The sequence below is a fragment of the Primorskyibacter aestuariivivens genome (assembly GCF_028023675.1).
GTDB classification, from domain to species: Bacteria; Pseudomonadota; Alphaproteobacteria; order Rhodobacterales; family Rhodobacteraceae; genus Marinovum; species Marinovum aestuariivivens.
Map to the genome: position 1 here is coordinate 223124 of NZ_JAQIOZ010000006.1, position 54506 is coordinate 277629.

63 protein-coding genes (2 of these 63 running past the window's edge) are annotated in these 54506 nt (G+C 61.6%); 26 read left to right on the forward strand and 37 right to left on the reverse strand.

Going from position 1 to position 54506, the window contains the following annotated elements:
* The 3 genes from PGB28_RS08500 to PGB28_RS08510 all read right to left on the reverse strand — a co-directional run.
* A protein-coding gene (locus tag PGB28_RS08500) for an NUDIX hydrolase (protein ID WP_271421075.1) crosses the window boundary here: on the reverse strand, positions 1-46 show its 5' portion. The gene continues 407 nt to the left of window position 1, outside the view; the window shows 46 of its 453 coding nt (coding positions 1-46); the start codon lies at positions 44-46; its stop codon lies beyond the left edge, outside the window.
* A gap of 105 nt (positions 47-151) precedes the next feature.
* Positions 152-1402, reverse strand: coding sequence for a 3-deoxy-D-manno-octulosonic acid transferase (locus PGB28_RS08505; RefSeq protein ID WP_271421076.1), 1251 nt, complete (start codon positions 1400-1402; stop codon positions 152-154).
* A 21-nt stretch (positions 1403-1423) separates the two neighbouring features.
* Complete coding sequence (locus tag PGB28_RS08510; protein ID WP_271421184.1) at positions 1424-3052, reverse strand: AMP-binding protein; 1629 nt, start codon at positions 3050-3052, stop codon at positions 1424-1426.
* Positions 3053-3128: 76 nt separating this feature from the next.
* Here PGB28_RS08510 and PGB28_RS08515 point away from each other — a divergent pair, with 76 nt between their 5' ends.
* Entirely contained in the window at positions 3129-4049 is a 921-nt protein-coding gene (locus PGB28_RS08515) for a DMT family transporter (RefSeq protein ID WP_271421077.1), read from the forward strand.
* 9 nt (positions 4050-4058) lie between these two features.
* Positions 4059-4703, forward strand: coding sequence for a sulfotransferase family 2 domain-containing protein (locus PGB28_RS08520; RefSeq protein ID WP_271421078.1), 645 nt, complete (start codon positions 4059-4061; stop codon positions 4701-4703).
* Here the strand turns inward: PGB28_RS08520 and PGB28_RS08525 are convergent.
* Positions 4700-5239, reverse strand: coding sequence for an adenine phosphoribosyltransferase (locus tag PGB28_RS08525; protein WP_271421079.1), 540 nt, complete (start codon positions 5237-5239; stop codon positions 4700-4702). The genes PGB28_RS08520 and PGB28_RS08525 overlap by 4 nt on opposite strands.
* Positions 5240-5449: 210 nt before the next feature.
* On the opposite strand from PGB28_RS08525, the gene PGB28_RS08530 reads away from it, so the two are divergent.
* The gene (locus PGB28_RS08530) at positions 5450-5626 is read left to right on the forward strand and encodes a hypothetical protein (RefSeq protein WP_271421080.1); all 177 of its coding nucleotides are present in this window, start codon (positions 5450-5452) and stop codon (positions 5624-5626) included.
* Here PGB28_RS08530 and PGB28_RS08535 read toward each other — a convergent pair.
* The 4 genes from PGB28_RS08535 to PGB28_RS08550 all read right to left on the reverse strand — a co-directional run bounded on the left by PGB28_RS08535 (position 5623) and on the right by PGB28_RS08550 (position 8306).
* Positions 5623-6252 (reverse strand): LysE family translocator, encoded by a 630-nt coding sequence (locus PGB28_RS08535; protein ID WP_271421081.1) that lies wholly within the window; start codon positions 6250-6252, stop codon positions 5623-5625. The two genes, PGB28_RS08530 and PGB28_RS08535, sit on opposite strands and share 4 nt — an antisense overlap.
* 9 nt (positions 6253-6261) lie before the next feature.
* Entirely contained in the window at positions 6262-6921 is a 660-nt protein-coding gene (locus tag PGB28_RS08540) for a hypothetical protein (RefSeq protein ID WP_271421082.1), read from the reverse strand.
* A complete protein-coding gene (locus PGB28_RS08545) occupies positions 6918-7790 on the reverse strand; it encodes an S-methyl-5'-thioadenosine phosphorylase (protein ID WP_271421083.1) in 873 nt (290 codons plus the stop codon). Before PGB28_RS08545 ends, PGB28_RS08540 begins: the two co-directional genes overlap by 4 nt.
* Positions 7791-8069: 279 nt before the next feature.
* A complete protein-coding gene (locus PGB28_RS08550; protein ID WP_271421084.1) occupies positions 8070-8306 on the reverse strand; it encodes a hypothetical protein in 237 nt (78 codons plus the stop codon).
* Between the two features lie 259 nt (positions 8307-8565).
* Here PGB28_RS08550 and PGB28_RS08555 point away from each other — a divergent pair, with 259 nt between their 5' ends.
* The gene (locus PGB28_RS08555) at positions 8566-10200 is read left to right on the forward strand and encodes a SulP family inorganic anion transporter (RefSeq protein WP_271421085.1); all 1635 of its coding nucleotides are present in this window, start codon (positions 8566-8568) and stop codon (positions 10198-10200) included.
* A 6-nt stretch (positions 10201-10206) separates the two neighbouring features.
* Here the strand turns inward: PGB28_RS08555 and PGB28_RS08560 are convergent, their stop codons facing one another.
* Positions 10207-11040 carry a GNAT family N-acetyltransferase gene (locus PGB28_RS08560; RefSeq protein ID WP_271421086.1) on the reverse strand — a complete coding sequence of 278 codons (834 nt, stop codon included), beginning with the start codon at positions 11038-11040 and terminating at the stop codon, positions 10207-10209.
* Between the two features lie 47 nt (positions 11041-11087).
* Between PGB28_RS08560 and PGB28_RS08565 the strand changes: the two genes are divergently transcribed.
* Complete coding sequence (locus tag PGB28_RS08565; RefSeq protein WP_271421087.1) at positions 11088-11222, forward strand: hypothetical protein; 135 nt, start codon at positions 11088-11090, stop codon at positions 11220-11222.
* On the opposite strand, the gene tyrS is transcribed toward PGB28_RS08565, so the two are convergent.
* Entirely contained in the window at positions 11219-12463 is a 1245-nt protein-coding gene (tyrS, locus tag PGB28_RS08570; protein WP_271421088.1) for a tyrosine--tRNA ligase, read from the reverse strand. The genes PGB28_RS08565 and tyrS overlap by 4 nt on opposite strands.
* 61 nt (positions 12464-12524) lie before the next feature.
* Between tyrS and PGB28_RS08575 the strand changes: the two genes are divergently transcribed.
* Positions 12525-13613 (forward strand): anhydro-N-acetylmuramic acid kinase, encoded by a 1089-nt coding sequence (locus tag PGB28_RS08575; RefSeq protein ID WP_271421089.1) that lies wholly within the window; start codon positions 12525-12527, stop codon positions 13611-13613.
* A 75-nt stretch (positions 13614-13688) separates the two neighbouring features.
* Here PGB28_RS08575 and PGB28_RS08580 read toward each other — a convergent pair whose 3' ends face one another.
* The gene (locus tag PGB28_RS08580; RefSeq protein ID WP_271421090.1) at positions 13689-14294 is read right to left on the reverse strand and encodes a flavin reductase family protein; all 606 of its coding nucleotides are present in this window, start codon (positions 14292-14294) and stop codon (positions 13689-13691) included.
* A gap of 93 nt (positions 14295-14387) precedes the next feature.
* Between PGB28_RS08580 and PGB28_RS08585 the strand changes: the two genes are divergently transcribed.
* The gene (locus PGB28_RS08585) at positions 14388-14876 is read left to right on the forward strand and encodes a GNAT family N-acetyltransferase (RefSeq protein ID WP_271421091.1); all 489 of its coding nucleotides are present in this window, start codon (positions 14388-14390) and stop codon (positions 14874-14876) included.
* Here the strand turns inward: PGB28_RS08585 and PGB28_RS08590 are convergent.
* From PGB28_RS08590 to PGB28_RS08600, 3 genes are read right to left on the reverse strand one after another with little or no spacing between them, the layout of a single operon-like run.
* Entirely contained in the window at positions 14873-15844 is a 972-nt protein-coding gene (locus PGB28_RS08590) for a threonine ammonia-lyase (protein ID WP_271421185.1), read from the reverse strand. The genes PGB28_RS08585 and PGB28_RS08590 overlap by 4 nt on opposite strands.
* On the reverse strand, positions 15841-16665 hold the full coding sequence (locus tag PGB28_RS08595; protein ID WP_271421092.1) for an alpha/beta fold hydrolase: 825 nt from the start codon (positions 16663-16665) through the stop codon (positions 15841-15843). The genes PGB28_RS08590 and PGB28_RS08595 overlap by 4 nt, the downstream gene beginning before the upstream one ends.
* Before the next feature lie 3 nt (positions 16666-16668).
* Positions 16669-17355 (reverse strand): haloacid dehalogenase type II, encoded by a 687-nt coding sequence (locus PGB28_RS08600; RefSeq protein ID WP_271421093.1) that lies wholly within the window; start codon positions 17353-17355, stop codon positions 16669-16671.
* 260 nt (positions 17356-17615) lie between these two features.
* Between PGB28_RS08600 and PGB28_RS08605 the strand changes: the two genes are divergently transcribed.
* From PGB28_RS08605 to PGB28_RS08620, 4 genes are all read left to right on the forward strand, one after another.
* Positions 17616-18050 (forward strand): FKBP-type peptidyl-prolyl cis-trans isomerase, encoded by a 435-nt coding sequence (locus PGB28_RS08605; protein WP_271421094.1) that lies wholly within the window; start codon positions 17616-17618, stop codon positions 18048-18050.
* A 143-nt stretch (positions 18051-18193) separates the two neighbouring features.
* The gene (gene speB, locus PGB28_RS08610; RefSeq protein ID WP_271421095.1) at positions 18194-19159 is read left to right on the forward strand and encodes an agmatinase; all 966 of its coding nucleotides are present in this window, start codon (positions 18194-18196) and stop codon (positions 19157-19159) included.
* 18 nt (positions 19160-19177) lie between these two features.
* Entirely contained in the window at positions 19178-20227 is a 1050-nt protein-coding gene (locus PGB28_RS08615) for an aldo/keto reductase (RefSeq protein ID WP_271421096.1), read from the forward strand.
* Positions 20228-20299: 72 nt separating this feature from the next.
* Positions 20300-20962 carry a thermonuclease family protein gene (locus PGB28_RS08620; RefSeq protein ID WP_271421097.1) on the forward strand — a complete coding sequence of 221 codons (663 nt, stop codon included), beginning with the start codon at positions 20300-20302 and terminating at the stop codon, positions 20960-20962.
* Positions 20963-21049: 87 nt separating this feature from the next.
* On the opposite strand, the gene scpA is transcribed toward PGB28_RS08620, so the two are convergent.
* Positions 21050-23179: a methylmalonyl-CoA mutase gene (gene scpA / locus PGB28_RS08625; protein ID WP_271421098.1), complete on the reverse strand. Its 2130-nt coding sequence runs from the start codon at positions 23177-23179 to the stop codon at positions 21050-21052.
* 132 nt (positions 23180-23311) lie between these two features.
* On the opposite strand from scpA, the gene PGB28_RS08630 reads away from it, so the two are divergent.
* Positions 23312-23830, forward strand: coding sequence for a DUF4174 domain-containing protein (locus PGB28_RS08630; RefSeq protein WP_271421099.1), 519 nt, complete (start codon positions 23312-23314; stop codon positions 23828-23830).
* Between the two features lies 1 nt (position 23831).
* Here the strand turns inward: PGB28_RS08630 and PGB28_RS08635 are convergent, their stop codons facing one another.
* The 8 genes from PGB28_RS08635 to PGB28_RS08670 form a co-directional block, all read right to left on the reverse strand.
* Positions 23832-24356, reverse strand: a complete 525-nt coding sequence (locus PGB28_RS08635) for a hypothetical protein (protein ID WP_271421100.1) — start codon at positions 24354-24356, stop codon at positions 23832-23834.
* A gap of 63 nt (positions 24357-24419) precedes the next feature.
* Positions 24420-24797 (reverse strand): hypothetical protein, encoded by a 378-nt coding sequence (locus tag PGB28_RS08640; RefSeq protein WP_271421101.1) that lies wholly within the window; start codon positions 24795-24797, stop codon positions 24420-24422.
* Positions 24794-26842: an acetyl-CoA carboxylase biotin carboxylase subunit gene (locus PGB28_RS08645; protein ID WP_271421102.1), complete on the reverse strand. Its 2049-nt coding sequence runs from the start codon at positions 26840-26842 to the stop codon at positions 24794-24796. Before PGB28_RS08645 ends, PGB28_RS08640 begins: the two co-directional genes overlap by 4 nt.
* A gap of 568 nt (positions 26843-27410) precedes the next feature.
* Positions 27411-27773 (reverse strand): hypothetical protein, encoded by a 363-nt coding sequence (locus PGB28_RS08650; protein WP_271421103.1) that lies wholly within the window; start codon positions 27771-27773, stop codon positions 27411-27413.
* Positions 27774-27839: 66 nt separating this feature from the next.
* On the reverse strand, positions 27840-27983 hold the full coding sequence (locus tag PGB28_RS08655; protein WP_271421104.1) for a hypothetical protein: 144 nt from the start codon (positions 27981-27983) through the stop codon (positions 27840-27842).
* Between the two features lie 214 nt (positions 27984-28197).
* Positions 28198-28557: a DUF6497 family protein gene (locus tag PGB28_RS08660; RefSeq protein ID WP_271421105.1), complete on the reverse strand. Its 360-nt coding sequence runs from the start codon at positions 28555-28557 to the stop codon at positions 28198-28200.
* Between the two features lie 119 nt (positions 28558-28676).
* Positions 28677-29033, reverse strand: a complete 357-nt coding sequence (locus PGB28_RS08665) for a hypothetical protein (RefSeq protein WP_271421106.1) — start codon at positions 29031-29033, stop codon at positions 28677-28679.
* A 28-nt stretch (positions 29034-29061) separates the two neighbouring features.
* On the reverse strand, positions 29062-30594 hold the full coding sequence (locus PGB28_RS08670; RefSeq protein ID WP_271421107.1) for an acyl-CoA carboxylase subunit beta: 1533 nt from the start codon (positions 30592-30594) through the stop codon (positions 29062-29064).
* 179 nt (positions 30595-30773) lie between these two features.
* Here PGB28_RS08670 and PGB28_RS08675 point away from each other — a divergent pair, with 179 nt between their 5' ends.
* The gene (locus tag PGB28_RS08675) at positions 30774-31991 is read left to right on the forward strand and encodes a multidrug effflux MFS transporter (RefSeq protein ID WP_271421108.1); all 1218 of its coding nucleotides are present in this window, start codon (positions 30774-30776) and stop codon (positions 31989-31991) included.
* 92 nt (positions 31992-32083) lie between these two features.
* Positions 32084-33490: a helix-turn-helix domain-containing protein gene (locus PGB28_RS08680; RefSeq protein ID WP_271421109.1), complete on the forward strand. Its 1407-nt coding sequence runs from the start codon at positions 32084-32086 to the stop codon at positions 33488-33490.
* Between the two features lie 54 nt (positions 33491-33544).
* Here PGB28_RS08680 and PGB28_RS08685 read toward each other — a convergent pair whose 3' ends face one another.
* The 4 genes from PGB28_RS08685 to PGB28_RS08700 form a co-directional block, all read right to left on the reverse strand.
* Complete coding sequence (locus tag PGB28_RS08685) at positions 33545-33787, reverse strand: YdcH family protein (protein WP_271421110.1); 243 nt, start codon at positions 33785-33787, stop codon at positions 33545-33547.
* A gap of 142 nt (positions 33788-33929) precedes the next feature.
* Positions 33930-35117 (reverse strand): Na+/H+ antiporter NhaA, encoded by a 1188-nt coding sequence (gene nhaA, locus PGB28_RS08690; RefSeq protein ID WP_271421186.1) that lies wholly within the window; start codon positions 35115-35117, stop codon positions 33930-33932.
* 182 nt (positions 35118-35299) lie between these two features.
* Positions 35300-36844 carry an alanine/glycine:cation symporter family protein gene (locus PGB28_RS08695; RefSeq protein WP_271421111.1) on the reverse strand — a complete coding sequence of 515 codons (1545 nt, stop codon included), beginning with the start codon at positions 36842-36844 and terminating at the stop codon, positions 35300-35302.
* Between the two features lie 15 nt (positions 36845-36859).
* The gene (locus PGB28_RS08700; protein ID WP_271421112.1) at positions 36860-37294 is read right to left on the reverse strand and encodes a universal stress protein; all 435 of its coding nucleotides are present in this window, start codon (positions 37292-37294) and stop codon (positions 36860-36862) included.
* Positions 37295-37546: 252 nt separating this feature from the next.
* On the opposite strand from PGB28_RS08700, the gene PGB28_RS08705 reads away from it, so the two are divergent.
* The 6 genes from PGB28_RS08705 to PGB28_RS08730 all read left to right on the forward strand — a co-directional run bounded on the left by PGB28_RS08705 (position 37547) and on the right by PGB28_RS08730 (position 41582).
* A complete protein-coding gene (locus PGB28_RS08705; protein ID WP_271421113.1) occupies positions 37547-38554 on the forward strand; it encodes an endonuclease/exonuclease/phosphatase family protein in 1008 nt (335 codons plus the stop codon).
* A gap of 64 nt (positions 38555-38618) precedes the next feature.
* The gene (locus PGB28_RS08710) at positions 38619-39497 is read left to right on the forward strand and encodes a carbon-nitrogen hydrolase family protein (protein WP_271421114.1); all 879 of its coding nucleotides are present in this window, start codon (positions 38619-38621) and stop codon (positions 39495-39497) included.
* Positions 39498-39580: 83 nt separating this feature from the next.
* Positions 39581-39799 (forward strand): translation initiation factor IF-1, encoded by a 219-nt coding sequence (infA, locus tag PGB28_RS08715; protein ID WP_005978431.1) that lies wholly within the window; start codon positions 39581-39583, stop codon positions 39797-39799.
* Positions 39800-39808: 9 nt separating this feature from the next.
* Positions 39809-40387 (forward strand): Maf family protein, encoded by a 579-nt coding sequence (locus PGB28_RS08720; protein WP_271421115.1) that lies wholly within the window; start codon positions 39809-39811, stop codon positions 40385-40387.
* Entirely contained in the window at positions 40384-41400 is a 1017-nt protein-coding gene (locus PGB28_RS08725; RefSeq protein WP_271421116.1) for a ribonuclease E/G, read from the forward strand. Before PGB28_RS08720 ends, PGB28_RS08725 begins: the two co-directional genes overlap by 4 nt.
* Complete coding sequence (locus tag PGB28_RS08730; protein ID WP_271421117.1) at positions 41400-41582, forward strand: DNA gyrase inhibitor YacG; 183 nt, start codon at positions 41400-41402, stop codon at positions 41580-41582. The genes PGB28_RS08725 and PGB28_RS08730 overlap by 1 nt, the downstream gene beginning before the upstream one ends.
* Before the next feature lie 3 nt (positions 41583-41585).
* Here PGB28_RS08730 and PGB28_RS08735 read toward each other — a convergent pair whose 3' ends face one another.
* Together PGB28_RS08735 and PGB28_RS08740 are read right to left on the reverse strand one after the other, a co-directional pair.
* Positions 41586-41900 carry a DUF1244 domain-containing protein gene (locus PGB28_RS08735; RefSeq protein WP_271421118.1) on the reverse strand — a complete coding sequence of 105 codons (315 nt, stop codon included), beginning with the start codon at positions 41898-41900 and terminating at the stop codon, positions 41586-41588.
* Positions 41901-41921: 21 nt separating this feature from the next.
* On the reverse strand, positions 41922-42662 hold the full coding sequence (locus PGB28_RS08740; protein ID WP_271421119.1) for an N-formylglutamate amidohydrolase: 741 nt from the start codon (positions 42660-42662) through the stop codon (positions 41922-41924).
* A 148-nt stretch (positions 42663-42810) separates the two neighbouring features.
* Between PGB28_RS08740 and pyk the strand changes: the two genes are divergently transcribed.
* The 4 genes from pyk (at position 42811) to rplT (ending at position 45206) form a co-directional block, all read left to right on the forward strand.
* Positions 42811-44256 (forward strand): pyruvate kinase, encoded by a 1446-nt coding sequence (gene pyk, locus PGB28_RS08745; protein WP_271421120.1) that lies wholly within the window; start codon positions 42811-42813, stop codon positions 44254-44256.
* Between the two features lie 29 nt (positions 44257-44285).
* The gene (locus PGB28_RS08750; protein ID WP_271421121.1) at positions 44286-44510 is read left to right on the forward strand and encodes a hypothetical protein; all 225 of its coding nucleotides are present in this window, start codon (positions 44286-44288) and stop codon (positions 44508-44510) included.
* Between the two features lie 116 nt (positions 44511-44626).
* Entirely contained in the window at positions 44627-44827 is a 201-nt protein-coding gene (gene rpmI / locus PGB28_RS08755; RefSeq protein ID WP_271421122.1) for a 50S ribosomal protein L35, read from the forward strand.
* A 13-nt stretch (positions 44828-44840) separates the two neighbouring features.
* Entirely contained in the window at positions 44841-45206 is a 366-nt protein-coding gene (rplT, locus tag PGB28_RS08760; protein ID WP_271421123.1) for a 50S ribosomal protein L20, read from the forward strand.
* A 58-nt stretch (positions 45207-45264) separates the two neighbouring features.
* Here the strand turns inward: rplT and PGB28_RS08765 are convergent, their stop codons facing one another.
* Positions 45265-45924 (reverse strand): SGNH/GDSL hydrolase family protein, encoded by a 660-nt coding sequence (locus PGB28_RS08765; RefSeq protein WP_271421124.1) that lies wholly within the window; start codon positions 45922-45924, stop codon positions 45265-45267.
* Positions 45925-46038: 114 nt separating this feature from the next.
* Between PGB28_RS08765 and pheS the strand changes: the two genes are divergently transcribed.
* Complete coding sequence (gene pheS / locus PGB28_RS08770; protein WP_271421125.1) at positions 46039-47112, forward strand: phenylalanine--tRNA ligase subunit alpha; 1074 nt, start codon at positions 46039-46041, stop codon at positions 47110-47112.
* 12 nt (positions 47113-47124) lie between these two features.
* Here pheS and PGB28_RS08775 read toward each other — a convergent pair whose 3' ends face one another.
* Positions 47125-48051 (reverse strand): aldo/keto reductase, encoded by a 927-nt coding sequence (locus PGB28_RS08775; protein ID WP_271421126.1) that lies wholly within the window; start codon positions 48049-48051, stop codon positions 47125-47127.
* Positions 48052-48381: 330 nt separating this feature from the next.
* The gene (locus PGB28_RS08780) at positions 48382-48972 is read right to left on the reverse strand and encodes a VOC family protein (protein ID WP_271421127.1); all 591 of its coding nucleotides are present in this window, start codon (positions 48970-48972) and stop codon (positions 48382-48384) included.
* A gap of 109 nt (positions 48973-49081) precedes the next feature.
* On the opposite strand from PGB28_RS08780, the gene PGB28_RS08785 reads away from it, so the two are divergent.
* Positions 49082-49426, forward strand: a complete 345-nt coding sequence (locus tag PGB28_RS08785) for a potassium channel family protein (RefSeq protein WP_271421128.1) — start codon at positions 49082-49084, stop codon at positions 49424-49426.
* Here the strand turns inward: PGB28_RS08785 and PGB28_RS08790 are convergent.
* The 5 genes from PGB28_RS08790 to PGB28_RS08810 form a co-directional block, all read right to left on the reverse strand.
* A complete protein-coding gene (locus PGB28_RS08790; RefSeq protein ID WP_271421129.1) occupies positions 49423-50235 on the reverse strand; it encodes a glutathione S-transferase family protein in 813 nt (270 codons plus the stop codon). The two genes, PGB28_RS08785 and PGB28_RS08790, sit on opposite strands and share 4 nt — an antisense overlap.
* Before the next feature lie 126 nt (positions 50236-50361).
* On the reverse strand, positions 50362-51459 hold the full coding sequence (locus tag PGB28_RS08795) for a BMP family ABC transporter substrate-binding protein (RefSeq protein ID WP_271421130.1): 1098 nt from the start codon (positions 51457-51459) through the stop codon (positions 50362-50364).
* 37 nt (positions 51460-51496) lie between these two features.
* Positions 51497-52420, reverse strand: a complete 924-nt coding sequence (locus tag PGB28_RS08800) for an ABC transporter permease (RefSeq protein ID WP_271421131.1) — start codon at positions 52418-52420, stop codon at positions 51497-51499.
* Positions 52420-53505: an ABC transporter permease gene (locus PGB28_RS08805; RefSeq protein WP_271421132.1), complete on the reverse strand. Its 1086-nt coding sequence runs from the start codon at positions 53503-53505 to the stop codon at positions 52420-52422. The genes PGB28_RS08800 and PGB28_RS08805 overlap by 1 nt, the downstream gene beginning before the upstream one ends.
* Positions 53506-53586: 81 nt before the next feature.
* Positions 53587-54506 carry the 3' portion of an ABC transporter ATP-binding protein gene (locus PGB28_RS08810; protein WP_271421133.1) on the reverse strand. 610 nt of this gene lie beyond the right edge of the window, so 920 of the gene's 1530 nt are visible here — the last part of the coding sequence; its start codon lies off the right edge, out of view — the gene reads right to left on this strand; its stop codon occupies positions 53587-53589.

The window sequence follows — 54506 nt, forward strand, 5'->3', positions numbered from 1 at the left end:
GCGTCCGCATCTCGGTTTTGCGCCGCATCTTAACCGTCAGGGGCATTTGATGACCCGAATAGAATGACATGTCCCGACCGCTTCTTTTCGACAAGGGTATCGCGATGATTGACCAAGAGCCATGTTTTTTTGGTGCCGATGGTCGGCGCGGTTAACGAGGTTTCAGAGATCTGACCAGTTCCCGGATGATCGTATCGAGATGGGCGGGCTGGTCCAGAACGTCATGGGCAATGCGCTGCATCGCTTCGCGGCGATCGGTGTCCCGCAATTGCAGAACCGCATTGCGCAGGCTAGGCGCATCTTCGACCTGAATGGCGGCACCGGCGACATCGAGCTTGCGGTAGATCGCGGTGAAATTGCGCACATCCGGGCCATGCAGGATTGCGCTTGAAAACACCGCCGGTTCAAATGGCGTATGCCCGCCTTTTTCCGCCAGAGATCCGCCGACAAAACAGATCCCGGCGCATTGGTACCAAAGCGGCATCTCGCGCAATGTGTCGGCGATATAAACAGCGTTCCGGCGCGGCCTGTCGCCTTCCGAGCGGAGTGCAACGTTGAAGCCCATCCGCCGCGCGAGACTGCCGATTTCGCCACCGCGCGCGGGGTGGCGCGGAGCAATGATGAGATGCAGGCCCGGCCAATCCGATTGCAACCGTTTGTGAGCGTCCAGAACGATTTTGTCCTCGCCCGGATGGGTCGATGCGGCCAGCCAAGTGTCCTCGGGTTGGAACACGTTGCGCAGGCTTTCGTCGGGCAGCATGTCCTTGGGCGGTGCGTAAAACGCCTTGAGGTTCAGCACCGGCCCCATTTGCTCGGTCCGCGCCCCAAGGCTGAGGAAGCGGCGGCGCGAGCCTTCGTCCTGCGGTGACAGGTAGGTGATCCGCGCCTGCAATTCGCGCGCCAGCGGGGCCAGCCGCCGCCATGTCTGGGCCGACCGCCGTGACAGCCGCGCGCCCAGCACGAAAACTGGCAGGCCGCGCTTGGACAGGGCGGCAATCCGGTTGGGCCAGAATTCGGATTCGATGATGATCAACCCCCGAACGCGGCAGCGCCTGATGATCCGGGCCGCCGACCAACGCATGTCCAGCGGCGCAAGCTGGGCGATCACGCCGGGAATGTCCCAGTCGCGGGCCATGTCGCGTCCGGACAGCGAATTGGTGGTAACCAACAGTTTCAAGGCCGGGTCTGCATCGCGCAGCGCAAAGATGACCGGCCGGGCCGAGGCCAGTTCCCCGTTCGAGGCCGCGTGCAGCCAAAGGCGGGGTTCACCAGAGGACAGGTTGCGCAACCCAACGCGTTCCAGCCAATCGGAAAACCCTTCCCGGCCCGCAATCACGCGGGCCAGAAGCGCCATCGAAACAGGCAGCCACAAAAGGGTTATGAGCAGGCGGTAAAACAGCATCGCCCGCATCCGGTAGCAGCGTCAGAGGTCCTTGGCCAGCTTGCGCAGTTCGAATTTCTGGATCTTGCCGGTCGAGGTCTTGGGCAGTTCCATGAACACCACTTTTTTGGGCGTTTTGAAACCAGCCAGTTTGGTGCGGGTGAACGCGATCAGGTCGGCCTCATCCACGCTGTGCCCTTCTTTCAATTCAACAAAGGCACAGGGCACCTCGCCCCATTTCTCATCCGGTTTGGCCACCACGGCGGCCAGCGACACGGCGTCATGGCCCATCAGCGTTCCCTCGACCTCGACCGACGAGATATTCTCGCCCCCCGAGATGATGATGTCCTTGGCCCGGTCGGCGATCTGGATATAGGTGTCGGGGTGCTGGAGGGCGATATCGCCGGAATGGAAATAACCGCCCTTGAAGGCCTCGGTCGTGGCCTCGGGGTTCTTGAGATAGCCTTTCATCACCGAATTGCCCCGGATCATGATTTCGCCCTGTGTAGTCCCGTCCATCGGGATCTGCTGCATGTCGGCATCCATGACGGTGATATGGTCCATCATCGGCATGGCCACGCCCTGCCGTGCCTTGACGGCGGCGCGCGCGTCGCCTTCCAGCGCGTCCCAGTCGCCGCCTTTCCAGTAGCATTCGGTGACATGACCATAGGTTTCGGTCAGCCCGTAGACTTGCGTGACGTTAAAGCCCATCGGCTCGATCTTGGCCAATGTGGCGGGGGCCGGAGGCGCACCGGCGGTGAACACTTCGACCACATGATCGAACTCGCGGCGGTCCGCATCCCGTGCATTAACGATTGTGTTGAGCACGATGGGCGCGCCGCCGAAATGGGTCACGCCCTCGTCCGCGATTGCGTCATAGATCGCCTTGGCGGTGATATCGCGGCAACAGACCTCGGTCCCGCCGATCAACGGCATCATCCAGGTGTGGTTCCAGCCGTTGCAGTGAAACAGCGGCACGATGGTCAGATAAACGGGATGAAGCTGCATGCGCCAGCTCACCACCGTTCCCATGACCATCAGGTAAGCGCCGCGATGGTGATAGACCACGCCCTTGGGGCGCCCGGTGGTGCCGGAGGTGTAGTTCAGCGCAAGGCTTTCCCATTCGTCCTGTGGCATGATCCAGTCAAATTCGGGATCGCCGCTGGCGAGGAAATCCTCGTATTCCATATGCGCACCGCTTGCGGGCACGCCAGCATGCGGGTCGGGCACTTCGATGATGCGGGGGGCCGGGCCTTCCATCTTGGCGATGGCTTCTTCGACAACTGGCAGGAACTGCGCATCGGCCAGCACGACCTTGGCCTCGCCATGCTCAAAGATATAGGCGATGGTATCGCTGTCCAGACGCGTGTTGATCGTGTTCAGCACCGCGCCACAGGCGGGAATTCCGAAATGCGCTTCGGCCTGCGCGGGGATGTTGGGCAGAACGGTGGCCACCACCTCGCCCGGGGCGACACCGGCCTGTGCCAGCGCCGAGGCAAGCCGGGTGCAGCGCGCGTAATATTCGGCATAGGTCTTGCGATGCGGCCCGTAGACCACGGCAAGGTGATCCGGGAACACGTCGCGTGCGCGTTGCAACAAAGACAGGGGCGTAAGCGGCACGTAATTCGCCGCGTTCTTCTCCAGCCCGGTTTCGTCCTTCATCCAGCCCATGTCATTCTCCCATTGACGCGCGGTCATGTCGTTATAAGGCAAGACGGGGTTGCCGCAAGTCGGGGAAAACACAGAGATGACCACGTTTTCGTCCGACACGCGGCCCATGGCCGCCGCCCTGACCATGTTGGCCGCAATGGCGGTCATTGGCGTGATCGATAACGCCATATCGGTGATCGCCCGCGACATTGGCATCTGGCAGTTCCTGACATGGCGCGCGGTGCTGGCAATCCCGGTGATCTGGCTGGGGTCACGCATGGGGCTGGGACGGTTGGCACCGCGCAGGCTTTGGGCCGTGGCGCTGCGGGGCGGGCTGGTGGCGTTGGCGATGTTGTTCTATTTCGGATCACTGGCCATCATGCCGATTGCGCAGGCGCTGGGCGGGCTTTTCACCTCGCCGATCTTTATCCTGCTGGTCACTGCCTTTGCCCTGCGCCAACCGGTCGGGCCGTGGCGCATTTTCGCGGTGACGCTGGGGTTTGTCGGCATCCTTGTGGTGCTGCAACCTGATCCTGAGCGATTGTCATGGGTGACCTTTCTTCCGGTTTTCGGAGGGTTCTTCTATGCGCTGGGGGCGATTGCCACGCGCAGCCTCTGCGCCGGCGAATCCGTTATGTCGATGCTTCTGGCGCTGATCGTCATTCAGGGGATCATTGGTTTGATCGCCATGGCGGTTTTGGCCGTGTTAGCCCCCGAAGCGGCAGAGGGCGGCGCGGGGTTCGTGTTGCGTGGCTGGGTCTGGCCCATGTCGCCGCAGACCCATATTCTGATGATGGTACAGGCCGTGGGATCGGTGATTGGCGTGGGCCTGATCATCCGCGCCTATCAGCTGGGGGATCCGTCACATGTGTCGGTCTTTGAATACTCGGTCTTCATCTTTGGCCCGCTGGCGGCCTATCTGATGCTGGGACAGCCGCTGGGCTGGTCCACCGCGCTGGGCATCGTGCTGATCGCCATTGCCGGGATCGTGATTGTCCTGCGGGCGCGCGACGGGTAGCGTCGGGGCATGATCATTTCGCGCGGGCGGCGCTATATCTTTGTGCATATCCCCAAGACCGGCGGCACCGCGATGACGCTGGCGCTGGAGGCGCGCGCCAAGGCCGATGACATCCTGATCGGCGACACGCCCAAGGCCGTGAAACGCCGGGGTCGGGTGAAAAAACTGACGGCGCGGGGTCGGCTCTGGAAACACGCCACGCTGGCCGATATCGACGGGGTGGTGATGCCCGGCGAGTTGAACGATTTCCTGATCTTCACACTGGTGCGCAACCCGTGGGATCGGGTGGTGAGCTATTATCACTGGCTTCGGGATCAGGGTTTTGAGCATCCGGCGGTGTCACTGGCAAAGACGCTGAGTTTTGACGCTTTCCTGCGTGCCCCTCATGTACAGCAGAGCCTGCGCGCGACACCCGCGCGCCACTACGTGACAGATTCGGGGGGGCAGGAGCGTAAAGCTTTGTTCATCCGACTGGAGTATCTGGCCGGGGACGTCGCCCAGCTTGAGACGCATCTGGGCTTTGCACTGGAGCTCCCACGCGCCAATGCCTCTGATCGCGCGACGGACTACCGTGCATACTACTCGGACGAGGCGGCCGGTATCGTGGCCGAGATCTGCGCCGAGGATATCGCGCGGTTTGGCTACAGCTTCTAAGCGCCCTCGAACGCGCAGAGCGCATGCACGTCCATGCCCATCGCTTCCAGCCTGGCGCGCCCGCCCAATTCGGGCAGATCAACGATAAAGGCACAGCCGATGATCTCGCCGCCCAGCCGCTCCACCAGCTTGATCCCCGCCTCTGCTGTACCGCCAGTGGCCAAAAGGTCATCGACGATCAGCACCCGCTCCCCGGGGGTGATGGCATCGTCATGCACTTCGACGACAGCCTCGCCATATTCCAACTGGTATTCCTCGGAAATCACCGCGCCGGGCAGCTTGCCTTTTTTGCGCACCGGCACGAACCCCGCCGAGAGCTGATGCGCCACCGCGCCGCCAAGGATGAAGCCGCGCGCCTCCAGCCCGACGACCTTGTCAAACCGGACCCCGGCATAGGGGTGCAGCAACTGGTCGATGGCCATGCGAAACCCGCGCGGATCGGCAAACAGCGTGGTCACATCGCGAAACATGATCCCTTCATGCGGGAAATCGACGATGGTGCGGATATAGTCACGGATCTGGGGCGTTTTGCTCATGGATGTCTCCGATGCTTTCAGACACGTTCAAATCGCAGCTTTGATCTGAAATCAAGATCGGCACCGCACTGAGGAGATGACGGGCAAAAAAACCGGAGCGGCATTTGCATCTTTTCTTTTGAATATCTGTCGCTTAGGTTCTGCGGGCCCGTCTATGCAATGTATAGACCGGGTGAACTTTTTCCGGATTACAGCAAGGCAACGCGCAACGTGAGCAAGAAATCCGACAAAAAGCCGGGCAATAAGGATGCTCAACTGATCCTGCGCCTCGACAAGGGTGAGCGCGATGCTTTTGTCGCGCTTTGCAAGGAGATGGACACCACCGCCGCGCGCGAGATCCGGCATTTCATTCGCAAGTTCATGAAAAAGAATGCCGGGAAATCCTAGGCCGCCCGCCGCATGGTCGCGGTGAGCACTCCCATCCCGATCAATGTGGCTCCGCCCGCCCGTGTGATCCAAGGGATCACGCCGGGCCGCGCAATCATGTTCCTGAGCCGGTCGGCGAGCAGCGCATAGGCCAGTGCGTTGAGGGCGGCGAGCCCGACAAATGTTGCGATGAGAATGGTGAACTGCGGCAGCAAAGCGGTATGTGCGTCGACGAATTGCGGCACAAAGGCGATGAAGAACGCGATGCTTTTCGGGTTGAGCGCGGTGACCGCAGCGTTATGCGCGAAGACACTGCGCGCGGTCACGTCCCGCCCAACGGTTTGTGCCTCAAGCCCTTGCGCGGGCGCGGAGCGGATCAACCGGACCCCGAGCCAGACCAGATAGGCCGCGCCGATCCATTTCAGCACGGTAAAGGCGGTTGCGGAAGCCAGAACAATGGCACCAAGTCCGGCGAGCGAGGCGCTCATGGCGACAAGGTCCCCCATTGCTACCCCAGCGGCCGAGGCCACGGCAACGGACCGCCCTTTGCTCAGCGCATAGCTCAGCACCAAGAGCACCGTCGGACCGGGGATCAGCAGCAAAGCAGCCGACGCCGCTGCAAATGTGAGCCAGAGATCAAAGGCCATGTTGTTCCCTCATGGATAGTGGCGCCGGAGCGCCATGATGTCCTGCACCCCAAGCGTTGTGCGTTGAAACCCGTTTTGCGAAACGATGCTGCGATCCGTGTACCATGCATTTTCGATGTCGGTCAGCAGCCCCGTGGCCTGAAAGACCTCTTCCATCACCGTTGAACGCCGTACAATTCCTTGTAATCCGGGTGAAAACACAATGGCCCCGCGCTGAATGTGGTGGTTGCCATTCCACCACAGGTGAACCCAGGCCGCATCAATCTGAATCCCGTCCAGCCCGGGAATGCCCGACCCAAGGATTTCGCCGCCTTGCTCAATATCCAACAGCAGGATGGCGATATCGGGGTCCAGGCGCGATTTGCGCAGACGGATCGCTGCGCCCGCCGTGTTGATTTGCGCAATCGAATGGCCGAGGGCCGCCTCATACGCGTCGATATCCGCGGCTGAAAAGCCCGGGTCTACGCGCGTGATGCCGATGGTCAGGTCCAGCGCGGTAAACTTTGGCCATGTAACGACAGGCTTTTGGCAGGGTTTGCCTGGCGGGGCCGCGCAACTGACCAAACGATAGAAAGCATCGTCGGAAAGCGGACCGTCAACGGCGATGAATTCCTGTGCCGATGCGACACCGGCCCAGAGGCTCAGGACCAGTGCCGCGATGCGATTCAAAGAATGCGCCCCGCCACCGCGTCGAGCCGCGCCAGAACTTCTGGGTCGCGTTTGTCGGGCGCGGTCAGGATGGCGTATTCCAGCGCCCGGTCGCAGCCATGCGGACAGGGCGCGCGCTCCGGCCCGAGCAAGCTGGGCAGTTTGCCCACCATGGCGCGCCCCTTTTCGGCATTGCCCAGAAGCGTTGCGATGATCTTGGTGACATCCACCTCGCCATGATCGGGATGCCAGCTGTCATAATCGGTGACCATCGCCACGCTCGCGTAACACAGCTCTGCCTCGCGGGCGAGCTTGGCCTCGGGCATGTTTGTCATGCCGATCACGTCGCAGCCCCAGCTTTCGCGGTACATTTTCGATTCCGCCAGCGTCGAGAATTGCGGACCCTCCATTGCAAGGTAGGTGCCGCCCTCGTGCACCGTCACCCCAGCCGCGCGGGCCGCATCAAGGCAGGCCGCCGACAGCCGGGGACAGATGGGGTGCGCGACGCTGACATGCGCGACGCAGCCTGGGCCGAAAAAGCTTTTCTCGCGAGCGACTGTCCGGTCGATGAATTGGTCCACGATGACGAAATCGCCCGGTGCCATTTTCTCGCGGAACGATCCGCAAGCCGAAACCGAGATCACATCCGTCACGCCGATGCGCTTGAGCGCGTCGATATTGGCGCGGTAGGGCACGGAACTGGGCGAATGCACGTGGCCGCGCCCGTGGCGGGGCAGAAAGGCCATCTTTACCCCGTCCAGCGTACCGGTCAGAATCTGGTCGGATGGCGTGCCCCATGGCGTTTCGACCGCGTTCCAGGACGCGCCGTCCAGCCCGTCAATATCGTAAATGCCCGATCCTCCGATCACGCCGATCATTGTGTCGCTCATGCCTGCCTCTTTGGTTTTGATCACGCGCAGGGTGCAATGCGCGGCGTTCAAAGAAAAGCCTTGGAACGATCAATTTCCCGCCAAGCCCGTTGCTGTGTGATGCACAAGCGCTCTACATAATCAGCCTGAGCGTGGGTGTCCCATTGCCCTACAAGCTCAAGAACTTTGCTTTGGTCATGATGATCTGGATGATCTGGGCACATCAGGACACATACGAATAATCTGCATCGCGGCCCGCACCGCAAGGCACGGGCCGCTGGGGCTGTGGGTGCGAATTGGTTAGCGCGGGCCGGAGGCGGCTGCACCTTGTTGGCCGTTCTTGACCACGGCAGACACACCTTTTCCGTCCAGCACGCCGGCATCTTCGAGCGCGTCGATTGTGGTTTTCGCTCCGGTCTGCGTGCCTGGCGTGATATCTCCGTCGGCAACGCCCTGATCATGTGCTTTTGCCAGCGCGGCACCGGCACCAAGTGTCAATGCCGTCAGGGTTACGGCGGTCAATTTGAAAAGTCTCATGCGAAGTTCCTTTCGGTTGCAATTTGCCGTCATGGTCCCCGGTTGGGGGCCATGTAAGGGAGCTACGGAACCGGTCTGGAAAAAGTTTCAGCAAAGTGCAGGAATTTTTCAACTGACTGAAAACCGCGATCGGCCGTGCCAACAAGGCGCGTCTCTGGTATGAGCGCAACACATGGCTGCCTTTCGGCGGCCCGGGTGGCGATTGAAGCGGCATTGCAGTATCAGCGCCCCCGCGAACAGACCAAATCAGGACATGCCCATGAAACGCGCGCTACTGGCAAGCTTTGCCGAAAGATATGCCAAGCCCGACCTCCGCTGGATGCCGGATGAGGGCTTTACCATCGGACGGTTGCGCATTGAGCTTCTCTCCGGGCTGACCGTGGCGCTGGCGCTGGTGCCCGAGGCGGTGGCCTTTGCCTTTGTCGCGGGCGTTCACCCGTTGGTGGGACTGTATGCGGCGTTTCTCGTCGGTCTGATCACCGCGCTGATCGGCGGGCGGCCCGGCATGATTTCTGGCGCAACCGGCGCATTGGCGGTGGTCATGGTGGCGCTGGTGGCCGAGCACGGGGTGGAATACCTGTTTGCGACCGTGGTGCTGATGGGGCTGTTGCAGATATTCGCGGGTGTCATGCAATGGGGTAAATTCATCCGGCTGGTGCCGCATCCGGTCATGCTGGGTTTCGTGAACGGGCTGGCCATCGTGATTTTCCTGGCGCAGCTCACACAGTTCAAGGTGCCGGGCAGCGTGGAAAGCACAGGTCACGGCATGGGAGGCGGTGAATGGCTCACCGGGCTTCCGCTGATGATGATGCTGGGTCTCGTGGCACTGACCATGGCGATCATCTGGGTCATGCCGAAGATCACCAAGGTGATCCCCGCGCCGCTGGCCGGTATCGGCGTTGTCGCCGGGTTGGTGATTGCGATGGGTCTGGATGTGCCGCGGGTGGGCGATATGGCGTCGATCCAGGGTGGGCTGCCGTCCCTGCATATCCCGATGGTGCCGTTGAACCTTGAGACGCTGGAAATCATCCTGCCCTATGCGGTGATCCTTGCCGCCATTGGTCTGATTGAATCGCTGCTGACGCTGAACCTCGTGGGGGAAATGACCGGCAAGCGCGGTGGCGCGTCTCAGGAATGCATTGCGCAGGGCGTGGCCAACACCGTAACCGGCTTTTTTGGCGGCATGGGCGGCTGTGCGATGATCGGTCAGTCGATGATCAACGTGAAGTCCGGCGGGCGCACCCGGATCGCGGGGATCGCGGCGGCGCTCTTCCTGCTGATCTTCATCCTGTTTGCTGCCCCGGTGATCGAGCTGATCCCGCTGGCCGCGCTGGTTGGCGTGATGTTCATGGTGGTAATCGGGACCTTTGCGTGGAACTCGCTCACCATCCTGCGCAAGGTGCCCGCGACGGACGCCTTCGTGATCCTGCTGGTCACCGCGGTCACAGTCTATGCCGACCTCGCTGTCGCGGTCGTGGTGGGTGTGATCGTGTCGGCGCTGGCCTATGCGTGGAACAATGCGCGGCGCATCCACGCGACAGAGCGTGAGTCCCACACCGAGGCGGGGGCCAAGGTCTATGAAATTCATGGCCCGCTCTTCTTTGGCTCCTCGGATGGGTTCACTGAGTTGTTTGATGTGGAGAATGACCCGGACACCGTGATCGTGGATTTCAACGACAGCCGTGTCGTTGACCAGTCTGCGCTGCAGGCGATCGAGGCGATTGCCGGAAGGTACGAGGCCGCGGGCAAGGTGATCAAGCTGCGCCACCTGAGCCGCGATTGCCACAAGCTCCTGAAAAAGGCAGGTCACCTGATCGTCGATAGTGATGATGATCCCGATTACGAGATCGCCGTGGATTACGACGTGCGTACCGGCATTCTGGGCGGGCATTGATCCACGCTAGAGCCGCACAAGCCAAGTCCCCCCCAGCGGGCGGCACAGCGCGCCACTGCCCAGCTTGAACCGCGCCAGCCCCGGCGCGGTTTCGGTGTCCACCTGTCCAAGGTCGATGCGCGTGATGCCGCGCGCCTGTAGCTGGATCATCGCTTCCCACAGGGCCAGATGATGGGCTGACGCCGCGCGCCCCTCTGGCCCGCTCCAGCCGATGTGATAGGTGGCCACAGCGCCGTGGCACAGAAACAGCATCGCGGCGATGGGCTCGCCCCAGCGGCGCAGTTCGAACAACCGCGCTTGTCCGCGATTGGCGGCGGCAAAGGCCGCGGTGAAGCCGGGCGGGTAGCCACGGTAACGCTTGACCACCTGCTGCGCCCGATCAATCCGCAATAGCCAATGGCCCGGATCGGCGGGCAGCGCGGTCTGGCTGACCTTGAGCCCCTGATCTGCGGCCTTGTTCAGCCGGTTGCGCCATTTCTGCGCCATGCGCGCCCGCAGCTCGGACGCCGGGGCGTCGAGTGCAAGTTCGGCCACATGCGCGGCGCTGCGTATGCGCCAGCCCGGATATTGCCCCGCCGTCTCGGCGTTGAGCAGCAGGAGCTGACAGTCGGTCTCGCGCCGGAGCCGCTCCAGATGCGGCGGCCCGATCCGCCCGCGCGAGATCAGCCCAAGGCGCAGAGGGCCGAAGCGGCGGCGCAAGACCTGTATCTCTTCGGACAGCATCGGCAGGTAGACCCGGATCGGAGGGCGACCCAAATGGGTCAGCGCCGCGCCAAAGGCGGGATGTTGTTGCAGCGGAGCGGTTTGCAGAGCGGCGAGCGAGGGGGCGTGAAAGGACATGGGCTGCATTAACGCGTGATTCAGGTGAATCTGCGATTAACGGGCCCATGAAAAAATCGACCGTTCTAGGCGTCTACGCGCCCCGCCCACGCCTCACCCTGACAGGGTTGGCGCTCTTGTCCGTGGCTATCGCTCTGCCCGCAGGTGCGTTGCTCTGGTTGGCCGAGTTTCTCTGGCTTTAACCCAGTTGCACCAGCGCGTGCCGCTTCTTGCCCGCCGACAGCTTGATCGGCGAGGACAGTGCGGCGGCATCCAGCATCAGCCCGGCGTCCGACAGCGGCGCATCGTCGATCTTCGCGCCGTTCTCGGCGATCAGCCGCTTGGCTTCCTTGCCCGACTTCGCCAGCCCTACGCGCACGATCACCTGCACGATGGAGACCGGCAATTCGCCCGGCTCCAGCACCAGCGTCGGCAAATCGTCCCCCACGCCGCCCTTTTCGAACACCTCACGCGCCGTGGCCTCCGCTGCCGCTGCGGCCTCGGCCCCATGACAGAGCGCGGTGACCTCGTTGGCCAATACGATCTTGGCCTCGTTGATCTCGGAGCCAGCCAGCGCGCCAAGGCGTTCACATTCCTCAAGGTTCATCTCGGTATAAAGCTTAAGGAACCGGCCCACATCCGCATCCGTCGTATTGCGCCAGAACTGCCAGAATTCGTAGGGCGAGCGCATATCTGCGTTCAGCCAGACCGCCCCATCAGCGGATTTGCCCATCTTCTTGCCGTCACTGGTGGTCAGGAGCGGCGAGGTCAGTCCGTAAATCTCATGATCCAGAACCCGGCGCGTCAGGTCGATCCCGTTGACGATATTGCCCCATTGATCCGAGCCGCCCATCTGCAGCACACAGCCGTAGCGGCGGTTCAGCTCAAGGAAGTCATAGGCCTGCAGGATCATGTAGTTGAATTCGAGAAAGCTCAGCGATTGTTCCCTGTCCAACCGCGATTTCACCGATTCAAAGCTGAGCATCCGGTTGACCGAGAAATGCCGCCCGATATCGCGCAGGAAATCGAGGTAATTCAGCCCGTCGAGCCATTCGGCATTGTTCAACATCAGCGCCGGGTTTTCGACGCCGTCATAGTCGAGATATTTTGCAAAGACCTTTTGGATGCCCGAGATGTTGTCGTCGATCTGCGCGGGCGTCAGCAGCGGGCGTTCATCGGCGCGAAAGGACGGATCGCCCACCTTGGTCGTGCCGCCGCCCATTAGCGTGATCGGCTGCCCGCCGGTCTTTTGCAGCCAACGCAGCATCATGATCTGAATAAGCGATCCCACATGCAGCGACTTGGCGGTGGCGTCAAAGCCGATATAACCCGGCATGCCACCCTTGGCGGCGGCCTCGTCCAGCCCCTGATAATCGGTGCAATCAGCCAGAAAGCCGCGTTCGATCATGACGCGCATGAAGTCCGATTTGGGATGGTAGGTCATGGGCTTGCTCCGTTACACTTGGGCAGAGGCTATAAAGCGCGTGAGGCGCGAGGAAAAGAGCATGTTGAAAACAGGCATGGTAACGGCGCTGGGCGCGATGTCGGGGACCTCGCTGGACGGGGTGGATGCGGCACTGATCGTGACCGACGGAGAGCGGATCAAGAGCTTTGGCGACAGCCGCTACCGGCCCTATTCCGACGCGGAGCGCGCGACATTGCGCGGGGCGCTTGGCAAATGGCCCGGCGACGATCTGGGCGAGGCTCTGGCGGTGATCCAGAATGCGCATGAAGAAGCGATGTCAGGCTTTGACGCCGATATTGCCGGGTTCCATGGCCAGACATTGGCGCATGAGCCGTCCGGTCGCGGCACGCATCAGCTTGGAGATGGTGCGGCATTGGCGACGGCCTTGGGCCTGCCGGTGGTCTGGGATTTTCGCTCTTCCGATGTGCGACTGGGCGGGCAGGGGGCGCCGCTTGCGCCGTTTTTTCATTTCGCCTGCGCCAAGCATATCGGCGCGACCGATCCCGTGGCGTTCCTCAATCTGGGCGGGGTGGGCAACCTGACCTGGGTGGACCCCTGCAAACCCGGCCCCGAGGCGGACGGCGCGCTCCTGGCCTTCGACACGGGTCCCGCCAATGCGCCGCTCAATGACCTGATGCAGGAGCGGTGCGGGCTGCCCTTTGACGAAAACGGTGCGCTGGCGCGGAAGGGGCAGGTGGTCGATGGCGCGCTGGAGCTGTTTCTGGATGAGGCATATTTCCTCAAGATCCCGCCCAAGTCACTCGACCGCGATGATTTCTCTCTGATGCTCGATCTGGTGCGCGAGTTGTCGGACGCCGACGCCGCCGCCACCATGTGCGCCATGGCGGCCAGCGCGGTGATGCGCGGTATGGAGCATTGCCCGTCACCGCCCTCGGCCGTCTATGTTACCGGCGGCGGACGCCATAACCCGGTGATGATGGAGATGCTGCGCGTGGCGCTTGATTGCGTGGTGGAGCCGGTCGAAGCGGTGGGTCTAGATGGCGATATGCTTGAGGCGCAGGCCTTTGCCTTTCTCGCCGTGCGCGTGGCGCGGGGCTTGCCCACCTCCAGCCCCAGCACGACCGGCGTCAGGGCCTTGGTCGGCGGCGGGGAAATCTCAACCCCCTGATCTTCCTCTTGCCGAAAATACCTCGGGGGTGAGGCCAAAGGCCGAGAGGGCAGAGCCCCCTTGAGCCGCTACGGATCACTCGCCCGGACGTTTGAGCGAAAACACCTCACGCACCACCGAGTAATCCCGGTAGCCCAACCGCGTCAGCGGGTTGAATTTGGTCACATCGAACATGCCGTCCACCATGCAATCGTCGCGCATATGCACGCCCGTCACCTCGCCCAGCACGAGGAAATTGGCCTCGCCCTCCAGCTTGACGATCTGCGTCAGCTTGCACTCCAGCGACGCGGGGCTGTCAGCGACGCGAGAACAGGCAATCGTCTCACACTCCGCCCGACCAATCCCGGCATGGTCAAACTCATCCACCTCGCGCGGCCACGGGCCGGAGCTTTGGTTCATCACGTCGCGCTGCCCATAGGCCACGACATTGACGCAAAAAACGCCCGTCTCGCGGATATTGGCCACGCTGTCCTTGGTGTCGCCCCGGTCCTCCTTAGCCGAGGTCGAGGCGAACATCACCTGCGGCGGCACGTAAGCCACGGCGTTGAAAAACGAATAGGGCGCAAGATTGTCCTGCCCGTCCGCGCCACGGGTTGAAATCCAGCCGATGGGGCGGGGCGTGACGATGGCATTGAACGGGTTATGGGGCAGGCCGTGGCCGTCTTGGGGGCGGTAGAACATGCGCTTGTTTCCTTCCTGTTTGCCAGACACCTAGCCGCGTGCTAACCGCGTTTCCACCCCGAACCTGTTTTCGCCCTCACCAAGGACGCCCGCTTGTTCCATCTTCGCCAAGAAACACCCGAGGACTGGTGGGAGGTCGAGGCCCTCTTTGACCTGAGCTTTGCGCCGGGACGCACGGCGCTCAGCTCTTATCGTCTGCGCGATGACGTGCCGCCAGTGGCCGCGCTGTCACGGGTGGCAGTGGATGAATTGGGCATCATCGGCGGCGCGATCCGCTATTGGCCCATCCGTATCGGCGGCGCGCCCGCGCTGTTGCTGGGACCGGTGGCGGTGCACCCCACGCGGCAGGCCGAGGGGCTGGGCGGGGCTCTGATCCGTGATTCGCTGGTGCGCGCGGCGGAACAGGGATGGGAACGGGTACTCTTGGTTGGCGATGCGCCCTATTACGGGCGGTTCGGGTTTGAAAAGCGTGGCGACGTGCTTATGCCACCGCCCACCAACCCGGACCGGGTTCTGGGTTTTGCCCTGTGCGACGGGGCGTGGGATGGGGTTGCGGGTGAGGTGACGCGCTGGGTGGATTAACCTGCGATTTGCAGCGCGCGCATGAACACATCCCGGTCCACATTGCCGCCCGAGATCGTTGCGATCACCGTGTCGCCCTCCAACGCCTGCCCGTGAAACAGTGCTGCTGCCAGCGCCACCGCGCCGCCCGGCTCAGCGACGACACGCAGCCGCTCAAAAGCAAGAGCCATGGCGCGCAGTGCCTCGTCTTCGGTCACGACGATGCCGGACGCACAGAGCCGTTGCAGGATGGGCAAGGTGATCTCGCCCGGGGTCGGAGTGACAATCGCGTCACAAAGTCCGCCGGACATTTGCGCATTGCGCTCGCGCTGCCCACTGGCCAGTGAACGCACCACGTCGTCAAACCCTTCCGGCTCTACGGGCCGCACCCGGATCTCCGGCGCATGGGCCTCCAACGCCAGCGCGATTCCAGAGGCAAAGCCGCCACCGCCGCAGCAGACCAGCATTTCGGCCCGCGTGATCCCCAGCTCCGCAGCCTGTTCAGCGATTTCCAGCCCGCAAGTACCTTGCCCGGCAATCACCTCTGGCTCGTCAAACGGTTTGATGAGCGTCAGCCCGCGTTCCCCTGCCAATCGCGCGCCGATGGCGTCACGATCCTCGGAGGCGCGGTCATAGAGCACCACCTCGCCGCCCAGGGCGCGGGTGTTGTCGATCTTCACGCGGGGCGCATCGGACGGCATGATGATCACCGCGCTGGTGCCATGCTGGCGCGCGGCAAGCGCCACGCCCTGCGCATGGTTTCCGGATGAAAAGGCGATGACGCCCCGCGCGCGGGTGTCGGGCTCCAACGCCGAGAGCGCCGACATCGCGCCGCGATATTTGAAACTGCCCGTATGTTGCAGGCATTCCGGTTTCACCAGCACCCGCCGCCCCGCGATCTCGTCCAGAAAAGGCGAGGACAAAAGCGGCGTGCGCCGCACCGCGCCTTTGATGCGGCCGTAGGCAGCTTCGATCATGTCGATATTCATTGCAGGTCCTTCAGCCATGCTTGCAGCGCGGTCAATGCCTCTGGCTCATCCAGGAACGGCACATGGCCCCGGTCGGGCACGACGGCGACATGGGCATCGGGGCGGCGCTTTTGCATCTCGGCCAGAGTGGCGGGGGACAACAGGTCCGAATTTGCGCCGCGAATGATCGCCAGCGGCTTGCCTGCCAGCGCGTCATACATTGGCCAAAGATCGGGGATCGGCTGTGCCCCCGCCTCGATCACCGCGTCGCGCAGGCGCGGGTCATAGGTCAGGCTCAGACCTTCCTCGGTTTCATTGAAAAACTTCTCAACCTCCGCCCGCCAGCGTTCCGGCGGAACATTGGCAAAGCCTTTCATCACGTTCGGGCGGGCGGCCGCGGCTTCTTCATAGCTGCTCCAGATCGGCGGCTTGCCAAGATAGCCCATGATAACGTCCAGCCCTTCGTCGGCAATGACCGGCCCGATATCGTTGAGCGCCACGCCGCGCAGCACCTGCGGCGCGCCCGCAGCCAGCCCCATGGCCACCAGCCCGCCACGCGAGGTGCCAAGCACGGCGACGCTGTCGAGCCCCAGATGCGCCAGAAGTTCCAGAACATCCTGCGCCTCGCGCGGGATGGTGTAGCTGCTGTGATCCTCAGCCCAGTCGGATTGGCCGCGCCCGCGATAATCCAAACGGATCACCCGGAAACCTGTCAGGTGCGGCAGCACGTAGTCGAAATCCCGGCTGTCGCGGGTCAGCCCCGACAGGCACAGGATGGGCAGGCCCTCGCCCTGATCATCGTAGTAGAGCTTCAGCCCGTCGGAAGTCGTGAAATGTGGCACGTCTCAGGCTCCTGCAAGCTTGGGGATATCGGTGAGGTCGCTCATGACCTCATGCGGCTGATGCGGCAGGCGGTCCATCGGCTCGCCCGTGCGGTTGACCCAGACGGTGCGGAACCCGTAGCCCGCCGCGCCTGCCGCGTCCCAGCCGTTTGAGGACACGAACAGAACTTGGTCCGGGGTAGTGCCGAACCGCGCGCCCACCATGTCATAGACCGCTTTCGCGGGCTTGAAGACGCCCACATCCTCGACAGACAAGACATCGTCCAGCCAGTCGCCAACCCCGGCAAAATCCACCGCGCCTTCGAGCATGTCGGGCGAGCCGTTGGACAGGATCGCGGTATTCAGCCCCATGGCCTTGAGCGTGGCCAGCATTTTGGGGACTTCCTTGTACGCCGCCAGTTCCCAATAGAGCGCCAGAAGCGTTTCGCGCAGAACCGGGTCATCGCCCAACCCATGCCGCTCCATCGCCCAGTCGAGCCCATCCTGCGTGACCTGCCAGAATGGGCAGTGTTCGCCTGTGATGGCGCGCAGCCAGGTGTATTGCAGCTGTTTGAGCCGCCAGTCATTGGCGAGGCCGGGCCATTTGTCGGCCCAGTGCTCCTGTCCCGGTTGTTCAGCGGCTTGACGTGCGGCGGCGGAGACATCGAACAGCGTGCCATAAGCGTCGAAAATGCAGGTGGTGATGGTCATATTTTTCTCCCGTTGGCAGTGAAAGTGGCACGGCAGGGCGAGCGGGAAAAGGGCGTTTCATGTTTTGCTGCCCGGTGGGTCGGGACCGGGCAAATTTTTTCGGAAAAATTTGCAAGAAAATTGGAATTTTCTTGGCTGCAATCGGCAATGGTCCGTTGTTTGCCATCCCGCGCGCTCTCGGCTAGACTTGGCCCATCCACGGAGCACCCGTCAGAGCGGCGGCCTCCACATTTCTTCCCCCCTGAAAAATCGGAGTCCTTATGGCCCAGGTCAAAACTGGCGACACTGTCGCTATTCATTACACCGGAACGCTCGCTGACGGCGCGACCTTTGACAGCTCGCAGGGCCGCGACCCGCTGGAATTCCAGGTCGGCTCCGGCCAGATCATTCCCGGCCTCGACAAGGCCCTGCCCGGCATGGAAGTCGGTGACAAGAAAACCGTCGAAGTGCCCTGTGACGAAGCCTATGGCCAACCCGACCCCAACGCCCAGCAGGCCGTGCCGCGCGGTGAGATCCCCGACAATATCCCGCTTGATCTGGGCACTCAGTTGCAGGTGCAGACCCCCACGGGGCAGGTCATGCCGGTGACCGTAGTCGAAGTGACCGACGAGCAGGTGACGCTGGACGCCAACCACCCGCTGGCGGGCAAGGACCTGACCTTTGCCATCGAACTGGTGGAGATCAAGGCGGCCTGATCGCCATTCGCAAGCCGTTTCAAGGGCGTCCTTCGGGGCGCCCTTTTTTTTCTGTGTGACGGGCCGCTTGCCCTGCCAAAACGGGATTGCAACTGCGCCATGCCCCGGCAATCATCCACCGGCGCAAAACTCGGGAGGGCAGCATGGCACATGGATATGAAGGCGGCAGGCTGGACCTGCCTTTCGTTGGAATCTCGACCTTTGGCAAACGGCCCTATCAGCCGGATTGGTCCGCCATCGACGCGGATGCCTGCATCCTCGGCGCGCCGTTCGATTTCGGCACGCAGTGGCGCGCAGGCGCACGGTTCGGTCCGCGCGGGGTGCGCGAGGCGTCGACCCTGTTCAGCTTTGGCCATGCGGGCGCCTATGACCACGAGGATGACGCCACGTACCTGCCCGAGAGCGTGCGTATCGTGGATATCGGCGACGCCGATATCGTGCATACGGATACCACCAAAAGCCACGCAAATATCGAGGCGGGCGTGCGCGCGATCCTCGGGGCGGGCGCGTTGCCGGTGGTCATTGGCGGCGATCATTCGGTCAATATTCCCTGCATCAACGCGTTCGACGGGCAGGGCGACATTCATATCCTGCAGATCGACGCGCATCTGGATTTCGTCGATGAACGTCACGGGGTGCGGTTTGGTCATGGCAACCCGATGCGGCGCGCAGCCGAGAAACCCTATGTCACAGGTCTGACCCAGGTGGGTATCCGCAACGTGTCCTCGACCGCGCGCGAAGGCTATGCCGATGCCCGCGCCATGGGCTCGGATATCCTTTCGGTGCGGCAGGCACGCAAGCTTGGCCCCGAGGCGGTCATCGCGCGCATCCCCGAAGGCGCGCGGGTCTATGTCACCATCGACATTGACGGCTTCTGCCCGTCCATTGCACCCGGGACCGGCACGCCCAGCCATGGCGGGTTTCTGTATTACGACGTGCTGGAAATGTTGCAGGCATTGACCAAACGCCACGAGGTGGTGGGCATGGACCTTGTCGAAGTGGCCCCGGATTACGACCCGACCGGCAGCACCTCGATTCTTGCCGCGCAGATTCTGCTGAATTTTCTGGGCTTTATCTTTCACGAACGCAAGCTAGGCTCTGCGACCTGACAAAGAGGGAACCGCGACATGAAAAAGAACCCGCTTGGGCGGACCGGGATATCCGTGACAGAACTGTGCCTTGGCACGATGACATTCGGCACGCAGACCACCTCTGACGAGGCGCATGCCCAGATCGACATGGCGTTGGATCGCGGCATCAATTTTGTCGACACGGCAGAAATGTATCCGGTCAACCCGGTGGCCAAAGAGACCATTGGCCGGACCGAGGAGATTGTCGGCGACTGGATTGCAGCCTCTGGACGGCGGTCGGACATGATCCTTGCCACCAAGCATTCGGGCGAGGGGATGCGTTTTGTTCGTGATGGCGCGCCGATCTCTTCGAAGACCATTCGCGAGACGCTTGAGGGGTCGCTCAAGCGTCTGAAGACGGATTACGTGGACCTGTATCAGTTTCACTGGCCGAACCGTGGGTCCTATATGTTCCGCAAGAACTGGGCCTATGATCCGTCCGCGTCTGGCTGGGACCGGACACGGATTGTCGAGAATATCGAAGAGTGCCTTGGCGCATTGCAGGATGAAGTGCAGCGCGGCACGATCCGTGCCTTTGGCCTCTCCAATGAAAGTGCCTGGGGCACGACGCAATGGATCGAGGCGGCTGCGCGCGTGGGCGGACCGCGGGTGGCGTCCCTGCAAAACGAATATTCCTTGATGTGCCGTATGGCCGATACCGACGTTGCCGAGATGTGCGTGCACGAGGATGTCGGGCTTTTGCCATTCTCGCCGCTGGCCTGCGGATATTTGACAGGAAAATACAGCGGTGGCGCGGTGCCCGATGGGTCGCGTATGTCGCTGTCGCCGCAAATGGGCGGGCGGCGCAATGACCGGGCCATGGAGATCGCAGATAAATACGTGGCGCTGGCGGGCGCGCATGGCGTGGACCCGATCCATATGGCGCTTGCCTGGTCCGCACGACGGCCCTTTGTGGCGTCGAGTATCTTTGGCGCGACGACATTGGCGCAGCTCGATCATGCTCTGGGGGCGGCGGACATCGTCCTGTCCGACGAGCTTATGGCCGCGCTGGATGATCTGCACCGCGCGAACCCGATGCCCTATTGATCAGCGCCTGACGCGTTAACAAAGCTTAACATTTCCCTTGAGGGTAGCCCAAGCTGCCGTCAGATTAACGAAATGTTAAGACTTTGTTCGATCCTTGTTCTTTGCGCGGCGGCCAGCGGCGTTTTCGCTGCGCCTTCGTCGGTCTCCGGCCCAGTCCGGGTTGTTGACGGTGATACGATTGAAATCGCGGGCCACAAGGTGCGTCTTTTCGGGATTGATGCGGTCGAACGTGATCAGACCTGCCGCCACCCGACGCGCGGCGAATGGCCTTGTGGCGCAGAGGTGGCACGCGTGTTGGCGGGGTTGATCGACGGGCAGGCCGCGACGTGTGAAAGCCGGGGTGTCGACCGGTATGGGCGCATGCTGGGCATCTGCCGGATCAACGGACAGGATGTCGGCGCAGCACTGGTCGAGGCCGGTTGGGCTTTTGCCTACAAGAAATACTCGACCCTTTATGTGCGGGAAGAGCAGCGAGCGCTTCACGCTGGGCGTGGGCTCTGGACGTCGGTCGTGGTGCAGCCATCGCAATACCGCGCGTCAAAGCGCGCACCGGTTCAGGTTGCGCCCTCAGGCTGCCCGATCAAGGGCAATATCTCGGCGGATGGGAAGCGCATTTACCACCTTCCGGGGCAGGCGTTTTACAGTCGGACGCGGATATCCGAGACCAAAGGTGAGCGGTGGTTCTGTACGGAATATGCCGCGCGCATGGCCGGTTGGCGCAGGGCGCGGCAGTAGCGATTTCTTTCGAAGAAATCGGACCGAAATCTTTTGAAGATTTCGGGTCTCCCGGGGCCAGTCAGTTAGGCCAGCCCCGGGTCTTTCTCAGCTACGCGCTTCGCGGATCAGCCGCAGGATGTCCTGGGCCGCTTCGGGGATATTGGTGCCCGGGCCAAAGATCGCCTTGACGCCCGCCTTTTGCAGGAATTCGTAATCCTGCTGTGGGATGACGCCGCCGCAGATCACGATGATATCGCCCGCGTCATTTGCTTTGAGCGCCTCGATCAGCTGCGGGGCCAGCGTCTTGTGCCCGGCGGCCTGCGAGGAGATGCCCACCACATGCACGTCATTGTCGATGGCGTCCTGTGCGGCCTCTTCCGGCGTCTGGAAGAGCGGGCCGACATCCACGTCAAAGCCGATATCGGCGAATGCGGTGGCGATTACCTTTGCACCGCGGTCATGGCCGTCCTGGCCCATCTTGACCACCAGCATACGCGGGCGGCGGCCTTCGTCCTCGGCGAAATCCTCGACCGATTTCTGGATCGCGGCAAATCCTTCGTCGCCTTCATAGGCCTTGCCATAAACGCCCGCCAGCGTCTTGACCTCGGCGCGGTGCCGTCCGAATACTTTTTCCATCGCCATGCTGATTTCCCCCACGCTGGCGCGTGCCCGGGCTGCTTCCACAGCCGCTTCCAACAGATTGCCGCCCTCTGTGGTGCGGCGGGTCAGTTCCTCAAGCGCCGCGTCACAGGCGGCCTGATCGCGCTCACCACGGATGCGCTCCAGCCGCGCGATCTGGCTTTCGCGCACGGCGACGTTGTCGACATCGAGAATGTCGATCGGGTCTTCCTTGTCCTTGCGATACTTGTTGACGCCGACGATCACCTCGTCGCCCCGGTCGATCATCGCCTGACGGGTGGCGGCGGTCTCTTCGATGCGCAGCTTGGGCATGCCGGAGGCCACGGCCTTGGTCATGCCGCCCATCTCTTCGACCTCTTCCATCAGCGCCCAGGCTTTGTCGGCCAGTTCAGCGGTGAGGCTTTCGACGTAGTAGGAGCCAGCCAGCGGGTCGACCACATTGGTGACGCCGGTCTCTTCCTGCAGGATCAGTTGGGTGTTGCGCGCGATCCGGGCCGAGAAATCGGTGGGCAGGGCGATGGCTTCGTCCAGCGCGTTGGTGTGCAGCGACTGCGTGCCGCCCAACACCGCCGACATCGCCTCGTAGGCGGTGCGGATGACGTTGTTGTAGGGGTCCTGCTCCTGAAGGCTGACACCGGATGTCTGGCAATGGGTGCGCAGCATCTTGGAGCGGTCGTTCTTGGCCCCGAACTCGGTCATGACCCGATGCCAGAGCAGACGCGCGGCGCGCAGCTTGGCGGCTTCCATGAAGAAATTCATGCCGATGGCAAAGAAAAAGGACAGGCGGCCTGCGAACTTGTCGACATCCATGCCTGCATTGATTGCCGCACGCACATATTCGCGCCCGTCCGCCAGCGTATAGGCCAGCTCCTGAACAAGGTTCGCGCCAGCCTCCTGCATGTGATAGCCGGAGATCGAAATCGAGTTGAATTTCGGCATCTCGTTCGAGGTGTATTCGATGATATCTGAGATGATCCGCATTGAGGGCTCGGGCGGGTAGATATAGGTGTTGCGCACCATGAATTCTTTCAGAATGTCGTTCTGAATAGTGCCCGCGAGCAGCGATTTGTCATGGCCCTGCTCTTCGCCGGTCACGATGAAATTCGCGAGGATCGGGATCACCGCGCCGTTCATCGTCATCGACACCGACACCTTGTCCAACGGGATGCCGTCAAACAGGATCTTCATGTCCTCGACGCTGTCAATCGCCACACCGGCCTTGCCCACATCGCCGACCACGCGGGGGTGGTCGCTGTCATAGCCGCGGTGGGTCGCAAGGTCGAAAGCGACCGAGACGCCCTGTTGCCCGGCGGCGAGGTTGCGGCGGTAGAAGGCGTTGGATTCCTCGGCCGTGGAAAAGCCCGCATATTGCCGGATGGTCCAGGGGCGGCCCGCATACATCGTGGCCTTGGGGCCGCGCGTAAAGGGCGCAAAACCGGGCAGGGAACCCAGATGCGGCAGGTCCTTGGTATCTTCTTCGGTGTAAAGCGGCTCGACCTCGATGCCTTCAAGGGTCTTCCAGGTCAGGTCTTCCAGCGGGCGGCCCCGCAGTTCCTTTTCGGCGAGTGCTTTCCAGTCATCCTTGCTCTGGGTCATCTGTGGTCCTTTCGTTTACGGGGCAGGGCCGGGGAGGGGCGCTGCGAAATGGGGTTGTCTTGACGTATGGTCACGCCATTCTGTGTCGTAATCGGGGGAGAAGCCCCTATATGCTTGGAACGAGGAGAAAAGATGCCAAACCTGTTCCGCATTCTGTCTATGTTGCTGGCGCTGGGCGCTGTGCCTGTGATGGCCCAAAGTGCATCAGAGGCCCCCGGAGCGACGTCCCCCGACACCGCGCCGCCAGAGATCGTCGAAGATGAAGTTGGCGAAGAGGCCGAGACGATTATCCTGCCTTCGGCGCAGCATGAGATTGACGAATATCTCTGGCTCAAGCGGCCTTTGGTCGTCTTTGCAGATAGCCCGGCAGACCCGCGATACGAACAGCAGATGCAACTGATCACCGACCGGTTGGATGATCTGCGCGAACGCGATGTGGTGGTACTGACCGACACGGACAAGTCCACTCTTTCGCCCCTGCGCGAAAAGCTGCGCCCGCGTGGCTTCATGCTGGTGCTGATCGGCAAGGACGGCACCGTGTATCTGCGTAAACCCTTCCCGTGGTCGGTGCGCGAAATCTCGCGCTCCATCGACAAGATGCCTTTGCGGCAGCAGGAGATTCGCGACAGGCGCGACGCGCCGATCCGGTAGTTCAGACGTTGCCGCGCAGAAAGACCGCCGCGCGGTCGATTGGTGAAATCAGGATGATGGCACTGCCGGAGGGGTCGAAGATCATGCGTGCCTCCGGTGTGGTCAGAATACGGTAGAAATGCCGGCCCAACGCGTCGTCCGCGCAGCGGCTGGCCGCGCCGACGGCATTTGACAACAGCCCCAGCCCGCGCGCCAGATTTGACGACATGACCTGTTCGGATATCGCATTCGGGCTTTGACCCGGTAGATCGAACAGCACGGCCCGCCCGTTGCCCAACAGGCGCAACGCCTCGTCCATGGAGGTGGCGCGCGCGATACGGCTGGACGCGGTCGGGCTGCGAAGGGTGAAGACCGCTGCGGTGCAGGTGGAGTCCGAGGCGAAATAGCGTGTGTCGCCCAGTGCCAAATATCCCGACAGCATGTTGCGCAGGTCGGATTCCTCGTCCAACGCGCAACTGCCGAGAACCAGCGTGCAAGCGAGCACGGCCAGCGCAGGCCGCAGAAATTGTTGTCCGAACCGGTTCATCAGGCTGAACCATACGGGCAAAAGCTGAACAGGGCGTTGCCAGAGGATATGCAGCACCAAACGTCACTTATGTCTCCGCGTCACGAGCGCACCGCCAAGACCAAAAATGGCAAGTAAACAGGCCACAAAGGCCTCAACGGCCGTGGTCAGCCCCGAATAGATCAGTCCCGCCATCACGGTAAACCCGACCATGATGAGCAGCACGCCACCCAGCCAGAGCGGCATGGCGGCGCGACCGGTCAGCCGCCGCATCACCAGAGCATAGGTCAGTGCGGCAAGCGCCGTTGCCAGAGCTGCAATCGCCAGATGCCAGACAAGGGGCGCGACCTTGAGACCGGCAAACAGGTATTGACCTGCTTCGCCCGCCCCATAGAGCACCGCAAGCCCCAGCCCGAAGGCCAAAGCGTGCCGTAGCCAGATCGTCGCGCCCCGTGTTCTCATTCGAATTCCATGATCACTTCGTCAACGGCAAGGCTGTCACCTGCGGCTGCATTGATCTTGGAGACCGTGCCCTTTTTCTCGGCGCGCAGGATGTTTTCCATCTTCATCGCCTCAATGGTGCAGAGCGCCTGACCTTCCTGTATCTCGTCGCCGACCTCCACATCAAGCTTCACCACCAGACCCGGCATCGGGCAAAGCAGCATCTTGGACGTATCCGGCGGCAGTTTCTCGGGCATCAGCGCGGCCAGCTCGGCCTGACGCGGGGTGCGTACCTTGACCGCCAGATCGGCACCACGGGTCCGGATGCGGAACCCGTGGGTGATCTTGTCGACCTTGAGTACAAGCGGCGCGCCCTCGACCATCATGTTGGCGAGGCTGTCGCCCGGGGTCCAGTCACCTTCAACGCGCATTGTCGTACCGTCCTCAAAGGTCACGGTCGACCCGCCATGATCCGCGGCAATCGACAGCGCAAGCGGTTCGCCCTTGCCGATTTGCACAACCCAGCTTTCACCCACATGGCGTTCGTGGTTGTCCAACCGGCCCGAGACGCGGGCGCGGCGGATCTCGGCCACGCGGTTCATCGCTGCAGCGGCGGCGGCCACGCGGCGCGCGTTCGCATCATCCAGCGTCACGCCCTCGAACCCGTCGGGATACTGCTCTTCGATGAAGGCGGTGGTCATCTCACCGTCGATGAAGATCGGATGATCCATCACGGCGGCCACGAAGGGCAGGTTATGGCCAATGCCTTCGACCTCGAAACTGTCGAGCGCCACGCGCATCGCCTCAATGGCGCTGGCACGATCCGGCCCCCATGTGCAGAGCTTGGCGATCATCGGGTCATAATACATCGAGATTTCGCCGCCCTCATAGACGCCGGTATCGTTACGCACAGCCGTTTCGCCAGTGGGCGCGTCGCCGTGCCAGGTGTTGTTTTCCAGCATCGGGCCTGCGGCCACTTCCATCGGCGGGCGGTAGCGGGTCAGACGGCCAATCGAAGGCAGGAAGCCGCGATAGGGGTCTTCGGCATAGAGACGGTTCTCGATGGCCCAGCCATTCAGCTTGATGTCGTCCTGGGTGATCGAGAGCTTCTCGCCCGCGGCGACGCGGATCATTTGTTCCACAAGGTCAACGCCGGTGATCAGCTCGGTCACCGGGTGTTCCACCTGAAGCCGGGTGTTCATTTCGAGGAAGTAGAAATTCTTCTGACCATCGACGATGAATTCCACCGTGCCGGCGCTGGCATAGCCCACCGCTTTGGCGAGCGCGCAGGATTGTTCGCCCATGGCCTTGCGGGTTGCCTCGTCCAGGAAGGGCGAGGGCGCCTCTTCCACAACCTTCTGGTTGCGGCGCTGGATCGAACATTCGCGCTCGCCCAGATAGACACAGTTGCCATGGCCATCGGCCAGCACCTGAATCTCGATATGCCGCGGCTGGGTGACGAACTTCTCGATAAAGATACGGTCGTCGCCAAAGCTGTTGGCGGCCTCGTTCTTGGAGGACTGGAAACCTTCGCGTGCTTCGGCATCGTTCCACGCGATGCGCATGCCCTTGCCGCCGCCACCGGCGGAGGCCTTGATCATCACTGGATAGCCGATCTCGTTGGAGATTTTCACCGCTTCGTCGGCATCCTCGATCAGACCCATATAGCCCGGCACCGTGGACACATCGGCCTCCTGCGCGATCTTCTTGGACGTGATCTTGTCGCCCATGGCCTCGATGGCACCTTTGGGCGGTCCGATAAAGGCGACGCCGGCGGCTTCGAGCGCCTCGGCGAATTTCGGGTTTTCCGACAGGAAGCCATAGCCCGGATGCACGGCCTCTGCGCCGGTGTCCTTGATCGCCTGCATGACCTTGTCGATGACAATGTAGGACTGGTTGGCGGGCGGTGGGCCGATATGCACGGCTTCGTCGGCCATGGCGACATGCAGCGCGTTCTTGTCAGCGTCGGAGTAGATGGCCACGGTCTGGATGCCCATCTTGCGGGCGGTTTTGATCACGCGGCAGGCAATCTCGCCCCGGTTGGCGATCAGGATCTTCTTGAACATGGGCTGTCCTTCTTATTTGGGGAAGACATGACAAAACGGCCCCGCGGCGCGAGTTGCGCCGGGAGCCGCTTAAAAGGTGTGAGAGGGAGCGGGTTTACCGCAACGGTCCGCCCACCATCGAGTAGCCAGACCTGGAGGTGATGTCCGCCCGGCTGCACGCTGAAAGCGCCGCCGTGGCCGCCAAGACCATGATCAGTAGAATTGTGTTTCCTGCTCGCATTATATGCTCCTTTTGGAAGAAGCCTTATGCGATTGATCTTAGGTCGAAAATGACGCGCGGTCACCCCGCTTGCACCACAAGCGCAACAAAGTGATGCCAAATGGCGACAATTTGTTAACGCGCCGGTTGTGCGCGTGGAAAAAAATGCGGGCGGATGCGAAGGGGACACGCTGATCCGCCCGCAGGTCAAAGGGTAACGGTGGTAGGCAGGAAACGACTGGAACCCCTGCCGCACTCGTACCTGGGTGACATTGCGCGCGGCATGGCCGTCTGCCAAGCGCGCGGCAGCGCCGCGATACATTTCGGCAGAGCGCCGCGTGTTTTGCTCAATTCTGGGCAGAAAGGCGCTCATTGCCATGGGCCTCCCAGCTCAAAGGCCTCGGGGAAGGATCGTTGGGCGGCCTCCACGTCGATGATGAGCTGAGCTTCGTAATCCTCGGGATCGAACGGATCGTCGAAGGGCAGCACCTCGCGCCCGAACAGCCAGCTCAGACGCCCGGCATCAAGGTTGCCCCGTTCAAAGGGCTGGTCGCCAAACTGAATCCAGAGCGCGGCCATGAACCACAGGTCCGCGCGCTTGTCGGGGGGTCTTCGGTCACGGAATCGCTCGCGCCGGGTGATCGGCGTGACCCCCTTGGGATTGGGGCGGCGGATGGTGAATTGGAAATCGGTGCCGGGAAGGCGGCCGGGAAAACCACGATGCTTGATCATGCCGCATCCTCCCGGACGAGGATGGGCGAAAACGGGACAGGCCCGAGGGCCTGCCCCGAAAGTGTATTACTTGTATTTGCCGGTATAGACGGGCTCGACCGAAATCGGCTCCGGATCCACGACGACATATTCCTCTTCCTGCTGCTGGGCGCATGCGGCCACAGCGGCAACGAGGCCAAGTGCTGCGATGAGCTTGATGCTCTTGGACATGAACTTCTCCTGTCAGTCACAACGGCATGGTGCCGCGCCAGATGCCCGGCCCTATACCGCAACAAAGGTAAGGTCACTTGGGTGTAACCCGCCTTAAGAATAGAGCATAAGGCACCGGAAATATACGATTTTCCACCTTGTCCACATGGCTGTGGCGCGAAAGCCGCAAACCGCTGTGCCACTTGGGGGCGCGCCGCAAGATGTTGTGTGTCCATCAGTACCACTCCCAGATGCAGGTGCCGTCCTGGATGGTGTAGGCCTCGAAATATTGCGGAATCTCCGGGTCGAAGACGCCCAGTTCCAGCGGTTCGGCGCTGACCGAGATGACAATTTGCGATGCGTCGATGTCATTGTCGGTTACATGGGGAATCGCCACGGCATTGCACAGATGCTCCATGTCCGACAGCACGGTTTCAGAGCCGGGATGATCGGCGGTCATGGTGGGTGCAACGAAACGCGCACGCAGCAGAGCGGGCACTTGCGCGCTTTCGTCGACGAATTCCTGCAAGTGTACGTCAAGCCCGGACGGGGTGGTGAATGCGGTGGCATCGGCCAGCGCGGGAAAGGCGGTCAAAACGAGTGCAAGCACGGTCGGATAATGGCAGCCCCGACCCCGGTTAAGGGCTCCTCCCGCCGGGGCTGCGCGGCGTTTCGGTCCCCCTCGCGCCGCTAACTTTGTATTCCGATCCAGACTCATAGCAGGTCTTTCCCTTGCGTCAACCGGGCGCAACTTTGCCAGCGCGCGCGATAGGCGGGATCATGCAGAAGCGAGGCAATCTGAGCCTCGGCGTGCGATCTTGGGAAGCGACCGGCAACCGCTCCACCAGCGCGCAGGCGCAGGCCGGTTTCGGTCCGGGTCACTTCGACCACCGGTGAAAATCCGCGCAGATTGCGCAGACGCCGCCACAAGTCCTGGCGCACCATCTGGGCCAGTGCCAGCCTCCGCAGCTGCGGAAAGCTGGCCTCGGCGCTCAGATCAAAGCGCGGTGCGGGGTGGCGCGACAGCGTGAGGCGGTCGTCATCCCGGGCGATATGCCAAGACTTGGTCACGTGGTGGTGTCCTTGGGTGCTGAACGGATCAGAGCGGAATGTTGTCGTGTTTCTTCCACGGCACCCTGGCCTTTTTGGTGCGCAGCGCGGCAAAGGCACGGGCGACCCGGCGACGGGTCGAATGCGGCTGGATCACCTCGTCGATAAAGCCGCGTTCTGCCGCCACGAAGGGGTTGGCAAAGCGGTCTTCGTATTCCGCCGTGCGTGCGGCGATCTTCTCCGGGTCGTTCAGTTCCGAGCGATAGAGAATCTCGGTCGCCCCCTTGGCACCCATCACCGCCACCTCGGATGTGGGCCATGCGTAGTTGATGTCGCCAGCGAGGTGCTTGGAGGACATCACGACATAGGCGCCGCCATAGGCTTTGCGGGTAATCACGGTGACTTTCGGCACGGTGGCTTCGCCATAGGCAAAGAGCAGTTTCGCGCCGTGCTTGATCACGCCGCGATATTCCTGGCCGGTGCCGGGCAGGAAGCCGGGCACATCCACCAGTGTCAGGAGCGGGATTTCGAACGCATCGCAGAAGCGCACGAAACGCGCGGCCTTGCGGCTCGAGTCGATATCAAGGCAGCCCGCCAGCACCATCGGCTGGTTGGCCACAACACCCACGGTCTGACCTTCGAGGCGCACGAAACCGGTGATGATGTTCTTGGCGAAGTCTTCCTGAATCTCGTAGAAATCGCCCTCATCGGCGATCTTGTGGATCAGTTCCTTCATGTCATAGGGCGTGTTCGGGTTTTCCGGGACAAGCGTATCAAGGCTGTCCTCGACCCGCGCCACATCGTCAAAGAAGGGGCGGACCGGCGGTTTCTGCTGGTTGTTGAGCGGCAGGAAATCGACCAGACGGCGGACCTCGGCCAGCGCTTCGACATCGTTTTCAAAGGCCGCGTCAGCAACCGAGGATTTCTTGGTATGGGTGGACGCACCGCCCAGTTCCTCGGCGGTGACCTGTTCATTGGTCACGGTTTTCACCACGTCGGGGCCGGTGACGAACATGTAGGAGCTGTCTTTGACCATAAAGATGAAGTCGGTCATCGCGGGCGAATAGACCGCGCCGCCAGCGCAGGGGCCCATGATCACGGAGATCTGCGGCACCACGCCTGAGGCAAGGATGTTGCGTTTGAAGACTTCACCATAGCCTGCAAGGCTGTCCACGCCTTCCTGAATACGCGCGCCGCCGGAGTCGTTGATGCCGATCACCGGTGCGCCGTTCTGCATGGCCATATCCATGATCTTGCAGATCTTCATAGCGTGGGTGGCGGACACCGAACCGCCCAGAACGGTGAAGTCCTGGGAAAAGACATAGACCATGCGGCCATTGATCGTGCCCCAGCCAGTGACAACACCGTCGCCATAGGGGCGGTTCTTCTCCATCCCGAAATCGGTGCAGCGATGCGCGACGAACATGTCGTATTCTTCGAAGCTGTCCTCATCAAGCAGCACTTCGATACGCTCGCGCGCCGTAAGCTTGCCTTTGGCGTGCTGCGCATCGACACGTTTCTGTCCGCCCCCAAGGCGGGCATTTTCGCGGCGGTTTTCGAGTTCCTGGAGAATGTCTTTCATAATCGGCCCCTTTGTGCAGGTTTGGGCGGAACATACCGGCGCGGATAAGTCTGACAAGGAGAGTCTGGCAAATTTGCAAATATGTTCGCCAAATCATGTGAATATTTGCAAAATAACAAAAAGCCTTGTGACTGTGCGTCAAGATAGACTTTGCGGCGAGTGCTGCCTAATTTCAATGCATGTCAGATGCTCCGCAGGTCCGTTTTCTGGACCGGACGACCCCGCCACATATTGTCACACTCATCCTGCTCGCGGGCATGTCCGCGCTTGCGATGAACATTTTCCTGCCCTCGCTGCCGGGGATGACCGAGTATTTCGACACTGAATATCGGCTTATGCAGTTGTCGGTGGCGATCTATCTTGGGGTGAACGCCGTCCTGCAGCTTTTTGTTGGTCCGATTTCGGACATGATGGGGCGGCGGCCGGTGATCCTTTGGGGGTTGGGGATTTTCGTGCTGGCCACGCTGGGCTGTATCTTTGCCCCGAATGTGGCGGTTTTCCTGATCTTCCGCATGGTGCAGGCCAGCGTTGTGGTGGCCATGGTGCTGAGCCGCGCCGTGGTGCGCGATATGGTGCCCCAGGATCAGGCGGCCTCGATGATTGGCTATGTGACCATGTTCATGGCGATCGTACCCATGCTCGGCCCGGCCGTGGGCGGGGTGCTGGACGAATTCTTTGGCTGGAAGGCGAATTTCTGGCTGCTGCTGGTGCTGGGCGCGGCGACCTTCTGGCTGGCCTGGAGCGATCTGGGCGAAACATCGGGGCGCAGCGGGCAGACGCTCTGGCGGCAGTTCGGTGATTATCCCGAACTGCTCAACTCGCCGCGTTTCTGGGGGTATGCTCTGTCGGCGGCGCTGTCGTCAGGGGCATTCTTTGCCTATCTGGGCGGTGCGCCGTTTGTGGGCTCCGAAGTTTTCGGGCTCGATCCGGCTGTGTTGGGTATCCTGTTTGGCGCACCGGCCATCGGCTACATGATCGGCAACGGGATTTCCGGGCGCTATTCCGCAAGGATCGGGATCAACCAGATGATCCTTTGGGGCGCGGCGATCTGCCTTGGCGGGCTGGGGGTGTCGATCCTCGTTTTCGTTGCGGGCTATGGATCGGCCTGGGTGTTCTTTGGCTTCATGACCTTTGTGGGTCTCGGTAACGGGATGGTCATTCCGAATGCCACGGCAGGCACGCTGTCGGTGCGGCCGCATCTGGCGGGCACGGCAAGCGGGTTGGGCGGGGCGATCATGATTGGCGGCGGGGCGGGTCTCTCGGCGCTGGCGGGGGCGATGCTCAGACCCGGGACCGGTGCCTGGCCACTCCTGTGGATCATGTTCGGCACGGTGGCGCTGGGTCTTGTCTGTATCCTGCTGGTGATCCGCCGGGAAAAGCGGCTGCATATGCTGTAGCGCGCGGTGCGCGGGGACCGCGCACCCTACGGCTTGTGGCGGGTGGTTTGCAAAGCTAGGCTGAGCCAATCGCAAACCCGCAAAGGCATTCCATGGCGATCCAGAAACTCTATGCCGGTGCCAAGCTGCGCGAGACGCGGCAGCGGCTCGGGCTGACGCAAAAGGACTTTGCCGCCAAGCTCGGCGTCTCGCTGCCCTATCTCAACCAGATGGAAAACAATAATCGCCCGGTCAGCACGACTGTCGTGCTGGCGCTGGCGCAGGAGTTCGGCTTTGACGTGACCGAGCTGAGCTCGGGCGATGCGGAGCGGCTGGTCTCGGACATGCGCGAGGCGCTGGCCGATCCGCTTTTTGCACAGGACGAGGCAGGCGCGCCGCCTTTGGCCGATCTGCGGCTGACGGCGTCAAATGCTCCGGCACTGGCGCGGGCCTTTCTGGAATTGCACCGCGCCTATCGCCAGAGCCACGAGCGTCTCGCCTCGCTTGATGCCGCACTTGGTGGTGAAGGCGGTGGATTGCAGCTCAGCCCATGGGAAGAGGTGCGCGATTTTTTCCATTACTGCGACAATTACATCGATGCGGTAGACAGGGCGGCGGAAAACTTTGCCGCCTCGGCGCGGCGCGGCAATGTGCCTGCGGCGGCAGAAGCCTGGTTGAATGGGCAGGGGATTTCGGTGCGCATCGCGGACACAGACAGTCTGCGCCGGTTCGACCAGTCCAGCGGGACGCTCACCTTGTCGGACAGGGCTGCGCCGGAAACCCGGAATTTCCAGTTGCTGCTGCAGATGGCTCTGCTGCAACAAGACAAGCTTCTCGGGGCCACGCTCGATCTGGCCCGGTTTCAGTCGGACACGGCGCGGGATATCGCGCTGATCGGGCTGGCCAACTATTTCGCGGGTGCCGCGCTCATGCCCTATGCCGCGTTTCTCGATGCTGCGCGCGAGACGCGGCATGATCTGGAGCGATTGGCCACCCGTTTCGGGGCCTCCATCGAGCAGGTGGCGCATCGGCTCTCCACCCTGCAACGGCCCGGAGCCAAGGGCGTGCCGTTCTTTTTCGTGCGTGTGGATCAGGCCGGCACGATCACCAAGCGCCATTCCGCCACGCGGCTGCAATTTGCCCGGTTCGGTGGAGCCTGTCCGTTATGGAACGTGCACCGGGCTTTCGAGACGCCGGGGCGGTTCCTGCGGCAACTCGCCGAGACGCCCGATGGGGTGCGCTACATCTCTATCGCGCGCGACATTTCCAAGACCGGCGGGCGATACGGTGCGCCGGTGCGCCGTTATGCCATGGCTCTGGGTTGTGAAGTGACCCATGCGGAGCAATTGATCTATGCCGACGGGCTGGATGTCGGGCAGGATGCGGCCTTTGAGCCGATCGGCATTTCCTGCCGCATTTGCGAACGGGTGGATTGCCATCAGCGCTCGATCCCGCCGCTGGAGCAGCAATTGAGCATTACGCCAAACAGCCGTGATGTTCTGCCCTACAGGGTGGGATAAACGTAAATGCGCCGCCCACGTGTACCGGGGCGGCGCTTCAGAGTGTGTCGGGGTTCAGCTTGCCTTGCTCAGAATGCCGTAGATCTCGTCCTTGAGCGCGGCGCGTTTCTTGCGCATGTCCACCTCGGTCAGTTCCTCGACCGGTTCGACATTGGTTTCGGCACGATGCACCGCGCGGTTGATTTCGTGATACTCTTGGGCAAGCCGTGCAAAGTGGGCGTCGCTGGTTTTCAGATCGCTCATCTTTGCTGCGTATTCCGGAAATTCCTCGGCCAGTTCATGGGGGGTGTGGGACATGTGCGCTCTCCTTTTATTGCCCTGTTCGGGGTGTCCAGAAAGCACTCTATCCGTCCTGCGGACCCGGGCTTTGATACGGATCAAACGACAAGGCCGCCGGGGCGGAAAATTCCCGGCGGCCCTTGTTTGGAATTCGACGGACTTATCCCGCTGGCGCGGTGGCCGCTTCCTCTGCCGACGAGGAAGCCAGCATAAGCGCCACGTAGCCCACGATGCCTGACACCAGCGAGCCGGACAGAACCCCAAGCCGCACGTGATTCATGAGCGCGGGGTCTGCATAGCTGAGCGATCCGATAAAGAGCGACATGGTAAAGCCCACGCCGGCCAGACAGCTTAGCCCGTAGATATGCAGCCAGTTCGCGCCATGGGGCATCGCGGCCAGTCCGGATTTCACCATCACGTAGGACACGCCGAACACGCCCACCTGTTTGCCGATGATCAGGCCCAGCGCGATGCCAAGCGGCAGCGGCGCAAAGAGATCCGAGAAACTAAGCCCCGCAAGCACGACACCGGCATTGGCAAAGGCAAAGACCGGGATGATGCCGTAGAGAACATAAGGGGTCAGGCCGTGCTCCAGCGAATGCAGCGGGCTCTTGCCCCATTTGTCCTTGAGCGGGATGCAGAAGGCTGTCACCACACCGGCGAGTGTTGCGTGAACGCCGGATTTCAGCACGAAATACCACATCACAGCGCCCAAGAGGATTGCAGGCGCAAGGCGGTGCGCCCCTTTGATGTTCAGCCAGATCAGGCCGACCAGCGGAACGATCGCATAGAGCAGGTAGTCCACTTTCAACTCGGCCGTATAGAACAGCGCGATGATGATGATCGCGCCAAGGTCGTCAAGAATGGCCAGTGTCAGCAGGAATACCTTGAGCGAGGCCGGTGCACGGCTGCCCACAAGGGCGAGGATGCCTAGCGCAAAGGCAATGTCGGTCGCCGCGGGAATGGCCCAGCCGCTCAGCGTTTCGGGCGAACCCCAGTTCAGCGCCACGAACACTGCGGCGGGCAGCGCCATACCACCTACGGCCGCAGCACCGGGCAGAAGCACATCACGCGGGTTCTTGAGCTTGCCTTCCAGCATCTCGCGTTTGAGCTCAAGCCCGATCAGGAAGAAGAAGATCGCCATCAACCCGTCGTTGATCCACAGGATCGCGGGTTTTTCCAGGCCCTCGCCATTGATCGTCAGCGACACTTTCGCGCCCAGAAAGGCGTCGTAAAATCCCGACAGACCGGAATTGGCCACGATCAGCGCAGCGACCGCGGAAAGCATCAGCAATATGCCGCCCGAAGCCTCATGGCTGAAAAATTTGTCAATCGCACGCAGCAGCATCCGGTCCCTCCAGTTGTTGATGATTTCCGTTGGATATGGCGTAAATTCTGCCATTTTCAACGTAAATCGGTACAGCGGCAGACGAATTATGCCTCATGAATGCGTATTTTGCACCATTGGCCCGAAAAAAGGGACCGGGCGCTATTAACCAGCGCCCGATCCCGCATCATGACCGGTTCAGATCAGTTGTATTTCTTGATCTTTCCCGATTGCAGCCGGTCCAGATAGCTGCCCAGTTCCCCGCGCACGATCGGCATCAGGAAGTAGAGCGCGAAGATGTTGACCACGGCCATGGCAAAGATCGCCGCATCGGAGAAGTCGATCACCGGGCCAAGGCTGGCCGCCGCGCCGATCACCACGAAGATGCAGAAGATCACCTTGAACACCAGTTCCGTGGTCTTGCCTTCGCCGAACAGGTAGGTCCAGGCTTTCAGGCCGTAGTAGCTCCAGGAGATCATGGTCGAGAAGGCGAACAGGATCACCGCGAGCGCCAGCACATACTGGAACCAGCCAAAGGCCGAAGAAAAGGCCGCCGAGGTCAGCGCAACACCGGAATTGCCGTCAACAGTGGCAATGGCGGTGCCCGCTTCGTTCAGCATGTAAAGACCTGTGGTCTCGTCAATGATCAGCTGCTGGGTGATGATGATCACCAGCGCGGTCATGGTGCAGATCACAACCGTGTCGATGAACGGTTCCAGAAGCGAGACGAAACCTTCGGTAATCGGCTCTTTGGTGCGCACCGCAGAGTGCGCAATCGCAGCCGAGCCAACGCCCGCCTCGTTGGAAAACGCCGCCCGCTTGAAGCCCTGGATCAGCGCGCCGACCATGCCGCCCGCAACACCAAGCCCGGTAAAGGCACCGGCAAAGATCTGGCCAAAGGCCCAGCCGATCATGTCGGCATTCATGATCAGGATGACAACAGCGGTTGCCACGTACATCACACCCATGATCGGTACGACCTTTTCCGTCACCTTGGCGATGGATTTCAGACCGCCAACGATCACGGCAAAGACGATACCTGCAAAGATCACGCCGGTGATCCAACCGGGATAATCGCCGACCACATTGGTGAGCTGAGCATGCGCCTGGTTGGCCTGGAACATGTTGCCGCCGCCCAGTGCGCCAAGAATACAGAAGATCGAGAACAAGATCGCGAGGAACCTGCCGCCCGGCAGGCCGCGTTCGGCGAAGCCCTTGGTCATGTAATACATCGGGCCGCCCGAAACGGTGCCGTCCGCGTATTCATTGCGGTATTTTACACCCAGCGTACATTCGGTGAATTTCGACGCCATGCCCAGAAGACCGGCAAGGATCATCCAGAAGGTCGCGCCTGGACCGCCAATGCCCACGGCGACGGCGACGCCCGCGATATTGCCAAGGCCCACGGTGCCCGACAGCGCGGTGGCCAACGCCTGGAAATGGCTGACTTCACCGGCATCGTTGGGGTCGGAATAATCGCCGCGGACCAGCCGGATCGCGTGGCCAAAGGTGCGGAACTGTACAAAGCCGAAATAAAGCGTGAAGACCGTGGCCGCCACCACCAGCCACATCACGATCCAGGGAAAGGTGGTTCCGGGAAAGGGGCTGAAGATAAAGCTTACGAACCAGCCGGTGGAATTGGCGAAGGCTTCGTTAACCTTCTCATCAATGGATTGGGCAAATGCGGGCGCGGATGCGGCCAGCATGCCCACCGCGCCAAGCGCGGCAGAACGTGTCAAACGTGTCATGATGTACCTGTTGGATTAGGGAACGATGGTGACCGGGACCGGTGCTGCCTGGGCCAGAGAGCCCGCGACAGACCCAAAGAGTCGCGACGAGAGCGAGGAATGCCCCGTGCGCCCGATGACGATCTGGCTGGCACTTTCCGCCTTGGTCACGCTGGCCAGCGTTTCGGCGATATGGCCGTATTTCAGCGCGGTCGATACCTCGACGCCGCTGTCCTTGAGACTGTCCACCACCGGCTTCAACAGCGCGGTCTCCGCCCGGGCCAACTCTTCACCGCGACGTTTATGCCGTTCTTCCAGTTCGGTCGGTGTCAGGAACGAATAGGGCGACCATTCGAGCACATGGGCAATCACGATCCCGGCACCTTTGGCCTTGGCTTGCGCAACAGCGAAGTCCAGCGCGCGTTTCGCGCTTTCGCTGCCATCAAAGCCGACGACGATTTTTGAAGGCATGGTTGTCCTCCCCTTCGGTTGTTTTGCCTCCTCCTGAGACATTCTAAGAGGTTATGGGAAACGGTCCGGGCTTTTTTCCGTTTTTTCGTGCTACCCCCGGTGTGATTGACGTGTTTTTGTCCAAAAATTCAGAATTATCGAACATTCTTCGATGATTTCCAAATTTGAATGTGTTTTCTGCGGTTCACTGCGCCCGGTTGTTTCGCCTGAGCGTCGCGGCCATAGTAACACGGCACGCTGACGGAGACCGCAATGCGCTTTGCCACCTACAATGTGGAATGGTTCGACACGCTGTTCGACGATGCGGGTGAGCTTTTGGCGGATGGCGCTTGGTCGGCGCGCCATGATGTGACACGCCGGGATCAGGCAGAGGCGCTGGGCATTGTGTTCACGGCGCTTGATGCAGATGCCGTGATGATCATCGAGGCCCCCGACAGTCACCAACGGCGCGACGGGACGCGGGCGCTGGAAAACTTTGCGAGTGCCTTCGATCTGCGCGCCCGCAAGGCCGTGATCGGCTATACCAACACAACCCAGCAGGAAATTGCGCTTCTTTATGATCCGGATGTGATCACTGCGCGCCATGACCCGCGCGAGAGCGACGCTGTCCCGAAATTCGATGGCGAGTTCGAGATCGACCTGGATTTCGATGCTCGCCGCGACCGGGTGCGATTTTCGAAACCGCCGCTGGAACTGGCGGTCGAGACGCAGGGCGGGGTCTCGCTGCGCATGATCGGCGCGCATCTGAAATCCAAGGCCCCGCATGGCGCCCATACCCGCGACCAGATCATGCGCCTGTCCATCGCAAATCGCCGCAAGCAATTGGCGCAGGCGATCTGGCTGCGTGCGCGGGTGGCGGAACATCTGGAGGCGGGTGAGACGCTGATGCTTTTGGGGGATCTCAATGACGGTCCGGGACTGGATGAATATGAAGAGCTGTTCGGGCGGTCCTCTGTCGAGATCATCCGTGGCGAAGACCATGTGGAACCGCGGCTCGTGGACCCGAATGCATCGCTTGCCCTGCAGCGGCGGTTGGGGGCGCAACCGACCTCGGCGCGATTCTATATTGCAGGCGAAGACCGGTATCTGCAGGCATTGCTGGACTATATCTTTGTCTCGCCCGATCTCGCGGCAAAACGGCCCAAGTGGCGCATCTGGCACCCGTTTGACGACCCGGGCTGCTGGCGCACGCCAGAGCTGCGTGAGGCGCTGGTCACCGCGTCGGATCATTATCCGGTGACGCTGGATATTGATCTGTGAACATGCGATTTCTTCAAAAGAAATCGGTCCGAAATCTTTCGAAGATTTCGGGAGGAGACCTGGGATGAAACTCGCGACGGCGGCTTATTCGATGGACGTACTGACCTCTTGGGCGCAGTACGAAGACAAGATTTCTCGCTGGGTGTCCGAAGCGGTTGGGCAAGGCGCGGGACTGCTGCTTTTCCCGGAATACGGAGCGATGGAACTGGCAACTCTGGCCGGTTTGGACGTGGCCGGGGATCTGGAGGCTTCCTTGCATGCGGTTTCCGAGCGTGTCCCGGATGCTGATGATCTGCATGCGCGTCTGGCGCGCGAACACAAGGTCCACATCTGCGCCGCCTCCGCGCCTGTCTTTGCCGGGGGCGCCCGCCCGGTCAATCGCGCGCGATTCTTTGCGCCCTCTGGTGCGATGATCCATCAGGACAAGCAGATCATGACAAAATTCGAGCGTGATCCATGGGACGTCGTGCCCGGTGATCCACTCCGGATCATTGATACGGCACTGGGGCGGGTCGGCATCCTGATCTGCTATGACAGCGAATTCCCCTTGTTGGGGCGCGCCCTCAAGGATGTGGACATCCTTCTTGTGCCCTCCTGCACCGAGGCGCTGGCAGGCTATTGGCGCGTGCGCATCGGGGCCATGGCGCGGGCGCTGGAAAACCAGTGTGTGGCGGTTATGGCCTCGACAGTTGGCGATTGCCGGTGGTCCGAAGCAGTGGATGAAAACACCGGCGCGGGTGGCATCTTTGGCCCGCCGGATCTTGGCTTTCCGTCAACCGGCGTTCTGGCAGAGGGGGCGCTGAACGTGCCGGGCTGGACCTTTGCCGAGATTGCCGAAGACGCAGTGGCCCGGGTGCGCCGCGACGGCGTGGTGGCCAACCGAACCCATTGGGAGGAGCAGGACGCCCGTGATCTCGTGATCACGAGCGTTTCGCTCAGGTGATTATTCCCTTGAAAATTCCCGGGACTCGCCCCATTTAAAGGCGCGCCCGGCAGATTGGCCGGGATAACTACTATGGAGACAACATGGCCAAGGAAGATACGCTCGAATTTCCCGGTGTCGTGAAGGAACTCCTGCCCAATGCGACGTTTCGGGTCGAGCTGGAAAACGGCCATGAGATCATCGCACATACGGCAGGCAAGATGCGCAAGAACCGCATCCGTGTTCTGGCTGGCGACAAGGTGCAGGTCGAGATGACCCCCTATGATCTGACCAAGGGTCGGATCAACTATCGTTTCAAGTAAAGGCTTCCTGTGAAGCTGATACTGGGCTCCGGCAGCCCCCGGCGGCGCGAGCTTCTGGGGGTTTTGGGCGTTGAGCCGGACGCCATTCGCGCGCCTGATATCGACGAGACACCCCGAAAGGCCGAGCTACCTCGCCCCTATTGCGCCCGCATGGCGCGGGAAAAGGCGCTGGCGCTCGATGTGGGGCCGGATGAGATCGTGCTGTGTGCGGATACCACCGTGGCGCTGGGGCGCCGCATTCTGGGAAAGCCGGAAGACGCGGGCGAGGCGGCGGAGTTTCTGACCAAGCTGGGCGGGCGGCGGCATCAGGTGATCACCGCTGTTGCCCTGCGTACAGCCGACCGGCTCTGGGAACGCGACGTGGTCAGCGCGGTCAGGATGAAGCGGCTCAGCGATCTTGAACTCAACGCCTATCTCGCCAGTGGTGACTGGCAGGGCAAGGCGGGCGGCTACGGCATTCAGGGCATGGCCGGGGCCTTCATCCCGTGGATTTCCGGGTCATACCCGGCGATCATGGGCCTGCCGCTGGCGGAAACCGCAGCGCTGCTGCAAGCGGCGGGATACCCGCTCTATAAGGAGACGCCATGAAAGGGCGGATGATCGTGCTGGACCAATTTGCGGGGCGTGAAGCCGCCGCGCTTCTGGTCGATGGCATATTGCAGGACCTGTTGATCGACACGGACGGGGTGCGCCCCGGCGCGATCTACCGCGCCCGCGCCGACCGTCCGATGAAGGGGCAGGGGGGCATGTTCCTGACCACGCCCGATGGGCCGGTTTTCCTGCGGCAGGTCAAGGGGCTGTCGCCCGGCGCGCCGCTTCTGGTACAGGTGACGGGTCATGCGGAACCGGGCAAGGCCACGCCGGTTACGTCCAAGCTGCTGTTCAAAAGCCGCTATGCCATCGTGACCCCGGACGCGCCGGGACTGAATATCTCGCGCCGGATCAAGGATGATGATCTGCGCGATACGCTTCTGGAGATTGCCCATGATGCGCTGCCCGACCGCGACATGGGTCTGATCCTACGCTCCTCCTGCGATGGGGCGGATGCGGGCGAGATCGCAGAGGATATCGCGGAAATGGTTGTGCTGGCCCGGCAGGTCATGGCGGATGCGGCGGGTGAACCCGAGAAGCTGACCGAAGGCGATGGGCCGCATGTGCTGGCCTGGCGTGACTGGGTGGAGCCTGCGCAGGTGATCACCGAAGACAAGGGCTTCGAGCATCACGGTGTGCTGGATCAGATCGAGGCGCTCTACGGCGCGCGCGTGGACCTGCCCGGCGCAGGGCATATGTATGTCGAGCCGACCCGCGCGCTTGTGGCAGTGGATGTGAATACCGGCGGCGATACCTCGCCCGCCGCGGGGCTCAAGGCCAATCTGGCCGCCGTGCGCGACCTTCCGCGGCAATTGCGGTTGCGCGGGTTGGGCGGGCAGATCGTTCTCGATCTCGCGCCGATGCCGAAGAAGGACCGCCGCGCGGTTGAAAGCGCGCTGCGCGGGGCGCTGAAATCGGACGGGGTGGATACGGCGCTGGTGGGCTGGACCAATCTTGGTCATTTTGAGATGCAGCGCGCGAGGGTTCGCGCGCCATTGCCGGAGGCGTGATGAGCTGCCCGATCTGCGATAAACAAAGCGACGCCAAGTACCGCCCGTTTTGCTCAAAACGCTGTGCGGATGTGGATCTGGCCAAATGGCTCACCGGGTCCTACGCGGTGCCGTCGCAGGACCCGGATGATTTTGACGCGGTCGAAGAGGCGCTGGAAGAACAGGTCCGCAAACCGCATTAAGCGTTAGCCTTTGCCCCCGACATTCTCGGCAAAGGCGGTCTTGAACGCGTCCTGCTTCTCGGCGCTGGCCTCGGTCTGGAATTTCTCCTTCCACTCGGAATAGGGCATGCCGTAGTAAATTTCGCGCGCCTCTTCCTTGTCCATCTCGATGCCGCGCGCGTTGGCGGCCTCCTGATACCAGCGCGACAGGCAGTTGCGGCAGAATCCAGCAAGGTTCATCATGTCGATGTTCTGCACGTCGGTGCGCTTTTCCATCAGATGTTCGCGCAGGGTGCGGAAGGCTGCGGCTTCAAGCTCGATGCGGGTCTGGTCATCCATGTCGGGTCCTCCGGGTTTTGGTCAAAGATTGGTGTGATCGAGCACTTCTGCAAGGATCGGCGCAAGCCGTTCGGCCCAGGCGCGTTGCGTGGCCTCTTCCGCGATCAGGTCATTGCGCAGCTCGATCAGGATATTGGGCAGGCCCATGGCCAGCGCGTGACGCTCGATGGAATCGCCGGGCAGATGGCCGGAATAGGGCACATTGCCATCGACCACGAGGTCCCCCTCCTGCCGGAGGCGGTCGATCAGCGGCAGTGCCAGCCGGGCGTCATGAGCGTAGAGTATGCCGATATGCCAGGGCCGTGGCGGGCGGGCCTGCAATTGCGGGGTAAAGGAGTGCACGGCGCAGATCACCGTGTCGGGCCTGCGCGAGGCCAGTCGGTAATATTCGGCGTGATAGGGTCGGTGATAGGCGTTCAGTCGCCGTTCCGTCTCGACTGCATCGGCATGGCGGTTGGCCGGGATGATCGTGCCATCATAGAGCTTCATCAGCAGCGTGGGATCGTCCTCGCCCCGGTTGGGGTCAATCACGAGGCGTGAGAAATTTGCAAAAAGCGCGGGGCTGCTCAGAAGCTCCGCCAGATGGCGTGTAACCCCAAGCGCGCCGGGATCAAAGGCGATGTGGCGGCGCATATCCGCATCGGCCAACCCCAGCGACCCGCCGCCCACATCCGGCGGCACCATGTTCGTCGCGTGATCGCATGTGATCAGCCAGCGGCCGGGTCTGTCCTGTCCTTCGGTCCAGTAGGGGTGGAAGCTCATGTCATGCCTGCGTAGTATTGGTTTGAGATATGTAACGCGCATCCCACTTGCCTGCGAGGGGGAAGTGGTGCATAGAGGCCCGGAAATTGTTAGCGGTAACATTGGCAGTGACGCCGGTGCCGCGCTGAATGAGAGGACGATCATCGGTATGAAACGAGATCGCAAAGTAAAAATTGTCGCGACGCTGGGACCTGCGTCGAACGACTATGACATGATCCGCAAGCTGCATGAGGCGGGCGCAGACGTGTTCCGGCTCAACATGAGCCACGGAAGCCATGACGAGATCGCCGAGCGGCACAAGATCATTCGCCAGATCGAAAAGGATCTGGATAGCCCGATTGCCATTCTGGCGGATCTTCAGGGGCCGAAGCTTCGGGTCGGCACGTTTGGTGACGGACCGCAGGAGCTTGTTGAAGGGGCGGCGTTCCGGCTTGATCTGGACAAGGCTCCGGGCGACATCAACCGCGTTTGCCTTCCGCATCCCGAGATTTTCGAAGCGCTCGAAGCCGGGGCGCATCTTCTGGTCAACGACGGCAAGATCCGCATGAAGGTGGAGAAATGCGGCAAGGATTTTGCCGATTGCGTGGTTGTGACCGGCGGCACGATTTCTGACCGCAAGGGCGTGAACGTGCCGGATGTGGTTCTGCCGCTCGCGGCGCTGAGCAAGAAGGATCGCAAGGATCTTGAGTTTGTCGCTCAGCTCGGTGTCGACTGGATCGCCCTGTCTTTTGTGCAGCGGGCCAAGGATGTCTGGGAAGCGCGTGATCTGATCGATGGTCGTGCGGCTGTCCTCTCCAAGATCGAGAAACCCGCAGCGGTCAAGGATTTCGACGAGATCCTCGATGCGTCCGATGGGATCATGGTGGCGCGCGGCGATCTGGGGGTTGAGTTGCCGGTGCAGAATGTGCCGCCGATCCAGAAACGACTTGTCCGCAAATGCCGGGCTGCCGCAAAGCCGGTGATCGTTGCGACACAGATGCTGGAAAGCATGATCGAAAGCCCGATGCCCACGCGTGCCGAAGTTTCAGATGTATCCAACGCGATCTACGAAGGCGCGGACGCCATCATGCTGAGCGCGGAATCGGCGGCGGGTGACTATCCTGTCGAGGCGGTCACCACGATGAACAACGTGGCCATCGAGGTCGAAAACGACCCGACCTATACCGACATCATCGAAGCCAGCCGCTCGGCCAAACGGCATTCCATTGCAGACGGCATCGTGGCTGCGGCCCGTGAAATTGCCGAAACCACCGAGATCAAGGCCATCTGCTGCTTCACGTCATCGGGGACGACGGCGTCGCTTGTGGCACGCGAACGGCCCCGTGTGCCGATCATTGCCATGACATCACAACGCGGCACGGCCCGGCGCATGGCGCTGACCTGGGGCACATATTGTGTCATGACCGGCGAGCTTGAACGCTTCAAACAGGCGGTTGTGAACGCCGCGCGCGCGGCGCGGTCCAGCGGTCTGGCAGGACCCGAGGATCAGATCGTCGTGACCGCGGGGGTGCCGTTCAATGTTCCCGGAACGACCAATATCCTCAGGGTTGCGCCCTGTGACGAGCGTTTGATTTACAACACTGATCCAGAGTAATCTCGCCCCGGAGTCAGGGGTATGAGAGTATGGATACGGATCTGGCGCTTATCATTGGGCTGGTCGTCGCGGTTCTGGCCGTTCCGGCGATTGTGTCGGCCATGACGGACGGTCGCGCGCCCCGGGCGGCGGCGATTGCGGTCATGGTCGGTGGTGGTTTGATGGTGTTCGCCGTTGCGTCGCATCCGGGCGGCTACGCCATCTCCGAAATTCCCGAGGTCGTTTTCCGCGTGGTCGGGCGGTATCTGAACTAGTTTCAGTTTCCGCTTGGCAATCTGATCCGCCGGGTCTATACGGCGGCTTCCATCGTGCGGCCGGCCCGAGTGGCATGCCGAGTCGCGCGCAAAAATCCGAATCAAAGGAGATGAAAATGCCCAAGATGAAGACGAAATCGAGCTGCAAGAAGCGGTTCAAGGTGACGGCCAAAGGCAAGATCAAGGCCGGTCAGGCAGGCAAGCGCCACGGCATGATCAAGCGCACCACCAAGTTCATCCGCGATGCGCGCGGTACCACGGTTCTGTCCGAACCGGATACCAAGATCATCAAATCCATGATGCCCTACTCGCGCTAAGGAGATCTGACATATGGCACGCGTTAAAGGTGGGACCGTAACCCACGCCCGTCACAAGAAAGTCACCAAGGCCGCAAAAGGCTATTATGGACGCCGCAAGAACACCTTCAAGGTGGCGCGTCAGGCCGTTGACAAGGCCAACCAGTACGCCACGCGCGACCGCAAGGCCCGCAAGCGCAATTTCCGCGCCCTGTGGATCCAGCGGATCAACGCAGCTGTGCGCGCGCATGACGAGAACCTGACATATTCCCGCTTCATCAACGGCCTGAACCTGGCCGGGATCGAAGTGGACCGCAAAGTGCTGGCCGATCTGGCGGTGCACGAGCCGGAAGCGTTCGGTGCGATCGTCGAGCAGGCCAAAGGCGCTCTGACCGCGTAAGCGAAGGTCATATTGCTTTCAGAGCACCCTCGCAGCCTTCTGCGGGGGTGTTTTATTGTCAGTCATTATCTGTGCCAAACCCGGCCTGCCGCATGGCGCGGGCAATCAGCCTGGCAATCCTGTCCGAAGCCTTGGGAGACGGATGTGTACGATCTCTATCGAACAGGCTCGGATCGTTCGAAGGAATCACATCTTCCATATCCACGAAAACGACCCCGGCATCTCGCGCCGCCATCCGTGACAGGCGCAGCTCCAGCTGTTCATAGGAGGGGCAGGGCCGTCCGGCGAAACGCGGCGACGTATAGTAATCGGCCCAGACCACCCGGCTGCCGCGACTGCGCAGCTTTATGACCATCTCAGGAATTGCGCCCCCCTTGCCGTCGCTGGAAATCAGGCGTTCTACAGTTTGCGTGCCGCCTTCACAGGAAATCCCGATGTCGTTTGCGCCGCCGTTCAAGACGATCCAAGGGGCGCTCAGACCCGCCACCTGATTGGGGATGTTGAGGGGACCGCGCCCGGACAGCATTTGCGCATAAGGCAGAGAGACGTCGCCAACCGCAACGTCAAGCCTGCGCGCAAGCGCATCGGAAACGGAAGTTTCACTGCTCCTGTTCCACGCCATGACCGAATCGCCGGCGACGACGACGTTTGCGTCCTCCGGAACACCACGGTCGCAAGCCGCGCAAAAGACTAAGGCCGCGAAAAATACATTGCGCATCTGGGGTCCTCCCGTTGCAGGAAATGGAGCTCAATCGCGTGCTGTCCACTGTGGCGGTTGCATTGCCCTGAGACCACCACTAAACCCACGGGCGGAACCAATCAGGGGCACGTCATGGACGATCTGCGCGACAAGTATATTCAACTGATTGCCGATGCAGGCAGTGAGGCCGCGCTGGAGGAATTGCGCGTGGCCGCCGTTGGCAAGAAGGGCGAGATCAGCCTTCAGATGCGGAGCCTGGGCAAGATGACCCCGGAAGAGCGGCAGGTCATGGGCCCCAAGCTCAATGCGCTCAAGGACGAGATCAACTCGGCGCTGGCCGCGCGCAAGGCGTCGCTGGCCGATGCGGCGCTGGAAGAGCGTCTGCGCGGTGAATGGCTGGATGTGACGCTGCCCGCGCGGCATCGCCGTCAGGGCACGATCCATCCGATCAGCCAGGTCAGCGAAGAGGTCGCGGCGATCTTTGGCGAAATGGGGTTCTCGGTCGCCGAGGGTCCGCAGATCGACAGCGACTGGTACAATTTCGATGCGCTGAATATCCCAAGCCATCACCCGGCCCGCGCCGAGATGGACACGTTCTACATGAACCGGCTCGAGGGCGACACTCGCCCGCCGCATGTGCTGCGCACCCATACCTCGCCGGTGCAGATCCGGTCGATGGAAAAACACGGTGCGCCGATCCGCATCATCGCGCCGGGCCGCGTCTATCGTGCCGATTATGATCAGACCCATACGCCGATGTTCCATCAGGTCGAGGGCCTTGCCATCGACAAGGATATCTCGATGGCGCAGCTCAAATGGACGCTGGAGGAATTCCTGCGGGCGTTCTTCGAGGTGGAAGAGGTCGAACTGCGTTTCCGTGCCTCGCATTTCCCGTTTACCGAACCGTCGGCCGAAGTGGACATTCGGTGCTCATGGGAAGGCGGGCAGCTCAAGGTGGGCGAGGGCGATGACTGGCTGGAAATCCTCGGCTCCGGCATGGTGCATCCCAAGGTGCTTGAGGCGGGCGGGATCGACCCGAACGAATGGCAGGGCTTTGCCTTTGGCATCGGGATCGACCGGATTGCCATGCTGAAATACGGCATCCCCGATCTGCGGGCCTTTTTTGACAGCGATCTGCGCTGGCTGCGCCATTACGGCTTTGCCGCGCTGGATCAGCCCAACCTGCATGGCGGGCTGAGCCGGTAATATTCCGCGCGCCTATGCCTCTTCGAGCCGGTCCGTTGCGGGCGGCGGTGTCGGGCTGAGCGCGCTGATGCGGGCATAGAGCGCGTCATCCATGTCATAGCGCATCCCGTCAAGCGAGGGCTGAAGCTGCTCCACCGAGCGGGCCGAGAGGATCGGGCGCGGCCCTGCCGGGTGGCGCGCGGCCCAGGCGACGGCGAGTGTCGCGGGAGAGGTGCCCAATTCCTTGGCCAGATCGGCCAGCGCGCCGGCGGTTTCCTTCATCCAGTCCACGTCATAGCGCTTGGCGTACATCGCGTCATGGCTGTGCCGCCCGCTTTCGCCGCGGGCGTATTTCCCGGTAAGCAACCCGCCGCCCAGCGGCGAATAGGGAAAGGCCACGATCCCTTCGCTGGCGCACATCGGCAGGAGTTCGACCTCTGCCTGCCGTTTGACCAGATTGTACATCGGTTGGATCGCGTCGATTTGTGTGCCGAATTCCGCGGCGACGGATTCGGCCTTCATCACCTGCCATGCGGCGTAGTTGGAGACACCGACATAGCGGATACGACCCTGTGCCTGAAGCTCTGCCAGGGTCTCGAAGCTTTCTTCCAGGGGTGTGTCATCATCCCAGCGATGCAGATAATAGAGATCGATCACATCCATCTTCAGCCGCGCACAGCTCTCATCGATGCTGTTGAAAATGTTCGCGCGGCTCGCCCCGCCGGGAAAATTCGCCTTGGTGGCGATGAAAGTCGCGTCTCGGTTGGTGCAGAAGCGGCCCAGGAACTCCTCGGACCGGCCCTCGGTATAGGCGTGGGCCGTATCGAAATGGTTGATCCCTGCAGTTATGCAGGCCTCGAACATCTCACGCGAGGCGGCCTCGTCCGCCTTGCCTCCGAATTGCATACAGCCAAAGGCAAAGCGGCTGATGGCTGTGCCGTTAAGCGTCGTGAGCGTCATGAAAACCTCCTGTCAGATGCCGCGTCCGATGCGCAGCCCGTCTTAAAGTGCCGCATGGGTATCGCGTCCCGAAACGGCGTCCCCAATGCGTCAAAGCTGGAAATGCCCATCAGGGCCGATGGCGACCATATGGGGAGTTTGGGCAATAATGGCCTAATGGTCCAGTTCGCCAAGGTTCACGGAGTGCGGCCTGAGGTCAAAATATAGGTCATCGAGAGGGCGGAACCCGTGGTCGACCACGACGTGGTCGATGCGGCGGGTGTTTGAGATGATCGGGCCGGAGTAGCCGATCGTTGGACAGGGGCGCACCCGGTCAAGCCTGCATTCGACCTAGCGTGTCGCGTAAGGGTCTTTCGGACTCCGATCCTCGCTGAGCGTCTTCTGGCGCCGTTCCACGAGCAATTCGATTGCATCGGCCAGATGCTCCTCGGCGATGTTGTAATCGCCGCGCTCCACGCGGATGCGATGCGCTTCGATCATGACGTCGGCGTGGGAGCATCCCATCGGCGGCTCGAACCGGTAACAGGCCAGTTCGATCAACAACCCTAGAGGGTCCTTGAAATAGATCGAATCCATAAAGCCCCGGTCCTTGGGGCCGGAATGTGGAATGCCGCGCGTGTCCAGCCGTTTCACGCATTGGCTGAACGTGGCCTTCGAGACGTTGAACGCCAGATGATGCACGCAGCCCGGATCGGTAGGCGTGCGGTCATGCACCGGTTTGCGGGTCTCATTGGTAAAGATGGTGATCAGCCGCCCATCGCCGGGATCGAAATAGAGATGCCCTTCGTCCGGATTGTCGAGATTGGGTTGGTCGAAGACAAAGGGCATGCCCAGCACGCCCTCCCAGAAATCGAGACTGGTTTGCCGGTCCGCCCCGGTCAGCGTGATGTGGTGCACGCCCTGAACCTGAAGTTTTTGCATGTGATGTCCTCCTTGGCTGGAACAATAGCACCGTCAATCCGCAATGCGAGCAGCGCTTGCGCATTTGCGTCTCGCGTGGAATCCTGCGCGCAAACAAAGAGGTGCCGTGATGATTTCGTTTTTCCTGACTTTGGGGCGTCTGTTCACCGCGCTGTGGCGGTCGTGGAAGGACCCGGTGTTCCGCTCGACCCTGTTTCTGGTGCTCTTGACGCTTTTGTCGGCAACACTCTTCTACAACAATTTCGAAGGCTGGGGCTGGCTGGACGCGCTCTATTTCAGCGTGGCCACCATGTCGACCGTGGGCTATGGCGACCTGACCCCGGCGACCGATGCGGGCAAGGTCTTTACCATCATCTACATCTTTGTCGGTATCGGGCTCTTCGTCGCGTTGGTGGGCCAGATTGCCAATGCGTTGATCAAGGGTGGCAAAGGGGCAGACGCGCCCAAGGATTAGACACTAGGACGCACCAATCCAAGTTCTGCATCGCTTGCCGATGGGCCGTATTTGTCCTGTGGCGGCATGGGCCGTGTGCGCCAATCCGGTTCGAAGACAAAGCTCGACAGCTTTCGCCCCTCGGGAAGCGCGCCATTGCCGGCACCAAGCGCGTAGTCATAGTATAGCTTGACGATTTCATCATGGCTCACTTGTTGCGCCGCCGGGTGGGCAAGGCAGGCGTCGCGCCAGCTGCGCACGCGGTCATAGTCCGGACCATCAGGCAGTTCGAACCCTTCGTAATAGTCGAGAAACCAGAAGCGCATGAACATCGGCGTGAACACCGTTTCGGCCAGTCCGAAATCATCGAACAGAAACGGCCCGGCACCGCGCGTCTCGTGCAGCAGGAAATCGTTGATGTCGCGGTAAATGGCCAGCATCTTGTCGCGGTGGTCCTCGCGAGACGCGCGGTCCTGGTTCATGACAAAGACATAGCCGGTCACCGTGAAGGGGCCTTCGCGGGCAATCAGCATGGATTCCACTGCATGTTCCAACGGATCGGCGCGCCGTACGGGCACGTCGCCGATCAATTCGTCCAGATAGCGCAGGATTACGAGGCTTTCTTTCAGGATGTCGCCCCGCGAGGTTGCCAGAACCGGAAGCGCCGTTGTCCCGCGCGTCTTGCGCAAAAGCTCTGGGTCGCGCGGCTTGGTGATATCGACCACGCGGAACTCCACCGCGTCACGCATCCCTTTGAGCTCCAGAAGGATTTCCAACCGTTGGGAAAACGGGCAGACCGGAATGTGGTAAACAATGGGGCGATCGCCCATGGTGATCTGTCCTTCTGCACGGAGCGTTGAGGAAGCCTATGACAGTGACCCGGTTTCGGAAAGACGCAAAAAAAAGCCCCCGCCGGAACTCCGGCAGGGGCCATGTCATACACCGTCAGGCGTGGATCAGTTCGGGATTTCGGCGGTGATGCCTTCGATATAGAACCCCATGCCCAAGAGATCGCCGTCCGAGGCGGTTTCACCTTCGGCCAGCCAGGGCGAGCCATCCGCCTTGTTGATCGGGCCGGTGAACGGGTGGTATTCGCCTGCGGTGATCGCGTCGATCATGGCCTGCGCTTCGGCCTTTACGTCGGCCGGGATGGCGTCGTTCATTTCGCCAATCACGACTTCGCCTTCGGGCATGCCGGCCCAGCTGTCGACCTGTTCATAGGTGCCATCCATCAGCGCGCCAACGCGTTTGACGTAATAGGGCGACCATTCGTCGATGATCGAGGCGACGCGCGGACCCGGTGTGCCATCGTCATTGGTCATGAAGGTCGCCATGTCGGACGCCTGACCAAAGCCCCAGGCTTTGCCGTCTTGTTTGGCGATCTCGGCCAGCGGCGCGGTGGAGTCGGTATGGGCGGTGATCACGTCCACGCCCTGATCCAGCATGGCGCGGGCGGCATCGGCTTCTTTCGCCGGATCGAACCAAGTGTAGGCCCAGGTCACGACCAGTTCCACATCCGGGTTCACCTTCTTGGCGTGGTGATAGTATGAGTTGATGCCCATGATGACTTCGGGGATCGGGAAGGACGCAATGTAGCCGATCTTGTTGGTCTGGGTCATCTTGCCCGCGATATGGCCCACAACGGCGCGGCCTTCGTAGAAGCGCGCGTTGTAGGTCGAGACATTGGGGTGCTCACGCTTGTAGCCGGTGGAATGCTCGAACTTGATGTTCGGGAATTTGGCGGCGACCGAGTTCGTCGCATCCATGTAGCCGAAAGAGGTGGTGAAGATGATGTCGCAGCCCGACAGCGCCATCTGCGTTAGAACGCGCTCGGCATCCGCGCCTTCGGGCACCGATTCCTGCCAAGCGATTTCGACCTTGTCGCCATAGGCTTCCTTGACCGCCAGCGCGCCCTGATGGTGCTGGTACGTCCAGCCGCCATCGCCGATTGGGCCGACATAGACGAAGCAGGCCTTCGTCGTATCCTGCGCCAATGCCGCGGTGCCAAGCGTCGCGGCAAACGCCGCGCTGGCAAGGAGTGTTCTTCTTTTCATGATTTATCCCCTGTTGGTGGTGGTTGAGTGGTTGCCCCTAATGCGAGGCGTGGAAAGGTCGGCCCAGAGACGCTGGCGCGCCATGCATCCCGCGGGCCGAGATTGTCACGAGCACGATGATTGTTATCAGATAGGGCGAGGCGGACAAGAGCGCGACAGGCACCTGCGCGCCCGCAGCCTGCAGGTTCAGTTGCAGCACTGTGATGCCGCCGAAAAGATAAGCACCCACCACGATGCGCCCCGCCCGCCAGGAGGCAAAAACCACAATTGCCAGCGCGATCCATCCCGCGCCTGCGGTCATGCCTTCGGTCCATTGCGGTACCCGAACAAGGCTCAGATACGCGCCGCCCAGACCGGAACAGGCCCCGCCGAAAAAGATCGCCATCATCCGGATGCGCACGACCTTGTAGCCCAGCGCATGGGCGGCGTCGTGGCTTTCGCCCACGGCGCGCAGGATCAGGCCAAAGCGGGTGTATTTCAGCGTGGCCCAGACCGCCGCGACCAGCGCGAGGGACACATAGACCATGATGTCATGCTGAAAGAACATCGGACCGATCACCGGTATATCGCCCAGAAGCGGGATGTGCAGATCCTGCAGGCTGGGCGCTTTCATCCCCTCATAGGGTTTGCCAATCAGCGCCGACAGCCCCAGCCCCACCAGTGTCAGCCCCAGCCCTGTAGCGACCTGATTGGACAGGAGGTATTGGGTCAGAATGCCAAAGCTCAGCGAAAGCACCGCCGCCGCTAACGCCGCCGCCGCAAATCCCAGCATGGGTGAACCGGAATTCAGCGCCACGACAAAGCCCACCACAGCGCCGGTGATCATCATTCCCTCGACACCGAGGTTCAGAACACCGGATTTCTCGACCACCATTTCGCCGATGGCTGCCAGAAGGATGGGTGTGGCCGACACCATGAGCGAGGCGACCAGAAGGATCGGGTTGATTGCGCCAAAGTCCATTATGCGGCCTCCCCTTGACCAAAGCGGATGCGGTAATTGGTGAAGACGTCCGTGGCCAGCAGGAAGAACAGCAACATGCCCTGGAACAGCTGGATCGACGCGCCGGGCAGGCCCAGCATGAGCTGTGCAAGCTCGCCCCCGATATAGGTCAAAGCCATCAGCAGCCCGGCCAACAGGATACCCACCGGATGCAACCGGCCCAGAAAGGCCACGATGATTGCGGTAAAGCCATAGCCTGAGTTGAAGTCGATGGTGATCTGGCCCGAAGGGCCTGCCACCTCAAACAGCCCGGCCATGCCCGCCAGAGCGCCGGAAAGGCCAAGGCAGAACAGAATGATCCGCGCGGGTCTCACACCCGCAAAGCGGGCTGCGCGCGGAGCCTGACCGGCAAGCTGGATGTGAAAGCCGCGAATGTGACGAGTGAGCAGCACATAGGCAAAGATCACGGCGACGAAGGCCGCCACCACACCCCAATGCATCCCCGTATTGGGAATGATTTCCAGATTGGCGGCGCTGTCATATTGCTGAAGGTTGCGCGAGCCGGGAAAGCCCATCCCGTCGGGGTTCTTGAGCAGCCCGGACGATACCGAGGCCAGCACAGATTCAGCCACATAGACCAACATCAGCGAGACAAGGATTTCATTGGTGCCAAACTTGGTCTTGAGCACCGCCGGAATCATGCCCCAGGCCCATCCGCCAAGCGCGCCCGCAATGACCATGAGCGGGAAGATGATGAAGCTCTCCATGGGGTAGAAGGCAAGGCCAACACCAGCCCCGGCAATCGCGCCCATGATGTATTGGCCTTCGGCCCCGATATTCCAGATGCCCGCTCGGAACCCGATGGACAGGCCGATCGCGATGAGGATCAGCGGCCCGGCCTTGATCAGAAGCTGAGGCCGGGAATAAGCGGCGAATTGTTCGTGGAACAGGGGGTCCCAGAAGATCGTGCGGATCGCCTCAAGTGGCGGCTTGCCGAGAGCGGCAAACATGAAACCGCCGACGACCATGGTCAGGAGAACGGCGAGGATCGGCGTGACAGCGGTCCAGAACCGCGACGGCTGTGGGCGTTTGACGAGATGGATCATGCGATGCGTTCCCCCAAGGTTCCGAAATCTTCAAAAGATTTCGGTCCGATTTCTATTGAAGAAATCGTGTCCGCGTTGGTCTCAAGCGTCCACATGGGCCACCTCCATGTCATGCGCACCACCCATCATGAGGCCGATCTCGTCCACGGTCAGCCCCTGCACAGGGCGGATATCGGACATGCGCCCCTCGTTCAGCGCGGCGAACCGGTCCGCCACTTCCATCAACTCGTCGAGATCCTGTGAAATCACCACTACAGCCGCCCCGCGCGCGGCGAGGTTCAGAATGGCCTGCCGGATGGCCGCCGCCGCCGCCGCATCCACGCCCCAGGTCGGCTGGTTCACGATGAACACCTCGGGGTTCTGCATGACCTCACGGCCAATGACGAATTTTTGCAGGTTGCCGCCCGACAGCGCCCGCGCCGCCGTGCCGGGGCCGGGTGTGCGCACGTCAAAGGCGTCGATTACCTTTTCCGCAAATGCCGTGGACTTGGGCCAGTTGAGAAAGCCCTTGTTCATCAGCCCTTCGCGTGCCGCCGCCGTGAGAATGGCATTCTCGGTCAGGCTCATATCCGGGGCGGCGGCGTGGCCCAGCCGTTCCTCCGGAGCCGACAGGATACCCGCCGTGCGCCGCGGCTCCGGTGGCAATGCGCCGACCGGGGTGCCGTCAAAGCTGACCATATCGGCGGCGGTCGTGATCTCGCCCGACAGCGCGGCCAGCAATTCATCCTGCCCGTTGCCCGCAACTCCGCCGATGCCCAGCACTTCGCCGGCGCGCACCTCAAAGGAGATGTCCTTGAGCGAGGTGCCGAATTCGTTGGGCGATTTCGCCGATAATCCCGCCACCTTGAGCCGCACGTCGCCGAACGCTTTCTCGGCGCGCTCGACCGCGTCGAAACTTGCGCCGACCATCATTTCTGCCAATTCCCGCGCGGTGGTCTCTGAAGGTGTGCAGGTGGCCACCTTCTTGCCCAGCCTCAGGATCGTCGCGTGATCGCAGAGCG

Bases quoted from the DNA above. Each gene is read 5' to 3' on its own strand.
- PGB28_RS08505 (WP_271421076.1), bottom strand. From the start codon at position 1,402: ATGCTGTTTTACCGCCTGCTCATAACCCTTTTGTGGCTGCCTGTTTCG.
- PGB28_RS08510 (WP_271421184.1), bottom strand. From the start codon at position 3,052: ATGGGCTGGATGAAGGACGAAACCGGGCTGGAGAAGAACGCGGCGAAT.
- PGB28_RS08515 (WP_271421077.1), top strand. From the start codon at position 3,129: ATGACCACGTTTTCGTCCGACACGCGGCCCATGGCCGCCGCCCTGACC.
- PGB28_RS08520 (WP_271421078.1), top strand. From the start codon at position 4,059: ATGATCATTTCGCGCGGGCGGCGCTATATCTTTGTGCATATCCCCAAG.
- PGB28_RS08525 (WP_271421079.1), bottom strand. From the start codon at position 5,239: ATGAGCAAAACGCCCCAGATCCGTGACTATATCCGCACCATCGTCGAT.
- PGB28_RS08535 (WP_271421081.1), bottom strand. From the start codon at position 6,252: ATGGCCTTTGATCTCTGGCTCACATTTGCAGCGGCGTCGGCTGCTTTG.
- PGB28_RS08545 (WP_271421083.1), bottom strand. From the start codon at position 7,790: ATGAGCGACACAATGATCGGCGTGATCGGAGGATCGGGCATTTACGAT.
- PGB28_RS08550 (WP_271421084.1), bottom strand. From the start codon at position 8,306: ATGAGACTTTTCAAATTGACCGCCGTAACCCTGACGGCATTGACACTT.
- PGB28_RS08555 (WP_271421085.1), top strand. From the start codon at position 8,566: ATGAAACGCGCGCTACTGGCAAGCTTTGCCGAAAGATATGCCAAGCCC.
- PGB28_RS08560 (WP_271421086.1), bottom strand. From the start codon at position 11,040: ATGTCCTTTCACGCCCCCTCGCTCGCCGCTCTGCAAACCGCTCCGCTG.
- PGB28_RS08565 (WP_271421087.1), top strand. From the start codon at position 11,088: ATGAAAAAATCGACCGTTCTAGGCGTCTACGCGCCCCGCCCACGCCTC.
- tyrS (WP_271421088.1), bottom strand. From the start codon at position 12,463: ATGACCTACCATCCCAAATCGGACTTCATGCGCGTCATGATCGAACGC.
- PGB28_RS08575 (WP_271421089.1), top strand. From the start codon at position 12,525: ATGTTGAAAACAGGCATGGTAACGGCGCTGGGCGCGATGTCGGGGACC.
- PGB28_RS08580 (WP_271421090.1), bottom strand. From the start codon at position 14,294: ATGTTCTACCGCCCCCAAGACGGCCACGGCCTGCCCCATAACCCGTTC.
- PGB28_RS08590 (WP_271421185.1), bottom strand. From the start codon at position 15,844: ATGAATATCGACATGATCGAAGCTGCCTACGGCCGCATCAAAGGCGCG.
- PGB28_RS08600 (WP_271421093.1), bottom strand. From the start codon at position 17,355: ATGACCATCACCACCTGCATTTTCGACGCTTATGGCACGCTGTTCGAT.
- PGB28_RS08605 (WP_271421094.1), top strand. From the start codon at position 17,616: ATGGCCCAGGTCAAAACTGGCGACACTGTCGCTATTCATTACACCGGA.
- speB (WP_271421095.1), top strand. From the start codon at position 18,194: ATGGCACATGGATATGAAGGCGGCAGGCTGGACCTGCCTTTCGTTGGA.
- PGB28_RS08615 (WP_271421096.1), top strand. From the start codon at position 19,178: ATGAAAAAGAACCCGCTTGGGCGGACCGGGATATCCGTGACAGAACTG.
- PGB28_RS08620 (WP_271421097.1), top strand. From the start codon at position 20,300: ATGTTAAGACTTTGTTCGATCCTTGTTCTTTGCGCGGCGGCCAGCGGC.
- scpA (WP_271421098.1), bottom strand. From the start codon at position 23,179: ATGACCCAGAGCAAGGATGACTGGAAAGCACTCGCCGAAAAGGAACTG.
- PGB28_RS08630 (WP_271421099.1), top strand. From the start codon at position 23,312: ATGCCAAACCTGTTCCGCATTCTGTCTATGTTGCTGGCGCTGGGCGCT.
- PGB28_RS08635 (WP_271421100.1), bottom strand. From the start codon at position 24,356: ATGAACCGGTTCGGACAACAATTTCTGCGGCCTGCGCTGGCCGTGCTC.
- PGB28_RS08640 (WP_271421101.1), bottom strand. From the start codon at position 24,797: ATGAGAACACGGGGCGCGACGATCTGGCTACGGCACGCTTTGGCCTTC.
- PGB28_RS08645 (WP_271421102.1), bottom strand. From the start codon at position 26,842: ATGTTCAAGAAGATCCTGATCGCCAACCGGGGCGAGATTGCCTGCCGC.
- PGB28_RS08650 (WP_271421103.1), bottom strand. From the start codon at position 27,773: ATGATCAAGCATCGTGGTTTTCCCGGCCGCCTTCCCGGCACCGATTTC.
- PGB28_RS08655 (WP_271421104.1), bottom strand. From the start codon at position 27,983: ATGTCCAAGAGCATCAAGCTCATCGCAGCACTTGGCCTCGTTGCCGCT.
- PGB28_RS08670 (WP_271421107.1), bottom strand. From the start codon at position 30,594: ATGAAAGACATTCTCCAGGAACTCGAAAACCGCCGCGAAAATGCCCGC.
- PGB28_RS08675 (WP_271421108.1), top strand. From the start codon at position 30,774: ATGTCAGATGCTCCGCAGGTCCGTTTTCTGGACCGGACGACCCCGCCA.
- PGB28_RS08680 (WP_271421109.1), top strand. From the start codon at position 32,084: ATGGCGATCCAGAAACTCTATGCCGGTGCCAAGCTGCGCGAGACGCGG.
- PGB28_RS08685 (WP_271421110.1), bottom strand. From the start codon at position 33,787: ATGTCCCACACCCCCCATGAACTGGCCGAGGAATTTCCGGAATACGCA.
- nhaA (WP_271421186.1), bottom strand. From the start codon at position 35,117: ATGCTGCTGCGTGCGATTGACAAATTTTTCAGCCATGAGGCTTCGGGC.
- PGB28_RS08695 (WP_271421111.1), bottom strand. From the start codon at position 36,844: ATGACACGTTTGACACGTTCTGCCGCGCTTGGCGCGGTGGGCATGCTG.
- PGB28_RS08700 (WP_271421112.1), bottom strand. From the start codon at position 37,294: ATGCCTTCAAAAATCGTCGTCGGCTTTGATGGCAGCGAAAGCGCGAAA.
- PGB28_RS08705 (WP_271421113.1), top strand. From the start codon at position 37,547: ATGCGCTTTGCCACCTACAATGTGGAATGGTTCGACACGCTGTTCGAC.
- PGB28_RS08710 (WP_271421114.1), top strand. From the start codon at position 38,619: ATGAAACTCGCGACGGCGGCTTATTCGATGGACGTACTGACCTCTTGG.
- infA (WP_005978431.1), top strand. From the start codon at position 39,581: ATGGCCAAGGAAGATACGCTCGAATTTCCCGGTGTCGTGAAGGAACTC.
- PGB28_RS08725 (WP_271421116.1), top strand. From the start codon at position 40,384: ATGAAAGGGCGGATGATCGTGCTGGACCAATTTGCGGGGCGTGAAGCC.
- PGB28_RS08730 (WP_271421117.1), top strand. From the start codon at position 41,400: ATGAGCTGCCCGATCTGCGATAAACAAAGCGACGCCAAGTACCGCCCG.
- PGB28_RS08735 (WP_271421118.1), bottom strand. From the start codon at position 41,900: ATGGATGACCAGACCCGCATCGAGCTTGAAGCCGCAGCCTTCCGCACC.
- PGB28_RS08740 (WP_271421119.1), bottom strand. From the start codon at position 42,662: ATGAGCTTCCACCCCTACTGGACCGAAGGACAGGACAGACCCGGCCGC.
- pyk (WP_271421120.1), top strand. From the start codon at position 42,811: ATGAAACGAGATCGCAAAGTAAAAATTGTCGCGACGCTGGGACCTGCG.
- PGB28_RS08750 (WP_271421121.1), top strand. From the start codon at position 44,286: ATGGATACGGATCTGGCGCTTATCATTGGGCTGGTCGTCGCGGTTCTG.
- rpmI (WP_271421122.1), top strand. From the start codon at position 44,627: ATGCCCAAGATGAAGACGAAATCGAGCTGCAAGAAGCGGTTCAAGGTG.
- rplT (WP_271421123.1), top strand. From the start codon at position 44,841: ATGGCACGCGTTAAAGGTGGGACCGTAACCCACGCCCGTCACAAGAAA.
- PGB28_RS08765 (WP_271421124.1), bottom strand. From the start codon at position 45,924: ATGCGCAATGTATTTTTCGCGGCCTTAGTCTTTTGCGCGGCTTGCGAC.
- pheS (WP_271421125.1), top strand. From the start codon at position 46,039: ATGGACGATCTGCGCGACAAGTATATTCAACTGATTGCCGATGCAGGC.
- PGB28_RS08775 (WP_271421126.1), bottom strand. From the start codon at position 48,051: ATGACGCTCACGACGCTTAACGGCACAGCCATCAGCCGCTTTGCCTTT.
- PGB28_RS08780 (WP_271421127.1), bottom strand. From the start codon at position 48,972: ATGCAAAAACTTCAGGTTCAGGGCGTGCACCACATCACGCTGACCGGG.
- PGB28_RS08785 (WP_271421128.1), top strand. From the start codon at position 49,082: ATGATTTCGTTTTTCCTGACTTTGGGGCGTCTGTTCACCGCGCTGTGG.
- PGB28_RS08790 (WP_271421129.1), bottom strand. From the start codon at position 50,235: ATGGGCGATCGCCCCATTGTTTACCACATTCCGGTCTGCCCGTTTTCC.
- PGB28_RS08795 (WP_271421130.1), bottom strand. From the start codon at position 51,459: ATGAAAAGAAGAACACTCCTTGCCAGCGCGGCGTTTGCCGCGACGCTT.
- PGB28_RS08800 (WP_271421131.1), bottom strand. From the start codon at position 52,420: ATGGACTTTGGCGCAATCAACCCGATCCTTCTGGTCGCCTCGCTCATG.
- PGB28_RS08805 (WP_271421132.1), bottom strand. From the start codon at position 53,505: ATGATCCATCTCGTCAAACGCCCACAGCCGTCGCGGTTCTGGACCGCT.